Source organism: Aquincola sp. J276 (assembly GCF_024700035.1).
Classification (GTDB): Bacteria; Pseudomonadota; Gammaproteobacteria; order Burkholderiales; family Burkholderiaceae_C; genus Aquincola; species Aquincola tertiaricarbonis.
In genome coordinates this window covers 782136-837879 of record NZ_JAJONC010000002.1, presented here as the reverse complement: position 1 = coordinate 837879, position 55744 = coordinate 782136, and the positions used below count along the sequence as shown (strand labels likewise).

49 protein-coding genes and 3 pseudogenes (2 of these 52 only partly in view) are annotated in these 55744 nt (G+C 70.0%); 20 read left to right on the top strand and 32 right to left on the bottom strand.

Annotated features, from left to right (window positions below; all coding sequences use genetic code 11):
• On the bottom strand, window positions 1-1647 hold the beginning of the coding sequence (locus LRS14_RS21765; RefSeq protein ID WP_257801071.1) for a HAMP domain-containing protein. The gene continues 4899 nt to the left of window position 1, outside the view; the window shows 1647 of its 6546 coding nt (coding positions 1-1647); its start codon is at window positions 1645-1647; its stop codon lies off the left edge, out of view.
• A gap of 254 nt (window positions 1648-1901) precedes the next feature.
• Between LRS14_RS21765 and LRS14_RS21760 the strand changes: the two genes are divergently transcribed.
• Window positions 1902-2783 carry a LysR family transcriptional regulator gene (locus tag LRS14_RS21760; RefSeq protein WP_046112456.1) on the top strand — a complete coding sequence of 294 codons (882 nt, stop codon included), beginning with the start codon at window positions 1902-1904 and terminating at the stop codon, window positions 2781-2783.
• 32 nt (window positions 2784-2815) lie between these two features.
• Here the strand turns inward: LRS14_RS21760 and LRS14_RS21755 are convergent, their stop codons facing one another.
• The 5 genes from LRS14_RS21755 to nirB form a co-directional block, all read right to left on the bottom strand.
• Window positions 2816-4018, bottom strand: coding sequence for a CaiB/BaiF CoA-transferase family protein (locus LRS14_RS21755; protein ID WP_257801070.1), 1203 nt, complete (start codon window positions 4016-4018; stop codon window positions 2816-2818).
• A gap of 13 nt (window positions 4019-4031) precedes the next feature.
• Window positions 4032-5003 (bottom strand): tripartite tricarboxylate transporter substrate binding protein, encoded by a 972-nt coding sequence (locus LRS14_RS21750; protein ID WP_046112454.1) that lies wholly within the window; start codon window positions 5001-5003, stop codon window positions 4032-4034.
• Window positions 5004-5116: 113 nt separating this feature from the next.
• Window positions 5117-6127, bottom strand: a complete 1011-nt coding sequence (locus LRS14_RS21745; RefSeq protein WP_257801069.1) for an amidohydrolase — start codon at window positions 6125-6127, stop codon at window positions 5117-5119.
• Window positions 6128-6255: 128 nt separating this feature from the next.
• Complete coding sequence (locus LRS14_RS21740) at window positions 6256-7557, bottom strand: nitrate- and nitrite sensing domain-containing protein (protein ID WP_257801068.1); 1302 nt, start codon at window positions 7555-7557, stop codon at window positions 6256-6258.
• Between the two features lie 45 nt (window positions 7558-7602).
• A complete protein-coding gene (nirB, locus tag LRS14_RS21735; RefSeq protein WP_257801067.1) occupies window positions 7603-10419 on the bottom strand; it encodes a nitrite reductase large subunit NirB in 2817 nt (938 codons plus the stop codon).
• A gap of 396 nt (window positions 10420-10815) precedes the next feature.
• Between nirB and LRS14_RS21730 the strand changes: the two genes are divergently transcribed.
• Together LRS14_RS21730 and LRS14_RS21725 are read left to right on the top strand one after the other, a co-directional pair.
• On the top strand, window positions 10816-10986 hold the full coding sequence (locus LRS14_RS21730; protein ID WP_198156899.1) for a hypothetical protein: 171 nt from the start codon (window positions 10816-10818) through the stop codon (window positions 10984-10986).
• Between the two features lie 51 nt (window positions 10987-11037).
• Window positions 11038-12727, top strand: a pseudogene (locus LRS14_RS21725) (NAD(P)/FAD-dependent oxidoreductase).
• A 21-nt stretch (window positions 12728-12748) separates the two neighbouring features.
• On the opposite strand, the gene LRS14_RS21720 reads toward LRS14_RS21725, so the two are convergent.
• The 3 genes from LRS14_RS21720 to LRS14_RS21710 all read right to left on the bottom strand — a co-directional run bounded on the left by LRS14_RS21720 (window position 12749) and on the right by LRS14_RS21710 (window position 15415).
• A complete protein-coding gene (locus LRS14_RS21720; RefSeq protein WP_257801066.1) occupies window positions 12749-13666 on the bottom strand; it encodes an NAD(P)-dependent oxidoreductase in 918 nt (305 codons plus the stop codon).
• On the bottom strand, window positions 13663-14361 hold the full coding sequence (locus tag LRS14_RS21715; RefSeq protein WP_046112449.1) for an RraA family protein: 699 nt from the start codon (window positions 14359-14361) through the stop codon (window positions 13663-13665). Before LRS14_RS21715 ends, LRS14_RS21720 begins: the two co-directional genes overlap by 4 nt.
• Window positions 14362-14434: 73 nt before the next feature.
• Window positions 14435-15415: a tripartite tricarboxylate transporter substrate binding protein gene (locus LRS14_RS21710; RefSeq protein WP_046112448.1), complete on the bottom strand. Its 981-nt coding sequence runs from the start codon at window positions 15413-15415 to the stop codon at window positions 14435-14437.
• A 106-nt stretch (window positions 15416-15521) separates the two neighbouring features.
• Here LRS14_RS21710 and LRS14_RS21705 point away from each other — a divergent pair, with 106 nt between their 5' ends.
• Complete coding sequence (locus LRS14_RS21705; RefSeq protein ID WP_257801065.1) at window positions 15522-16427, top strand: LysR family transcriptional regulator; 906 nt, start codon at window positions 15522-15524, stop codon at window positions 16425-16427.
• 3 nt (window positions 16428-16430) lie between these two features.
• Here the strand turns inward: LRS14_RS21705 and LRS14_RS21700 are convergent, their stop codons facing one another.
• A complete protein-coding gene (locus LRS14_RS21700; protein ID WP_046112446.1) occupies window positions 16431-17078 on the bottom strand; it encodes a hydrolase in 648 nt (215 codons plus the stop codon).
• Window positions 17079-17203: 125 nt separating this feature from the next.
• On the opposite strand from LRS14_RS21700, the gene LRS14_RS21695 reads away from it, so the two are divergent.
• Window positions 17204-18079: a LysR family transcriptional regulator gene (locus LRS14_RS21695; RefSeq protein ID WP_257801064.1), complete on the top strand. Its 876-nt coding sequence runs from the start codon at window positions 17204-17206 to the stop codon at window positions 18077-18079.
• Between the two features lie 19 nt (window positions 18080-18098).
• Here the strand turns inward: LRS14_RS21695 and LRS14_RS21690 are convergent, their stop codons facing one another.
• Both LRS14_RS21690 and LRS14_RS21685 read right to left on the bottom strand, forming a co-directional pair.
• On the bottom strand, window positions 18099-19028 hold the full coding sequence (locus tag LRS14_RS21690) for an ion transporter (RefSeq protein ID WP_257801063.1): 930 nt from the start codon (window positions 19026-19028) through the stop codon (window positions 18099-18101).
• Window positions 19029-19079: 51 nt separating this feature from the next.
• Window positions 19080-20009, bottom strand: coding sequence for a LysR family transcriptional regulator (locus tag LRS14_RS21685; protein ID WP_257801062.1), 930 nt, complete (start codon window positions 20007-20009; stop codon window positions 19080-19082).
• Window positions 20010-20093: 84 nt separating this feature from the next.
• Here LRS14_RS21685 and LRS14_RS21680 point away from each other — a divergent pair, with 84 nt between their 5' ends.
• The 4 genes and pseudogenes from LRS14_RS21680 to LRS14_RS21665 all read left to right on the top strand — a co-directional run bounded on the left by LRS14_RS21680 (window position 20094) and on the right by LRS14_RS21665 (window position 23680).
• The gene (locus LRS14_RS21680) at window positions 20094-21398 is read left to right on the top strand and encodes an MFS transporter (RefSeq protein ID WP_310740865.1); all 1305 of its coding nucleotides are present in this window, start codon (window positions 20094-20096) and stop codon (window positions 21396-21398) included.
• Window positions 21399-21466: 68 nt separating this feature from the next.
• Window positions 21467-22402, top strand: coding sequence for a polyprenyl synthetase family protein (locus LRS14_RS21675; protein ID WP_257801061.1), 936 nt, complete (start codon window positions 21467-21469; stop codon window positions 22400-22402).
• Window positions 22402-22818, top strand: a pseudogene (locus LRS14_RS21670) (sterol desaturase family protein); the annotation flags it as partial. The gene LRS14_RS21675 and the pseudogene LRS14_RS21670, both read left to right, overlap by 1 nt.
• A gap of 79 nt (window positions 22819-22897) precedes the next feature.
• Window positions 22898-23680 carry a fatty acid desaturase gene (locus tag LRS14_RS21665; RefSeq protein ID WP_257801060.1) on the top strand — a complete coding sequence of 261 codons (783 nt, stop codon included), beginning with the start codon at window positions 22898-22900 and terminating at the stop codon, window positions 23678-23680.
• Here LRS14_RS21665 and LRS14_RS21660 read toward each other — a convergent pair.
• From LRS14_RS21660 to flhD, 6 genes are all read right to left on the bottom strand, one after another.
• A complete protein-coding gene (locus LRS14_RS21660) occupies window positions 23637-24590 on the bottom strand; it encodes a phytoene/squalene synthase family protein (RefSeq protein ID WP_083440456.1) in 954 nt (317 codons plus the stop codon). The two genes, LRS14_RS21665 and LRS14_RS21660, sit on opposite strands and share 44 nt — an antisense overlap.
• Complete coding sequence (locus LRS14_RS21655; RefSeq protein ID WP_257801059.1) at window positions 24587-26131, bottom strand: phytoene desaturase; 1545 nt, start codon at window positions 26129-26131, stop codon at window positions 24587-24589. Before LRS14_RS21655 ends, LRS14_RS21660 begins: the two co-directional genes overlap by 4 nt.
• A complete protein-coding gene (gene crtY / locus LRS14_RS21650) occupies window positions 26128-27297 on the bottom strand; it encodes a lycopene beta-cyclase CrtY (protein WP_257801058.1) in 1170 nt (389 codons plus the stop codon). The genes LRS14_RS21655 and crtY overlap by 4 nt, the downstream gene beginning before the upstream one ends.
• A complete protein-coding gene (locus tag LRS14_RS21645; protein ID WP_257801057.1) occupies window positions 27287-28528 on the bottom strand; it encodes a glycosyltransferase in 1242 nt (413 codons plus the stop codon). The genes crtY and LRS14_RS21645 overlap by 11 nt, the downstream gene beginning before the upstream one ends.
• 122 nt (window positions 28529-28650) lie before the next feature.
• Window positions 28651-29208: a flagellar transcriptional regulator FlhC gene (gene flhC / locus LRS14_RS21640; protein ID WP_257801056.1), complete on the bottom strand. Its 558-nt coding sequence runs from the start codon at window positions 29206-29208 to the stop codon at window positions 28651-28653.
• Between the two features lie 23 nt (window positions 29209-29231).
• Window positions 29232-29519, bottom strand: coding sequence for a flagellar transcriptional regulator FlhD (flhD, locus tag LRS14_RS21635; protein ID WP_046116167.1), 288 nt, complete (start codon window positions 29517-29519; stop codon window positions 29232-29234).
• A gap of 185 nt (window positions 29520-29704) precedes the next feature.
• On the opposite strand from flhD, the gene LRS14_RS21630 reads away from it, so the two are divergent.
• From LRS14_RS21630 to LRS14_RS21620, 3 genes are all read left to right on the top strand, one after another.
• Entirely contained in the window at window positions 29705-29929 is a 225-nt protein-coding gene (locus LRS14_RS21630) for a hypothetical protein (protein WP_257801055.1), read from the top strand.
• A 180-nt stretch (window positions 29930-30109) separates the two neighbouring features.
• Window positions 30110-31108 carry a class I SAM-dependent methyltransferase gene (locus LRS14_RS21625; protein WP_257801053.1) on the top strand — a complete coding sequence of 333 codons (999 nt, stop codon included), beginning with the start codon at window positions 30110-30112 and terminating at the stop codon, window positions 31106-31108.
• A 102-nt stretch (window positions 31109-31210) separates the two neighbouring features.
• The gene (locus LRS14_RS21620) at window positions 31211-32437 is read left to right on the top strand and encodes a GAF domain-containing sensor histidine kinase (protein ID WP_257801052.1); all 1227 of its coding nucleotides are present in this window, start codon (window positions 31211-31213) and stop codon (window positions 32435-32437) included.
• A 34-nt stretch (window positions 32438-32471) separates the two neighbouring features.
• Here the strand turns inward: LRS14_RS21620 and LRS14_RS30395 are convergent, their stop codons facing one another.
• Together LRS14_RS30395 and LRS14_RS21610 are read right to left on the bottom strand one after the other, a co-directional pair.
• A complete protein-coding gene (locus tag LRS14_RS30395; RefSeq protein ID WP_257801051.1) occupies window positions 32472-33464 on the bottom strand; it encodes a helix-turn-helix transcriptional regulator in 993 nt (330 codons plus the stop codon).
• Window positions 33431-33832: a VOC family protein gene (locus LRS14_RS21610; RefSeq protein WP_257801050.1), complete on the bottom strand. Its 402-nt coding sequence runs from the start codon at window positions 33830-33832 to the stop codon at window positions 33431-33433. Before LRS14_RS21610 ends, LRS14_RS30395 begins: the two co-directional genes overlap by 34 nt.
• 200 nt (window positions 33833-34032) lie before the next feature.
• Between LRS14_RS21610 and LRS14_RS21605 the strand changes: the two genes are divergently transcribed.
• The 3 genes from LRS14_RS21605 (at window position 34033) to LRS14_RS21595 (ending at window position 38814) form a co-directional block, all read left to right on the top strand.
• Window positions 34033-35706: a PAS domain-containing sensor histidine kinase gene (locus tag LRS14_RS21605; protein ID WP_198157023.1), complete on the top strand. Its 1674-nt coding sequence runs from the start codon at window positions 34033-34035 to the stop codon at window positions 35704-35706.
• A 99-nt stretch (window positions 35707-35805) separates the two neighbouring features.
• Window positions 35806-37416: a diguanylate cyclase gene (locus LRS14_RS21600; protein WP_257801049.1), complete on the top strand. Its 1611-nt coding sequence runs from the start codon at window positions 35806-35808 to the stop codon at window positions 37414-37416.
• 27 nt (window positions 37417-37443) lie between these two features.
• Window positions 37444-38814, top strand: a complete 1371-nt coding sequence (locus LRS14_RS21595; RefSeq protein WP_257801048.1) for an APC family permease — start codon at window positions 37444-37446, stop codon at window positions 38812-38814.
• A 30-nt stretch (window positions 38815-38844) separates the two neighbouring features.
• Here LRS14_RS21595 and LRS14_RS21590 read toward each other — a convergent pair whose 3' ends face one another.
• On the bottom strand, window positions 38845-39129 hold the full coding sequence (locus LRS14_RS21590) for a DUF2185 domain-containing protein (RefSeq protein ID WP_257801047.1): 285 nt from the start codon (window positions 39127-39129) through the stop codon (window positions 38845-38847).
• 40 nt (window positions 39130-39169) lie between these two features.
• A complete protein-coding gene (locus tag LRS14_RS21585; protein WP_257801046.1) occupies window positions 39170-40117 on the bottom strand; it encodes a PEP-CTERM sorting domain-containing protein in 948 nt (315 codons plus the stop codon).
• Window positions 40118-40291: 174 nt separating this feature from the next.
• Between LRS14_RS21585 and LRS14_RS21580 the strand changes: the two genes are divergently transcribed.
• Window positions 40292-40660, top strand: a complete 369-nt coding sequence (locus LRS14_RS21580) for a DUF1428 domain-containing protein (RefSeq protein WP_046115172.1) — start codon at window positions 40292-40294, stop codon at window positions 40658-40660.
• Here the strand turns inward: LRS14_RS21580 and LRS14_RS21575 are convergent.
• A complete protein-coding gene (locus tag LRS14_RS21575) occupies window positions 40650-41582 on the bottom strand; it encodes a LysR family transcriptional regulator (protein ID WP_257801045.1) in 933 nt (310 codons plus the stop codon). The genes LRS14_RS21580 and LRS14_RS21575 overlap by 11 nt on opposite strands.
• A 150-nt stretch (window positions 41583-41732) precedes the next feature.
• Here LRS14_RS21575 and LRS14_RS21570 point away from each other — a divergent pair, with 150 nt between their 5' ends.
• From LRS14_RS21570 to LRS14_RS21555, 4 genes are all read left to right on the top strand, one after another.
• Complete coding sequence (locus LRS14_RS21570; protein ID WP_257801044.1) at window positions 41733-42500, top strand: SDR family oxidoreductase; 768 nt, start codon at window positions 41733-41735, stop codon at window positions 42498-42500.
• Between the two features lie 50 nt (window positions 42501-42550).
• The gene (locus tag LRS14_RS21565) at window positions 42551-43123 is read left to right on the top strand and encodes a DUF4256 domain-containing protein (RefSeq protein WP_257801043.1); all 573 of its coding nucleotides are present in this window, start codon (window positions 42551-42553) and stop codon (window positions 43121-43123) included.
• 99 nt (window positions 43124-43222) lie between these two features.
• Window positions 43223-43876, top strand: coding sequence for a hypothetical protein (locus tag LRS14_RS21560; RefSeq protein ID WP_257801042.1), 654 nt, complete (start codon window positions 43223-43225; stop codon window positions 43874-43876).
• Between the two features lie 358 nt (window positions 43877-44234).
• A complete protein-coding gene (locus LRS14_RS21555; protein WP_257801041.1) occupies window positions 44235-45008 on the top strand; it encodes a PEP-CTERM sorting domain-containing protein in 774 nt (257 codons plus the stop codon).
• A 334-nt stretch (window positions 45009-45342) separates the two neighbouring features.
• Here the strand turns inward: LRS14_RS21555 and LRS14_RS21550 are convergent, their stop codons facing one another.
• The 9 genes and pseudogenes from LRS14_RS21550 to LRS14_RS21510 all read right to left on the bottom strand — a co-directional run.
• Window positions 45343-46227 carry a hypothetical protein gene (locus LRS14_RS21550; protein WP_257801040.1) on the bottom strand — a complete coding sequence of 295 codons (885 nt, stop codon included), beginning with the start codon at window positions 46225-46227 and terminating at the stop codon, window positions 45343-45345.
• A complete protein-coding gene (locus tag LRS14_RS21545; protein ID WP_257801039.1) occupies window positions 46224-46970 on the bottom strand; it encodes a lysozyme in 747 nt (248 codons plus the stop codon). Before LRS14_RS21545 ends, LRS14_RS21550 begins: the two co-directional genes overlap by 4 nt.
• A 53-nt stretch (window positions 46971-47023) precedes the next feature.
• Complete coding sequence (locus tag LRS14_RS21540; protein WP_257801038.1) at window positions 47024-47809, bottom strand: hypothetical protein; 786 nt, start codon at window positions 47807-47809, stop codon at window positions 47024-47026.
• A 506-nt stretch (window positions 47810-48315) separates the two neighbouring features.
• Window positions 48316-49464, bottom strand: coding sequence for a galactonate dehydratase (gene dgoD, locus LRS14_RS21535; protein WP_257801037.1), 1149 nt, complete (start codon window positions 49462-49464; stop codon window positions 48316-48318).
• Window positions 49461-50408 (bottom strand): dihydrodipicolinate synthase family protein, encoded by a 948-nt coding sequence (locus tag LRS14_RS21530; RefSeq protein ID WP_257801036.1) that lies wholly within the window; start codon window positions 50406-50408, stop codon window positions 49461-49463. The genes dgoD and LRS14_RS21530 overlap by 4 nt, the downstream gene beginning before the upstream one ends.
• An 11-nt stretch (window positions 50409-50419) precedes the next feature.
• Window positions 50420-52159 (bottom strand): IlvD/Edd family dehydratase, encoded by a 1740-nt coding sequence (locus tag LRS14_RS21525; protein ID WP_257801035.1) that lies wholly within the window; start codon window positions 52157-52159, stop codon window positions 50420-50422.
• A pseudogene (gene yjfF / locus LRS14_RS21520) lies at window positions 52075-53207 on the bottom strand (galactofuranose ABC transporter, permease protein YjfF). The gene LRS14_RS21525 and the pseudogene yjfF overlap by 85 nt, the downstream one beginning before the upstream one ends.
• The gene (locus LRS14_RS21515) at window positions 53204-54232 is read right to left on the bottom strand and encodes an ABC transporter permease (RefSeq protein WP_257801034.1); all 1029 of its coding nucleotides are present in this window, start codon (window positions 54230-54232) and stop codon (window positions 53204-53206) included. Before LRS14_RS21515 ends, yjfF begins: the two are co-directional and overlap by 4 nt.
• 13 nt (window positions 54233-54245) lie before the next feature.
• Window positions 54246-55744, bottom strand: the 3' portion of a protein-coding gene (locus LRS14_RS21510; RefSeq protein ID WP_257801033.1) for a sugar ABC transporter ATP-binding protein. 28 nt of this gene lie beyond the right edge of the window; 1499 of the gene's 1527 nt are visible here — the last part of the coding sequence; its start codon lies off the right edge, out of view; the stop codon is at window positions 54246-54248.

The window sequence follows — 55744 nt, the reverse complement described above, 5'->3', positions numbered from 1 at the left end:
CTCGGCCTGGCCGCCCAGCTTGCCTTCGGTGCCCACCTCGCGGGCCACCCGCGTCACCTCGGAGGCAAAGCCGCCGAGCTGGTCCACCATGGTGTTGATGGTGTTCTTCAGCTCCAGGATCTCGCCGCGCACGTCCACGGTGATCTTCTTGGAGAGGTCGCCGTTGGCCACTGCCGTGGTCACCTCGGCGATGTTGCGCACCTGGCCAGTCAGGTTGCTGGCCATGAAGTTGACGTTGTCGGTCAGGTCCTTCCAGGTGCCGGCCACGCCGGGCACCACCGCCTGGCCGCCCAGCTTGCCTTCGGTGCCCACCTCGCGGGCCACGCGGCTCACCTCGCCGGCAAAGCCGTTGAGCTGGTCCACCATGGTGTTCATGGTGTTCTTCAGCGCCAGGATCTCGCCCTTGACCTCCACCGTGATCTTCGACGAGAGGTCGCCCTTGGCGATGGCGGTGGCCACGCCCGCGATGTTGCGCACCTGGCCGGTGAGGTTGCTGGCCATGGAGTTGACCGAGTCGGTCAGGTCCTTCCAGGTGCCGGCCACGCCGGGCACCGCGGCCTGGCCGCCCAGGCGGCCTTCGGTGCCCACCTCGCGGGCCACCCGCGTCACTTCCGACGAGAAGCCGTTGAGCTGGTCCACCATCGTGTTGATGGTTTCCTTCAGCTCCAGGATCTCGCCCTTCACGTCCACCGTGATCTTGCGGCTCAGGTCGCCGCGCGCCACCGCCGTCGTCACGGTGGCGATGTTGCGCACCTGGGCCGTGAGGTTGGTGGCCATGGCGTTGACCGAGTCGGTCAGGTCCTTCCAGGTGCCGGCCACGCCGGGCACCACCGCCTGGCCGCCCAGTCGGCCATCGGTGCCCACCTCGCGCGCCACGCGGGTCACCTCCGAGGCGAAGGAGCGCAGCTGGTCCACCATGGTGTTGGTGGCCTCCTTCAGCTGCAGGATCTCGCCGCGCACGTCCACCGTGATCTTCTTGGACAGGTCGCCGTTGGCCACGCCGATGGTCACCTCGGCGATGTTGCGCACCTGGGCCGTGAGGTTGCCGGCCATCTGGTTGACCGAGTCGGTCAGCTCCTTCCACACGCCCGACACGCCGCGCACCTGCGCCTGGCCGCCCAGCTTGCCCTCGATGCCCACCTCGCGCGCCACCCGCGTCACTTCCGAGGTGAACACCGACAGCTGCTGGATCATGGTGTTGACCAGCCGCGCCGAGCGCAGGAACTCGCCGCGCAGCTCGCGGCCGTCCACTTCCAGCTCCATCGCCTGGCCCAGGTCGCCCTTGGCCACCGCGCCGATGGTGCGGGCGATCTCGGCCGTGGGCCGCACCAGGTCGTCGATCAGGGTGTTGATGGCATCGACGTTGCCGGCCCAGCCGCCCACCGCGCCGGGCAGGGTCATGCGCTGGCGCAGCCGGCCTTCCTTGCCCACCGTCTCGCTCAGCCGTTCCACCTCGGCCGAGATGCGCGCCTGCTGTGCGATGGTCTGGTTGAAGGCGCGGGCGATCTCGGCTTCCACGCCGTCCCAGTCGTCGGGCAGGCGGCGGCTGAAGTCGCCGTCACGCAGGGCCACCATCGCCGCCAGCACCTGGCGGTTGCGGCCATCGGCCCGGCTGGCGGCGGGCATCGTACTCAGCTCGGCACTCATCGCGGTGTCCTCCCGCTCGCCATGTCTCCATCCCGCGCACGCTGCCGCGGCAGCGCCCTCGCATGCTTGTCGTCCCGCTCGGCATGGTCTCCGCCCCATTTTTCAGATAACGAAATCTGTCAGACGGCCGCGACGGCGCCAATCGGCAATCGTGCGTCTGCGTTGTAGGACGTGTCTGACACGCGCTTCAGCGCCCCGGGGTGAGCAGCAGCACCCGCAGCAGACCCCGTTCCGAACGTCACGCCGGCTCGACAATGGCCGCCGTGGAAACCGCCTACTTCAGCACCTTTCTTCTCGTCGTCGAAGCAGGCTCGATGTCCGAGGCCGCGCGCCGCCTGGACATCACGCCCGCCGCCGTGGCGCACCAGCTGAAGCTGCTCGAGCGCGAGCTGGGCGTGCGGCTGGTGGTGCGCGCGGGCCGCACCGTGGCGCTGACCGAGGCAGGTCATGCATTGGCTGCGCGTGCGGGCAGGGTGCTGCAGGAGATCGGCGACCTGAAGGCCGCGCTCAGCGACGAGGCTGCCACCGGCGAACTGCGGCTCGGCGCCATCAACACCGCCCTGCACAGCGTGATGCCGGCGGTGCTCGCCGGCTTCGTCGCCGCTTATCCCGACGCCGCGGTCACCATCCGCTCGGGTGTCTCCAGCGACCTGTATGACGCCGTGCTTCGCGGTGAGCTGGACGTGGCCATCTCGCTGCACCCGCCCTTCCAGTTGCCCAAGACCCTGCAATGGGATGAGTTGACCGATGAGCCGCTCGTGGTCATGGCGCCGCCGCGCTGGGCCGGCCGGGATGCCCTTGCGCTGCTGCGCGAAGAGCCGTTCATCCGCTACGACCGCGCGCTCAGTGGCGGCAAGCAGGCCGACATGTTCCTGCGCAAGGCCGGCATCGTGCCGCGCCAGCGCTTCACGCTCAGCTCGCTGCCTGCCATCGCCATGCTGGTCGACCGCGGCCTGGGCGTGTCGCTGGCGCCCGACGCGTCAGTGCCCTGGCTGCGGGGCTTGCGGGTCGCACGCATCCCCGTCGACGACCCTTACCGGCGGCGCCTGGGGGTCATCTGGCCGCGCGCCTCGGTGCGCACGCGCCTGATCAAGGCGCTGGTGCAGGCGGCGCGCAAGGCGGTCGTGAAGCGGTGACCTTGCCGGTGCGGCGGCGCACGGGACCGGGTTCAAACGATCCGTTCATCCTTCAACGCCTGGATCTCCGCGGGGGTGCAGCCCAGCTCCGCAAGGATCTCGTCGTTGTGCTGGCCTAGCAGCGGTGGCGGTGTGTCCACCGACGGCGCCTGGCCATTGAGCTTGAAGCCGGTGCGCACCACGCGGATGTCGCGGCCCACGCCGGGTGCTTCCTTGAAGGTGGCCAGCATGCCGCGCCCGGCGATCTGCGGATGGGCCAGCGCCTGGGGCACGGTGTACACCGGCCCGGCGGGCACACCCGCCTCGTTGAGTCGAGCCCACCAGACCTCGGCCGACTCGCCGGCCATCGCCTGCTCCATCAGCGTGCGCAAGTCTTCGCGGTGGGCCAGGCGTGCGTGGCGGTCGACGAAGCGCGGGTCCTGTGCCCATTGCGGGTGGCCCAGCACGGTGCAGACTGCTTCGAACTGCTCCTGCTTGTTGGCGGCGATGTTCAGCAGTCCGTGCCCGGTCTTGAACGTGCCCGAAGGGCTGGCCGTGACGTTGTCGTTGCCCATGGGCTGTGGGTCGCGATCGGCGATCAGGTGGTTGGACACGGCCCATCCCATCGTGGCCATCGCGGCCTCCAGCATCGAGACGTCGATGAACACGCCTTCGGTGCGCCGGCGATCGGCCAGCGCAGCGGCCACCGCAAAGGCGGCGGTGATGCCGCCGATGGTGTCGGCGACCGGATAACCGACGCGGTAGGGCGCGTTCTCGGGCGCGCCGGTCACGCTCATGATCCCCGACATGCCCTGGATGATCTGGTCATACGCGGGCAGGTCGCGCAGCGGCCCATCCTGGCCGAAGCCGGAGATCGCGCAGTACACCAGGCGTGTGTTCTCCTTCATCAGCTCGGCATGGCCCAGCCCCAGCCGGTCCATCACGCCAGGGCGGAAGTTCTCCATCACGACGTCGGCCGTGCGTACCAGGCGGCGGAACACCGCCTTGCCGCTGGCGTGCTTGAGGTTCAGCGTCAGGGAGCGCTTGCCCGGGTTCTGGGCCAGGAAGGACACGCCCATGTTCCGCTTGCTCAGCGTCACGTCGCCGCCGAGCTGACGCGCCAGATCGCCGGTGCCCACGGTCTCGACCTTGATCACGTCGGCGCCCATGTGCGCCAGCTGGTGGCAGGCGAAGGGGCCGGCCAGCACGTTGGTCAGGTCGAGCACCCGGATGCCATGCAGGGGCTTGGTTGACACGGTCGTCTCCTGATCAATCGGCCTTGATGCCGGCGGCCTTCACCACGGCGCCCCAGCGCTTCATCTCGCCCTGAACCAGCTGCGCCGCCTGGGCGGGCGTGTTCGACGCCGGCTCCAGGCCCTGCTCGGCCAGCAGCCGGCGTCCATCGGCAGAAGCCAATGCATCCGTGACGGCCTTGTTGAGCTTGTCCACCACCGGTTGCGGCGTGGCGGCGGGCACCGCAAAGCCGACCCAAAAGTCCATCACCACCTTGGGCAGACCCGCTTCCTTGGCCGACGGCACATCCGGCAGCAGGGGTGAGCGCTTGTCGCTGGTGACCATCAACGCCCGCAGCTTGCCCGAGCGGATGTGGGGAAGCGCCGTCGGCAAGGACGTGACCAGCGCCTGCACCTGGCCGCCCATCAGGTCCTGCAGCACCGCGCCCGCCCCCTTGTACGGCACGTGCACGAGGTCCACGCCGGCCGCGTTCTTGAACAGTTCGCCGCCCAGGTGGGTGTTGGTGCCATTGCCACCGGAGCCGTAGTTGAACTTGCCCGGGCTGGCCTTGGCCACGGCGATGAATTCCTGCACCGTCTTGGCCGGCACGCCGGGGTTGATGACCAGCACGTGCGGCGCCGAGGCAGCCGTGACGACGTGCGTGAAGTCCTTGGACGCATCGAAGGGCTGCTTGATGCCCAGCGACGGCGCGATGGTGAACGACATCTCGGTGGTCAGCAGCGTGTAGCCATCGGGCGCGGCGCGCGCCACGGTTCCCCAGCCGATGTTGCCGCCGCCGCCGGCCTTGTTCTCGACGACCAGCGTCTGACCCAGGCTGTTGCCGATCTGGGCGGTGACGATGCGGGCGACGATGTCGGTGGTGCCGCCCACCGCGTAGGGCACGACGACGGAGATGGGTTTGGCGGGGTAGGCCTGCGCGAATGCGCTGCCGGCGCCCGTCAGGGCAAGGAGCAGGGCGGCGAAGCGGCGGCGTTGCAATCGAGTCATGGTGGTGGTCCTTGGGTGATGTTCAGTCGACCGTGACGACGTGGGTTTCGCGGGGGACGGCGCTCGGGTCGGGGAGGGCGCCGGGGCAAGGCCCAACGGCCCGAAGGGAGGGTTCAGTCCAGGCGGTACACGCGCTTGGCCGTGCCCGAGAACAGCGCCTGCTTCTCGTCGGGGCTGCAGCCGGCGGCCAGCCGTTTGAAGGCGTTCCAGACGACGTGGTAGCTGCAGGAACCCTTGTCGACCGGGAAATTGCTCTCGAACATGCAGCGTTCGGCGCCGAAGGCTTCGATGCAGGTCTCGATCCACGGCTTCCAGTGGCGGGCGAGGTGTTCGGACGAAGGCGCGACCGGCAGCGCCTCGAAGCCGAAGCCGTTGATCCGCATGCCCAGCCCGCCCAGCTTGACGTGCACGTTCGGCAGCCGGGCCAGCGCGCCCATGGCATCGCGCCAACGGCGGAACACCTCCTCCTCACGGCCCTGATAGGCGCCGATGCGGACGATGCCGCCGCAATGGTTCACGACGATGGTGGTGTCGGGAAAGGCCTGTGCGGTGGCCAGCAGCTCGGTCAGCTGCGGGAAGAACAGCCAGGCGTCGTACGACAGGCCCAGCGGTGCCAGCTGCGCCAGCCCCGCGCGGTACGCGCTGTCCAACAGCAGGCCGGCAGGCGCGGCGGTGGCCGGGTTGGCGAGCGAGGTGTCGGCGTCCCAGGTCGTCAGGTGGCGGATGCCCCGGAAGCGGCCCCGGCCGGCCGCGATGTGGGCCTCCAGCACGCCCTGCACCGCATCGCCGAGCCGCAGGTCGGCATGCCCGACGATGCCGGCGGCCACCTGGACGGGGCTGCGGTTCTCGGTGACCGCCGCGACGTACGCCGTCTCGCCGACGGGCTGGCAGGCCACTGGCCCGTCGGTGCGATAGCGCGTGAGCGCCTGCATGTAGACGGAGGCCTGCACCGCATGGCCCGAGGCAGCGTCGGCGCGGTAGTCCTCATCGAGGTAGCGCCAGCCGGGCCGGTCGTAGAAGTGGTGATGGGCGTCGATGATGGCCAGGTCGGCTTCGAGGACGTCTTCCTGGCGGGATTTCAGCCAGTCGTCGCGCACCGGCAGGTAGTTGTTGGTCTGACCCATCTTGTCTCCACGGTCGGCTTCCGCGCCGCCTCGCTCGGGCGTCGTCTCGTGATCGCCCGTGGCCAGTGTCCGGCCACGGACACCGACAAGAAAGTGGGGGAGTCTGTGATCAGATCAAAACGGCGCTATCAAGTCGCGCGCGCCGGCGCAAACGCGAAGTCCGGCAGCGACAGCGTGGCCTCGGCCACGTCCAGCAGCCGGCGGTTCTGGTCCATCGAGGTCTTCTGCAGCGCGCGGAAGGCGGCCTCCTCGGTCATGCCCATGCGCGACATCAGCACGCCCTTGGCGCGCTCGATCACCTTGCGCTCATGCAGCGTGCGGCGGGCGGTGTCGAGCTCGGCTTCCATCGCGGCCAGCCGCGCCGCCTGCGCCTGCAGCAGTTCCATCAGCGCATGGCTCTCGCCGGCGGGCGTGAGTGTGGCGTCGGGCAGGCCGGGCGCGGCCTCGGGGCGGTGGCGGCTATCGAAGAAGCGGGCCACCGCATCCGCATGCTGCGGCGGATGGCTGCGCAGGCCCTGCAGCAGGCCTTCGGAATCCTGCAGCGCCTGCTCGGCGCGCAACCGCTGCGCCTCGCATTCGGCGCGCAGCTGGCCGATGACGGCCAGCACCCGCTGCCACAGGCTGTCGATGCGGGCGCTGCAGGCGTCGAACCAGGCCTGGCTGTGGCGGCTGTCCAGCGGTGCTTCCGGCCGTGCAGTGGACAGCATGCGGCGCAGCCGCTCCAGCCGCGCGGCATCGGGCGTGAGCTGCTGCGCTTCCCAATCGGCGCGCAGCGCCTCGTCGGCGAAGTCGGCGAAGACCTGCAGGCTGCGGTCCTGCGCATCGATCAGGTGCATCACCCGCTGCTGCAAGGCCTCGGCGCAGCGGCCGGAGGCGAACAGCACCGCACCCAGTGCCCTTTCCTGGCCGGCGGCCTCGTTGGCCTGCACCAGGTGCAGCAGCGCCACCAGCAGCCGAGAAGCCCCGGGCAGCCGGGCCGCATCGGCAATGTGGAAGATCAGCTCCACCGGCCCGGCGATCAGCCGGCTGTAGGCGGCCACCGAATCGGCCGCCTCCATCTGCTGGCGCTGCACCTGCGCCCGCAGCGCCGGCAGCGACTGCAGGCCCAGCAGCACCCAGGCGATGAGCGACAGCATCGGCGCGGTCGGGCCCTGGGCCGGTTGCAGCTGCAGCGCCAGCAGCCGGCGCAGCTGGCGGTCGGCCTCGTCGGCCTCGGCCATGGCCTGCTCGCGGACATCGGCAAAGCGCTGGCCGCCCGAGGCCAGGAAGATGCTGGTGGCGCCGCGCTCGCGCTGCAGGCCGTGGATCAGGTGGCCGATGGCATCCACCAGCTCGGCGCGGTCGGCCAGCTGCCGCACCGCGTCGATCTCCAGCTGCTTGGCCTGCAGCACCAGCTGCGATACGGACAGTTCTTCGGCCGGCTCGGGCATGCACACACTCCAGGACTTCAGGCGGTTGCCAGCCGCCATTCTTCTTCAGGCCAGCGTCTCCAGCGCTTTCAGCGCCACCAGCACCCGCCCGCCTTCCACCCGCACCGCATGGGCGCGCACCGAATGCTCCGGCGCCTCGATGCATTCGCCGCTGCGCAGGTCGAAGTGGTTCTTGTACAGCGGCGAGGCCACGACGATGCGCTCGCCCAGGTTGCCCACCAGCCCGCGCGACAGCACGCTGGCGCCCGACTTGGGGTCCACGTCGTCGATGGCGTGGTACCGGTCGGCACCGATGCGGAACACCGCCACCGGCCGCTGCTGCACCACGGCGCGCACGCCCGCATCGGGCAGGATGTCGTCCACCGTGCAGACGGCGGTCCAGCCTTCGGCCTCGGCGGCGTCGGCTGCATCCGCTGCCGCTTCGGCGGGCGCGGCCTGGTTCACCGCCGCCACGAAGCGCTTGCGGGTGGCGGGGTCGGTCACGGCCGTCTTCCACTCGCACTGATAGGTGTCCACCACCTGCTGCATCTGCGCTTCCAGCTCGGCGGCCAGGCCCAGGCTGTCGTTCACCACCACGTCCTTCAGGTTGTCCAGGCCGCCTTCCAGGTTGTCGCGCCAGGTGCTGGTGCGCTGCAGCCGGTCGGCGGTGCGCACATAGAACATCAGGAAGCGGTCGACCAGCTTCACCAGCGTGGCCTCGTCCAGGTCGCTGGCCAGCAGCTCGGCATGGCGCGGCTTCATGCCGCCATTGCCGCACACGTAGAGGTTCCAGCCCTTGTCGGTGGCGATGATGCCTACGTCCTTGCCCTGGGCCTCGGCGCATTCGCGGGTGCAGCCGGAGACGCCGAACTTGATCTTGTGCGGCGCCCGCAGGCCCTTGTAGCGGTTCTCCAGCATCACGGCCAGGCCCACGCTGTCGCCCACGCCGTAGCGGCACCAGGTGCTGCCCACGCAGCTCTTGACCGTGCGCAGGCTCTTGCCATAGGCATGGCCGGATTCGAAGCCGGCGGCGATCAGCTCCTCCCAGATGGCGGGCAGCTGCTCCAGCCGGGCGCCGAACAGGTCCAGCCGCTGGCCGCCCGTCACCTTGGTGTAGAGGCCGTACTTCTTCGCCACCTGGCCCACGGCGATCAGCCCGTCGGGCGTCACCTCGCCGCCGGCCATGCGCGGCACCACGGAATAGGTGCCGTCCTTCTGGATGTTGCCCAGGAAGTAGTCGTTGCTGTCCTGCAGCGGCGCCAGGTCCTTCTTCAGCACGAACTCGTTCCAGCAGCTGGCGAAGATGCTGGCTGCCACCGGCTTGCAGATGTCGCAGCCCAGGCCGCTGCCATGGCGCTGCAGCAGCTCGCCGAAGCTGCGGATGTTGCCCACGCGCACCAGGTGGTACAGCGCCTGGCGCGAGTGCGGGAAGTGCTCGCAGACATGGTCGCTCACCGCCATGCCGCGCCGGCCCATCTCCATCTTCATCACCTGCGTGACCAGCGGCACGCAGCCGCCGCAGGTGGCGCCGGCCTTGGTGCAGGCCTTGATCTGGCCGATGCTGGTGGCGCCTTCGCCCACCGCTTCGCAGATGCGGCCCTTGCTCACGTTGTTGCAGGAGCAGATCTGCGCGCTGTCGGGCAGGGCCGCCACGCCGATGCCGGCCTTGGGCTGGCCGTCGCTGGAAGGCAGGATCAGGAACTCGGGCTCGGCCGGCAGCGGCACGCCGTTCAGCGCCATCTGCAGCAGCGTGCCGTACTCGGCCGCATCGCCCACCAGCACCGCGCCCAGCAGCTGCTTGCCGTCGTCGCTGATGACGATCTTCTTGTAGACCTGCCGGCGCTCGTCCACGTAGACGCAGCTGCGGCTGTGCGCCGTGCGGCCATGCGCATCGCCGATGCTGGCCACGTCCACGCCCATCAGCTTGAGCTTGGTGCTCATGTCGGCGCCGACGAACGCGGCATCGGTGCGGCCGGCGATGTGCGCGGCGGCCACGCGGGCCATCTCGTAGCCCGGCGCCACCAGGCCGAAGGTCTGCTCGTTCCAGGAGGCGCATTCGCCGATGGCATAGACGTGCGGGTCGCTGGTGCGGCAGGCGCTGTCGATCACCACGCCGCCGCGCGGGCCGATGGCCAGCACGCACTGCCGCGCCAGCTCGTCGCGCGGCCGGATGCCGGCGGAGAACACGATCATGTCGGTCTCGAGGTAGCTGCCGTCGGCATACACCATGCGGTGGCGCGCGGTGGCGCCGTCGGTGATCTCCACCGTGTTGCGGCTGGTGTGCACCTGCACGCCCAGCGCCTCGATCTTGTGGCGCAGCACGCGGGCGCCGCCTTCGTCCACCTGCACCGCCATCAGCCGCGGCGCGAACTCCACGACATGCGTCTGCAGGCCCAGGTCGCACAGCGCCTTGGCGCATTCCAGGCCCAGCAGGCCGCCGCCCACCACCACGCCGCTGCGCGAGGCCGCGCCGGAGGCCTTCATCGCCTCCAGGTCCTCGATGGTGCGGTAGACGAAGCAGTGCGGCCGGTCGCGGCCCGGCACCGGCGGCACGAAGGGGCTGGAGCCGGTGGCCAGCACCAGCTTGTCGTAGGGCAGCACGCTGCCGTCGGCGGTGGTCACGGTGCGGGCACGGCGGTCCACCTTCTCGGCGCGGGCACCGAGCGTCAGCCGGAAGCCGGTGCGCTCGAAGAAGCCGGGCTCCACCAGCGACAGCTGCTCGGCCGTCTTGCCGCTGAAGAACTCCGACAGGTGCACCCGGTCGTAGGCGGCGCGGGGTTCCTCGCACAGGACGGTGACCTCGAGGTCGGTCAGGCCGGATTCGGCCAGGCTTTCCAGGAACTTGTGGCCCACCATGCCGTGGCCGACGAGAACGATCTTCATGCTTGATCCTGCACGGTGCGCGGGCGGCCGCGGCGTGACGGTGCAGGTGTGCTGCGCCTCGGCCGACCCGTCGCACGGGTTGATTGGAGTAGGAACCACCGGCGCTGCCGGCCGCAGGGGCCGCAACGGGGTCCGGTATTCCGCCTTCATCAGCGGAGGGAGCTGCCTGGCGGCGGCAACGCTACCGTGGCCAGGCGCGGCATCCGGACGCAACGTTCGTGCCCGGCATCTGGGGCCCGGCATGCGCCAACGCGGGGAGCGGGCGCACCAGGCTGGCGCGGTGCAGGGCGGTGCGGGCCCGCCCGCGCCCGCGCCTGGCGCAGCAGCCGCCGGCGGGCCGGCCCGCGGCCTTGTGGCCTAATCATGGGTTCGACGATTCATTGCCAGGAGCAAACGATGGCCACCAAGATCAGAACCGAAGCCGACCGCAAGGCCACCCCGCGCGTGCCGGGCACGCCGGGCACCAACGTCAACCGTGGCGGTGGCGGCCAGCGCGTGAGCCTGGAGCGCGGCTCGCACACCCGCAGCAAGAAGAACCCGGGCAAGCGCCCCAAGAAGGGCGGCTGACCGCCTTCCCGTGCTGAAGGCGCCGCCCCCGGCGCCTGCCCCGCTCCGACGATGTTGCGCATCACCGAACTCCGCCTGCCACTGGACCATGCCGCCGATGCCCTGCGGCCGGCCGTCTGTGCCCGCCTGGGCCTGGCGGATGCCGAGCTGAAGGACTTCACCGTCTTCCGCCGCGGCTTCGATGCGCGCAAGAAGTCGGCGGTGGTGCTGATCTATACCCTGGACTGCGAGCTGGCGCCCGGCGTGGACGAAGCCGCCGTGCTGCGGCGCTTCCAGGGCGATGCGCATGTGCGGCCCAGCCCGGACACCCGCTACCGCTTCATCGGCCATGCGCCGGCCGATTTCCATGCCAGCGGCCGGCCGCGGCCGGTGGTGGTGGGCTTCGGCCCGTGCGGCCTGTTCGCCGCGCTGGTGCTGGCGCAGATGGGCCTGCGGCCCATCGTGCTGGAGCGCGGCCGCCCGGTACGCGAGCGCACCAGGGACACCTGGGGCCTGTGGCGCCAGGGCGTGCTCCATCCCGAATCGAACGTGCAGTTCGGCGAGGGCGGTGCCGGCACCTTCAGCGACGGCAAGCTGTGGAGCCAGATCAGCGACCCGCGCCACCTCACCCGCAAGGTGCTCACCGAATTCGTCAAGGCCGGCGCGCCGGACGAGATCCTGTACGTGAGCAAGCCGCACATCGGCACCTTCCGCCTGGTGAGCATGATCGAGAAGATGCGTGCCGAGATCGAGTCGCTGGGCGGCGAGATCCGCTTCCAGCAGCGTGTGACCGACCTGCGCATCGAGGACGGCCGCCTGCGCGGCCTGGTGCTGGCCTCCGGCGAGCAGCTGGATGCCGAGCATGTGGTGCTGGCGCCGGGCCACAGCGCCCGCGACACCTTCGCGATGCTGCAGCGGCGCGGCGTGTACCTGGAGGCCAAGCCGTTTTCCATCGGCTTCCGCATCGAGCATCCGCAGGGCGTGATCGACCGCGCCCGCTTCGGACCCAACGCCGGCCACCCGATCCTGGGCGCGGCCGACTACAAGCTGGTGCACCATGCGCGCAACGGCCGCTCGGTGTACAGCTTCTGCATGTGCCCCGGCGGCACCGTGGTGGCCGCCACCTCGGAGGAAGGCCGCGTCGTCACCAACGGCATGAGCCAGTACAGCCGCAACGAGCGCAATGCCAATGCCGGCATCGTCGTCGGCATCACGCCGCAGGACTACCGGCAGGACGGCCGCGCGGACGGCCCGGTGAATCCGCTGGACGGCATCGCCTTCCAGCGCCAGTGGGAAAGCCGCGCCTACGAGCTGGGCGGCGGCGGCTACCAGGCGCCGGGCCAGCTGGTGGGGGGACTTCATCAAGGGCCAGCGCTCCACCGCGGTGGGCGACGTGCTGCCTTCGTACAGGCCGGGCGTGCACTTCACCGACCTGGCGGAGCCCGGCCGCGGCAGCCTGCCCGACGAAGCGCTGGCCGCCATCCGCGAGGCCTTGCCGGCCTTCGAGCGGCAGATCCGCGGCTTTGCGATGCCCGACGCGGTGCTCACCGGCGTGGAGACGCGCACCTCGTCGCCGCTGCGCATCACGCGCGGCCGCCAGCTGCAGAGCCTGAACGTCGCCGGCCTGTATCCAGCCGGCGAGGGTGCGGGTTATGCCGGCGGCATCATGTCCGCCGGTGTCGACGGCATCGAGGTGGCCGAGGCCCTGGCCGCCGACCTGCTGGGCCTGCCGGTGCCGGACCGCCGCGCCAGCTCGGCCTGACGGCCGCTGCCGCCTGCATGTTCAGGCGTGCAGCACTTCCAGCGCATTGCGCGCCGCGGCCACGCCCATCTTCACGTAGGCATCGGCGGTGACGCCGCCGATGTGCGGGCTGAGCACGATGCGCGGCTCGCCCTGGAACGGGTGGCCGGCGGTCATCGGCTCCACCGCGAAGCTGTCCAGCCCCGCGCTGTGCACCTGGCCCGACTGCAGCGCCTGCAGCAGCGCGGCTTCGTCCACCAGGCCGCCGCGTGCGGTGTTCACCAGGATCACGCCGCGCTTGCACTGCGCCAGCGTGTCGGCATTCACCAGCCGCGCGCTGTCGGGCGTGAGCGGGCAGTGCAGCGAGATGGCATCGCTGTCGCGCCAGATCGTCTCCAGCGTCACCGGCTGCACATAGGCCGGCAGCTGCTTCGCATAGGGGTCGAAGCCCAGCACCCGCATGCCCAGCGCATCGGCCATGCGGGCGAAGCGCAGGCCGATGGCGCCCAGGCCCACCACGCCGATGGTGCGGCCTTCCAGCTCGACGCTCTTGTGCGTGGCCTTGTCCCAGTGGCCGGCGTGCATGCGCCGGTCCAGCGGCACCACTGACTTGGCGCAGGCCAGCAGCAGCGCCAGCGCCTGCTCGGCCACCGCCGCCGCATTGGCGCCGGCCGCGGCCACCACCTGCACGCCGCGCTGGGCGGCGGCCGCCTTGTCGATGGTGTCGGTGCCGCTGCCGTGCTTGCTGATGACCTTCAGCGAGGGGGCCGCCTCCATCGCGGCCGCGCCCACCTTGCCATAGCGCACGATGATGGCCACCGGGTCGTGCGTGCGGCACAGGCCGATGATGTCGTCTTCGGTCGGCGTCTTGCCTGCATAGACAACTTCGTGGTCGCGCAGCAGCGCCAGCGCCTCGGGCGCCAGGTCCGCGCCGGTGACGAGGAAGACCGCCCGCTTCACAGCACCTCTCCTTCGCGGATGACGCCGGCCGCGCGCAGCGCGCCGTCCAGCCAGGCCGGGCGCAGCGCCTCGCGGTTGCGGATGCCGGCGATGCGCTTGGTCTCGGCGGCCACCTTCTCGGCGGCCAGCGGCAACATGGCGGCGGCCTTGTCGCGCTCGATCACCGTCACGCCGTCGCAGTCGCCCACCACCAGGTCGCCCGGATGCACCGTCACGCCGCCGATGGAGATGGGATGGTTGAGCCGGCCGGGCACGTACTTGGTCGGGCCGTTGGGATTGAGGCCGGCGGCGAACATCGGGAAGCCCAGCGCGCGGATGGCCTCGCTGTCGCGCACCGCGCCGTCGATCACCACCGCCGCCACGCCCAGGGCCACGCACTGCTGCGACATGATCTCGCCCATCAGCGCGCTGCTCAGGTCGCCCTTGCCGTCGACCAGGATCACGTCGCCTGGCTGGGCCAGCGCCATCGCGGCATGGATCATCAGGTTGTCGCCGGGGCGCACCTCCACCGTGATGGCGGTGCCGGCAAAGCGCATGGAAGGCGACAGGCCCTGGATGCGGCCGTGCAGCGCGCCGCGGCGGCCGGCCACGTCGGCCAGGATGGAAGAGGGGTACTCGGCGGCGCGGGCCACCACGTCGGCGGGGGTGCGCTCGATCTGGCGGATGACGTCGGGCAATGCAGCGGCTTGACTCACGGGAATCTCCTGGGGGGCCGGCGGTACCGGCCGTGTCGAAAGGCGGGAAGGTGGGGAGGCGGGGGCGGTGCCGTCAGTCGATGCGCACGCCGGCGTCCTTGACGACCTTGTTCCAGCGCACCGTCTCGTTGCGGATGAGTTCGCCGAACTGCTCGGGGCTGCCGAAGGTGACGTCGGCGCCTTCCTCGCCCAGCTTCTTCATCAGGGCCGGCTGCTTGAGGGCCTTGCCGAACTCGGCGTTCAGCTTGGCGATCACGTCGGCCGGGGTGCCGGCCGGCGCGAGGAAGCCGAACCAGGTCACCGACTCCGCGCCGCGGATGCCGGCCTCGGCCAACGTGGGCACCTCGGGCAGGTCGTCCACCCGCTTGGCCGACGTGACGGCCAGCGCCCGCAGCTTGCCCTGCTTGATCTGGCCCAGCAGCGTGGGCACCGACGACATGTACAGCTCCACGTTGCCGCTGATCACGTCGGTGAGGGCCTGCGCCGCGCCCTTGTAGGGCACATGCTGGTACTTCACGCCGGCCGCCTTCTGGAACAGCTCCGACGCCAGGTGCGCCACCGTGCCGTTGCCCGGCGAGGCGAAGTTGACGCCGCCCGGCTTGGCCTTGCCGGCGGCCACGGCGTCGGCCACCGTCTTGAACGGCGAGCCGGTGCCCGTGACCATCACCAGCGGCGCCTCGGCCACCAGCGCCACCGGCGCCAGGTCCTTTTGCGCGTTGTAGGGCATCTTGGCGTAGAGCGACGGATTGATCGCGAGGTTGCTGGTCTGCCCCAGCACCAGGGTGTAGCCATCAGGGGCCGACTTGGCCGCCGCATCCACGCCCAGGTTGCCGCCGGCGCCTGGCTTGTTCTCGATGACGAAGGTCCACTTGGTGGCCGCGGCCACGGCCTGCGTCACCTCGCGGGCGATGATGTCGGTGCCGCCACCCGGCGGGAACGGCACGTACACGCGGATCGGCTTGCTCGGGAACGACTGCGCCTGGACGCCGAAGGCGCACAGGGCGGTGACGAGGGCCGTGGCGGTGCCGGCGAGCGTGTGGCGGAAGGATTGCATGCTGTCTCCGAACGCCCCGGGATGGGGTCTGTGGCCACAGTATTGGCGTTCGACTCCCAACGATCCAATCGATAATTCTTTGCAAACCATCAGAGCGGCTTTTGCAATGGACCTTCGCGACCTGCGCTACTTCGAGACCATCGCCGAACTGCAGCACGTGGGCAAGGCGGCCGAGCGGCTGCACCGCACCCAGCCGGCGCTCACCGGCGCCGTGCGGCGGCTGGAGCAGCAGGCCGGCGCGCCGCTGTTCGAGCGCTCGGGCCGCGGCATCCGGCTGACCGACGCCGGCCGGGTGCTGCTGCGCTGGGCCCAGCGGCTGCGCTTCGACGTGGAGGACGCGCGGCGCGAGATCGCGGAGATCGGCCGCGGCGTGGCCGGCCATGCCCGCATCGGCATCGTGCCCACCGCGGCGCAGTACCTGCTGCCGCAGGCGGTGCGGCAGCTGCTGCAGGAAGCGCCCGAGGTGACGCTGAGCACCACGGTGGCCCTGGTGGACGTGCTGCTGCCCATGCTGGGCCGCGGCGAGCTGGACCTGGTGGTGGGCACCGAGGGCCGGGCCCAGCCCGGGCTGCAGTCGCACCGGCTGTCGGAGGACAGCATCGTGGTGGCCGCCCATGCCCGCCACGAGATCTTCCAGGGCAAGCCCACGCTGAAGGACCTGACGCGCTACCGCTGGGTGCTGCAGGCGCCTGGCGCGCCCACGCGCGACTGGCTGGACCACACCTTCGACCGCAAGCGCCTGCCGCGGCCGGTGGTGCAGGTGGAAAGCAGCATGCTGGTGACGCTGCCGGCGATGATCGCCGAGACCGGGCTGCTGAGCTTCATCTCGCGGCACCACCTGGCGGCCGGCTCGCCGCAGCGGCTGCGCGAGGTGGTGCTGAAGGAGACCACCATGCGCCGCCGCCTGGTGGTCACGCACCGCAGCCATGCCTACGTGCCGCCGGCCGCGCGGCGGCTGATGGAGCTGCTGGCGGCGGCGGCAGCGTCGCCGGTGGCCGAAGGCGAGGCCTGAGCCTCAGTTGGCCGGCACCGGCGTTTGGAGCAGCTGCTGCTCCCACAGGTAGGCGATGCCGCTGCCGCCGGCATGCTCGGTGATCACCTCGGTCAGTGCCATGGCCTGTTCGGCGCGTGCCCAGTCGCGCTGCCATTCGGCCGCCACGGCCAGCCAGGTCATCATGTTGACGCCCGCGGCCAGCATGCGCTGGATGGCCAGTTGGTGCGCCTCCACCGACACTCCGCCCGACGCATCGGTGACCACCGTGACGTCCCAGCCTTCGCCCGCGGCCTGGATGGCCGGCATCGCGACGCAGACCTCGGTCCACAGGCCGGCGATGACCAGCTGCCTGCGCCCGGTGGCCTTGACCGCGTCCACCACCTTCGTGTCCTGCCAGGTGTTGATCAGGGTCCGGTCTATCACCTCCTGGCCGGGAAACACCTTGGTGATCTGCGGGAACAGCAGGCCGCCACGCTCGGCGATCACGCTGGTGAGGATGGTGGGCACGCCGAAGGCCCGGGCCGCCTTGGCCAGTCCCGCGGTGTTGTTGATCACCATCTGGGGCTCGTGGCTGTTCAGGTTGGCCAGCTGGTAGGGCTGGTGGTCGATCAGCACGAGCACCGAGTCCTCCGGTCGAAGCAGCGAATCGAGGCCATTGCGAAACGTCATGGATGCATCCTTTGTTGCCTTGATGGCCGGGCGGCATTGCCCGACGCGATCGATTCTTCTGGCCTGCGTGCCGGCTGGGTAGTGCCATCATCCGTGCAGCTGTGTCGCGCAAGGAGGAACGCAGGATGGACCTGGACGACCTGAGGACCTTCGTGGAAGTGGCCGACGCGGGCGGGGTTTCTGCCGCCGCCGTGCGGCTGGGGGTCTCCAAGTCCATCGTCAGCCGGCGGCTGCTGCGGCTGGAGGCCGAGCTGGGCGTGCAGCTGCTGACCCGCAGCACCCGCGGCGCGTCGCTCACCGAGGCCGGCGCCACCCTGCGCGAGCATGCGGCCCGCGCCAGCGCGGAAGTGGACGCGGCCCGCGACGCGCTGCTTCCCGCCGGTGAACTGCGCGGGCGGCTGCGCGTATCGGTGCCGTTGACGTTCGGCCCCACGCACTTCGCGCCGGTGCTGGCGGAGATGGCGCGGCGCCATCCGCGGCTGGACATCCAGGCCTGCTACAGCGACCGCTTCGTCGACCTCATCGCCGAGGGCTACGACTGCGCCATCCGCGTCGGCTACCTGCCCGACTCCAACCTGGTCGCCAGGCGCATCGCCACCCTGACGGGCAAGCTGGTGGCCAGCCCGGCGTATGTCAAGGCACACGGCGCGCCGGACAGCCCGCCGGACCTGCTGAACCATGCGGCCCTGATGCAGGGCACGGAATCCTGGCAGCTGATGGATGGCGACCGGACCATCACCGTGCGGCCGCACGGGCGCTTCAAGGCCGACAACGGCGCGGCACTGGTGGTGGCGGCCGTGGCCGGCCTGGGCATCGCCTACCTGCCGGACTGGCTCACCGCCGAGCATGTGGCCTCCGGGGCACTGCTGCCGCTGATGCCGCGACATCCGCCGCCGACGGCCGGTGCCTATGTGGTGCGCCCGCCCGGCCAGCATCCCGCACGCAAGATCCGCATGCTCACCGAGCTGTTGATCGAGCACTGCGAGGCCCTGAACCGGTAGCCCGGCCCGCCATGCGCCCTCAGCCGGACTGAACGGCGGGGGGCGGCAGCGGCGCGCCGCAGTGGCTGCAGAAGCGGGCGTCGGGGGCATGCCCCTCGGCCAGGCAGGCCTGGCAGGTGCGGGTGGCGGGCCGGCCGCGGCCCGTCATGCGCATGGCGGTGAACTCCGCGCTGACGATGCCGGTGGGCACCGCCAGGGTGCCCCAGCCCACCAGCATCATCACCGAGGCGATGAAGCGGCCCAGGCCGGTCTTGGGCGTGATGTCGCCGAAGCCGACGGTGGTCATCGTGGAGATGGCCCAGTACACCGACACCGGGATGTTGGGAAATCCGTTGGCCGGCCCCTCCACCACGTACATGATGGTGCCCATCACCATCACCACCAGCAGCACGAAGCTGATGAACACCAGGATCTTGCGGCGGCTGGCGGCCAGGGCCCGGCCCAGCGCGGCAAACTCCTCCACGTACTCGGCCAGCTTCAGGATGCGGAACAGCCGCAGCAGGCGCAGCAGCCGCACGTCGATCAGCGCATGCAGGCCGGGCACGAACAGCGCCAGCCAGGTGGGCAGCATGGCCAGCAGGTCGATGATGCCGAAGGCGCTGCGCGCGTAGCGCAGCGGCCTGCGCACGCAGGCCAGCCGCGCGACGTACTCCGCCGTGAACAGCACGGTGAACACCCATTCGGCCACCGTCAGGGCCGGGCCCCATCGCCGGTGGATGTGTTCGAAGCTGTCCAGCATCACCACCGCCACGCTGGCCAGGATGAGCCACACCAGCGTGAGGTCGAAGAGGCGTCCGGCGCGGGTGTCCGCCTCGAAGATGACGGTATACAGGCTCAGCCGCCAGCCGCCCGACGGCCGGCCGAAGGGCTGCGCCACCGCATCGGCGGATGGGCCTTGCGCATCAGGCGCCTGACTTGCGGCGGCACCGGGAACGCGGCTGCTTTTCATGCGGGCAGTTTAGGCGCCGATGCGGCTGCACCGGGACGCCCTGGCGGACGGTCAGCGCCGCAGGGCTTGCGTGGCCAGTTCGACGAAGGCCCGGGTCTTGGCCGGCAGCAGGCGCAGGCCCGGCGTCACCAGGTGGATGGCACCGGGCTCGCCCACCTCCCAGCCGTCCAGCACCGGCACCAGCTGCCGGCGCAGCGGATGCCGCTCCAGCAGCCAGTCGGTCACCGCCGCGATGCCGGCACCCTCGGCCGCGGCGGCCAGCAGCGTCTCGGCATCGTCGGCCACCAGCAGCGGCTGCACCGCCACCTTGATGCGCTGCGGCGGCTGGCGCAGCACCCAGGGCGCGCCGTGCATGTCGTGGCTGAACTGCAGGCAGGCATGCTGCGCCAGGTCCGCCGGATGCGCAGGTCGGCCATGGCGCTTCAGGTAGGCCTTGGAAGCCACCAGCGTGCGTGTCACCGCGGCCAGGCGGCGGGCCACCAGCGAGCTGTCCGCCAGCTTGCCGATGCGCAGCGCGACGTCGAAGCCTTCGGCCACCAGATCGACCAGACGGTCGCTGTAGTGGGCTTCCACCCGCAGCGCCGGATGCCGCTGCATGAAGCCGGCCAGCAGCGGCGCCACCCACAGCCGCCCATAGCTGCGCGGCGCGGTCAGGCGCAGCACGCCCTGCGCCAGCCCGCCATGCGCCGACAGCTCCGCCGTGGCGGATGCCAGTTCGTCGAACACCGTGGTCACGCGGGCCAGGTAGGCGGTGCCGGCCTCGGTCAGCGCCACCTGGCGCGTGGTGCGCTCGATCAGGCGCACGCCGAGCCGGCTTTCCAGCGCGCTGATGCGGCGCGAGACGGTCGAGCCGTTCCTGCCCAGCCGCCCCGCCGCCGCGGTGAAGCTGGCCGTCTGCGCCACGGCCACGAAGGCCTGCAGTTCTTCCAGCGCGCTGGGATGCAGTGTGGGTGCGGGCGGTGGCGGCAGGGCTCGGCGCATGCGGCCAGTCTATTGCGCTGCATGCAGAAGTCATCTGCAGCGTGGCCGATTGATTCGCCAGGTGCATCGGGCTGCAATCACCGCATGACTCCACCCGCCCACAACGCCATGCCCGCCCAGGCGGGCGCCGTTCCTGCACCGGCCGCCGGCGCCTCGCATCGCTGGCGGGTGCTGGCCGCCGGCTTTGCGGCCAATGCCGCCTTCTCCGCCGCGATCTCGGGCGTGCCCGCGGCGGCAGTGCTGCTGCGCGAGGCCTATGTGCTCAGCACCTCCGGCCTGGGCATTGCCGTGGCTGCCGTCGGGCTGGGCATCGCCCTGAGCGAGCTGCCGTGGGGCATGCTGGCCGATCGGCTGGGCGACCGGCGGGTGCTGCTGTGGGGCCTGGGCCTCACCGCCGCGGTGCTGGCCTGGCTGGCCCTCTTCGTCTCGCCACAGGAAGGCCACCGTCCCGCGCTGGCCTGGCTGGCCACCGGCATGGCGTTGATCGGCCTGGCCGGCGGCAGCGTGAACGGCGCCAGCGGCCGCGCGGTGATGACCTGGTTCACCGATGGCGAACGCGGCCTGGCCATGAGCATCCGCCAGACGGCGCTGCCGGCGGGCGGCGCCCTGGGCGCCTTGGTCGTGCCCGCGGTGGCCGCCCAGGCGGGATTCCGCGCGGCGTATGCCGTGCTGGCCGCCGCCTGCCTGGTGGCCGCAGCGGCCTGCTGGCGGTGGCTGCGCGTGCCCGCCGAGCCGCCCGTGGCCGTGGCCCGGCCGGCGGCCGGGGCCTTGCCGGCCTCGCCGCTGGCGCGCTGGCCGATCTGGCGTCTGGTGCTGGCCATCGGCGCGCTGTGCGTGGCGCAGATCGCGGTGCTCAGCTTCCTGGCCGTGTTCCTGCACGACGTGGCCGGCTTCAGCGTGGCCTGGACCAGCGCCGCCATGGTGGCCTACCAGGTGGGCGCCGGCGCCTTGCGCGTAGGCAGCGGCGCCTGGACCGACCGGCATGGCAACCGACCCGCGTTCCTGCAACGCAGCTGCCTGGCGGTGGCCATGCTCTTCGGGCTGCTGGCGGTGCTCTCGGCATGGGCGCCGCACGGCGACGCGGCGGCCAGGTGGGCACTGCTGGGCACCATCGTACTGGGCGGCATCGTGGCTTCCGGCTGGCATGGCGTGGCCTTCACCGAACTGGCGGTGCGTGCCGGCCTGCAGCATGTGGGCACGGCGCTGGGCCTGGGCAACACCTTCGCCTTCAGCGCCTACTTCCTTACCCCGCTGTTCACCCCGGTGGCCGTCGCGCTCGGCGGCTGGCCGGCGGCCTGGGCACTGGTGGCGGCGTTCGCGCTGCTGGCGCGGCCATTGTTCGGCTGGCCGCCGCCTGCGCGGCCCGTCCCGCGAGGTCCCGGCGGCTGACTGGCGGGCGCCGCGGGCGGCGCGGGAACGGGAGTTGCCAACGGTGATGCTCGCCCTACGGACATGCCATGCCGGAAACCCACCTGATGCCTCCCCAGCCGCGCTGCGCCCCTGCGGCCGCGGCGCCTGGCCCCACCGCCGTCGGCGGCGCGCAGCCGTGGCCGGCCCTGGTGGACCGCGTCAACCAGCGGCTGGACGAGCTGCTGCCCCTGGTGCCCCACGCCAGCAGCCAGCCCAATCCGCTGGCGCCTGCCATGCGGCATGCGGTGCTGGGCATGGGCAAGCGGGTGCGTGCGCTGCTGGCGCTGCAGGCCGCCCGCGAGCTGGAAGCCGACGACGCCATGGCCCTGGACGCCGGCTGTGCGATCGAGATGCTGCATGCGGCCTCCCTGGTGCTGGACGACCTGCCCGCCATGGACGACGCGCCGCTGCGGCGCGGGCAGCCGGCCACCCACCTGGTGTTCGGCGAGGCGACCGCCATGCTCACCGCCGTCAGCCTCATCGCGCAAGCCTTCGCGCTGGTCGGTGGCCTGACGCAGGTGTCGGCGGAAGCCCGGTGCGCGATGGTGGCGGTGCTGGCCTGCACCATCGGCAGCGAGGGCATGTCCGCGGGCCAGCAATGCGACGTGGCGCCGGCGCCGGGCCGTGCCAACCTGCGGCTGGTGGAGCAGGTGGGCGAGCAGAAGACGGGTTCGCTGTTCGTGGCGGCGGTGGAACTGGGCGCCTTGGCCGGCCAGGCCAGTGCCGCGCAGCGCGCCCGGCTGCGCAGCTATGCCCAGCATGTGGGCCTGGCCTTCCAGATCGCCGACGACCTGGTGGACGAGGACGAGGACACCGGCCGCGACACCTACGTCGGCCTGCTGGGCCGCGGCGGCGCCCAGGCCCTGCTGCGCAAGCATGTGCAGGCTGCCCGCGGCGAACTGCTGCAGCCGCGTGGCGGCTTGATGCAGCTGACGCATGCGCTGTTCGCCGCTCACCTCGGCCCGCAGGAACGGATGCCGTGATGCCGGATGCGGGAGGCCTCGTGCTGCGCGCCTTGATCGTGCTGGCCAGCGCCATCGCGATGGAAGGCGTGGCGGCCCTGGTTCACCGGCTGTGGATGCACGGCCCCGGCTGGGGCTGGCACCGCTCGCATCATGAGCCCGGACCGGCGCGCATCGAGCGCAACGATGCCTATGCGGTGGTGTTCGCCGCCATCGCGGTGGTGCTGTTCGTCGTGGGGCAGGGGCCCTGGTGGCCGCTGTACTGGGTGGCCGCGGGCATGACGCTGTATGGCCTGCTGTACGGCCTGGTGCACGACGGCCTGGTGCACCGGCGCTGGCCGCTGCGCTGGTCGCCGCGGCGCGGCGGCTACCTCGCCCGCCTCGTGCAGGCCCACCGGCTGCACCATGCGGTGGGCACGCGCAAGGGCGCGGTGTCCTTCGGCTTCCTGTTTGCGCGGGACCCTTCGCGGCTGGCCGCCGAACTGCGGGCCCGCCGCCGCGGCCGGGGGCATCGACGTGAAGTACCCACGCGGCCGGCAGACCCTGGTCGGGGTGGGCCTGGCGCTGTTGCTGGTGCTGGCCTGGGCGGCCCTCGTGGGCTACGCCTTGTTCCTGCACCGCTGGAGCACCGCCGACCTGCTGCTGGTACCACTGATGGTGGCGGTGGTCTGCTGGCTGGATACGGGCCTGTTCATCGTCGCCCATGACGCGATGCACGGCACGCTGGCACCGGCGCGGCCGTGGGTCAACCGCGCGCTGGGCGCGCTGTGCATGCTGCTGTACGCCGGCTTCTGGATCGGCCGCTTCCAGCCCCGGCACATGGACCACCACCGCGCACCCGGCACCGCGGAAGACCCCGACTTCCACCTGCAGGGCCGGCGCTTCTGGCCCTGGTACGGCAACTTCATGCGCCAGTACACCGGCCTGCCGGAGCTGCTGGGCGTGGCCGGCATGACGGCGCTGTTCGTCTTCGGCTTGGGTGCGCCTTTCGAGCGGGTGATGCTGTTCTGGGCGCTGCCGGCGATCCTGTCGTCGGTGCAGCTGTTCGCCTTCGGCACCTGGCTGCCGCACCGGCTGGGCGAGGAGGCCGACGGCGGCTTCGCGGACCGGCACCGCGCCCGCAGCAATGCCTATGGGCTGTGGGCCTCGCTGATCACGTGCTTCCACTTCGGCTACCACCACGAGCATCACCTGCGGCCCGATGCGCCCTGGTGGCGGCTGCCGGCGATGCGCCGGCAGCTGTCGGCCGGCGGGATCAGGCCCGCGGCCGCGTCCACAGCCGATCGCGCAGTGCCATAGGCGGCGGCCGGCTCACGCCGGCGCGGCTCATGGCCGCCACCATGCCGCCGGCCAGCAGATGGTGCAGCTTGCGCCGCTTGCCGGTGCTGATGCGCTGGTCCCATGCGGCGCCGCCGCGCGCCTTCACCTGCAGTCCGATCTCGCGGTACACGCCGCGCGCGGTGGCCACCGCCCAGGCCGATCGCAGCGGCAGCGCCGCGATGCCGAGCCCGGCCGAGGAGTAATACGGCTCGGCCGCATCCACCAGGCGCTGCGCCACCCGCGCCACGCGCTCGCGGTGCTGCGGCTCGGCCACCTCGCTGGGGTCCACTTGCTCTTCGGCCAGCCACTGCGCCGGCAGGTACAGCCGGCCGGCGGCATGGTCGTCGATCACGTCGCGGGCGATGTTGGTGAGCTGGAAGGCCAGGCCCAGGTCGGCGGCGCGGTCCAGCGTCACGTCGTCGCGGCGGCCCATCACCATGGCCATCATCACGCCCACCACGCCGGCCACGCGATAGCAGTAGTCCAGCGTGTCCTCCAGCGTCTGGTAGCGGCGGGCCTCCACGTCCATGCGGAAGCCGGACAGGTGTTCCAGCGGAAAGCGCTCGGGGATGCGGTGGCGTTTGACCACCTCGGCCAGCGCGGCGAAGGGCGCCGCATCGGTGGGCAGCCCGCGCAGCGCACGGCGCGTCTGGTCGGCCAGGGCCTCGATGCGCTGCACGCCCACCGCGGGGTCCTGGGCGGCCTGGCCATGGCCGTCCTGCTGGCCGTCGACCACGTCGTCGCAGTGGCGGCACCAGGCGTACAGCATCACCACGCTCTGGCGGGTTTCGCTGTCGAACAGCCGCGCCGCCGAGGCGAAGCTGCTGGAGCCGCGCGTGATCGCGCGCTGTGCATAGTCCAGCAGCGGGGAGAGGGGCGGAGCACTCACGGCGCGGTCCTTTCGGTGGTGATGAGGGCGGAGACCGGGTCTTCCAGCATCAGGCCCGCGGTGGCCTGGGCCGAGGCCAGCACGCCGGGGATGCCGGCGCCCGGGTGCGTGCCGGCGCCCACGAAATAGAGGTTGGGGATGGTCTTGTCGCGGTTGTGCGGCCGGAACAGCGCGCTTTGCGTGAGCAGCGGCTCTAGCGAGAAGGCGGAGCCCAGGTGCGCGCCCAGCTCGGTGCGGAAGTCCAGCGGCGAGAAGGTGCGGCAGGTCACCAGGTCGGCGCGCAGGCCCGGGATGTAGCGCTCCTCCAGGTACTGCAGGATGCGGTCGCGGTAGCGGGGGGCCTCCACCGCCCAGTCGAAGCGGGTATGGCCCAGGTGCGGCACCGGCGCCAGCACGTAGTAGGCGCTGTGGCCGGGCGGCGCCAGCGTGGGGTCGGTGACGCTGGGCGCATGCAGGTACAGCGAGAAGTCGGCCGGCAGCTCGCCGCCGCAGCGGCCGAACACCTCGTCCAGCAGCTGGCGGTAGCGCGGCCCGAAGCACACCGTGTGGTGCTTGAGGTCGGGCCGCTCGCCGCGCAGGCCGAAGTAGATGACGAACAGCGACATGCTGAAGCGCTTGCCCTTCAGGCGCCGGGCCTCGCTGCGCCCGCGCGGGTGGCCGCAGAGCAGGCGGTCGTAGGTGTGCACCACGTCGGCGTTGGAGGCCACCGCATCGAAGGGCAGGGTGATGGCCGGCGCGCCGCGGTGGCGGAAGCTCACGCCGGTGGCGCGGTTGCCTTCGGTGGTGATGGCTTCGCACGGCGTGTCCAGCATCACGGTGCCGCCGATGTCCTCGAACAGCCTGACCATGCCCCGGATCAGCGCGCCGGTGCCGCCGCGGGCGAACCACACGCCCCATTCGCGTTCCAGCGCATGGATGAGCGAGTACATCGACGAGGTCTGGAACGGGTTGCCGCCCACCAGCAGCGAATGGAAGGAAAACACCTGGCGCAGCTTCTCGTCATGGATGAAGCCGGCCACGGCGTCGTGCACGCTGCGCCAGGCCGCCAGCTTGACGATGTGCGGCGCGGCGCGCGCCATGTCGCGCCACGACAGGAAGGGCACCGCGCCCAGCTGCAGGTAGCCCTTCTCGAAGGTCTCGCGCGAGTAGGCCAGGAAGCGCCGGTAGCCCTCCACGTCGCGCGGCGACCGCTCGGCGATCTGCCGCTCCAGCTCGGCCTGGTCGTTGACGTAGTCGAAGTGGTCGCCGTCCTCCCAGCACAGCCGGTACAGCGGCGTGACCTCCACCAGCTCCACGTAGTCGTCCATGCGGCGGCCGGCCAGCGAGAACAGCGAGCGCAGCGCGCCGGGGTCGGTGATGACGGTGGGCCCGGCGTCGAAGATGAAGCCGTCGTCCTCGTACACGTAGGCGCGGCCGCCGGGCTTGTCGCGCTGCTCGAACAGCGTGGTCATGATGCCGGCCGCCTGCAGGCGGATCGCCAGGGCGATGCCGCCAATGCCCGCGCCGATCACGGCGGCCGTCTTCAAACCATCACGCTTCATGCAGGAGACTCCATCCGCCGGGGCGGCAACAGGACTTTCAGCGCCGAGAAGAACGGCACGGGCGGCTTGCCGGTCACGATGCGCAGCTTGTCGGCCACCGTCAGCCGCTCGCCGTAGAACCGACCGACCAGGCCATCGGGCAACCGGTAGAAATGCGCCAGCACCCGGTGCCGGCCCTCGGCCGGGCCGGCCAGGAACAGCATGCGGTTGAGGGCGCGGAAGAAGAACTGAGAGCGCCAGACGGCCCGTGCATGCCGCTCGATCACCGCCGCCAGCGCCGGTGCGGAGAGGTCGCGCTGCCGCGCGATCAGGTCGGCCAGCCGCACCGCCTGCGGCAGCGAATAGCCGGTGGTGGGATGGAACAGCCCGGCCCGCAGGCCGCTCACCGGCTGGCCCTGGCGGCCGCGCCAGAAGGCGTCGATGTCGCCGTCGATGGCGATGGGCAGCACGCCCTGTTCCTCCCGCAGCACCCGGGCCACCGGCCAGCCCTGGCTGGCCGCGTAGTCCAGCGCCCGGGTGCGCAGCGCCGCCGGGCTGAGGGCCGGCGTGTCGGCGTAATAGGTGTCCTCCACCAGCAGCCGGTCGGCCGCCAGCGGCAGGGTGTAGACGAAGCGGTAGCCATCGAGCTGCGGCACCCGCGCGTCCATCAGGATGGGTCCGGCCAGGCCGTGCGGGCGCTCGAGTTGCAGCTCCATCCCCAGGAACTTCTGGTAGCGCAGGTCCAGCTGCGGGCTGGGCGCGAAGCCGCGGCCGTCGATCACGGCCTGCGCATCGAACACCTGCCCGTCGGCCGCCAGCGCCTGCCGCGGCCGCACCTCCAGCAGGGGCGTGGACCGCCGCACCACCGCGCCCAGCTCGCGCGACAGCACCTCGTGGAAGCGCTCGGAGGTCACCGCGTTGTAGCCACCCGCGACGGTGCGGGTGCGCTCGTCGAACAGCACCACGTGCTGGGCCCAGCGGTGCGCCACCAGCGGCGCCACCCAGGCGCGCTGGGCGGCGTCCAGGTCGCTGTCATGGAAGCACCAGGTGTGGTTGCCGCCCAGGGTGGGGCCGGCCTCCAGCAGGGTCACCCGCAATTCCGGCCGCAGCTGCCGCAGGCGCCAGGCGATCATGCCGTTGGCCAGGCCGCCGCCGGCCAGCACCAGGTCCTGGGCTTCAGTGCGCATGGTGCTCCACCAGTTCCGCGGCCCGCGCGGCGCCGCCGCCCGCCTGCAGCGAAGCGCCCAGCTCCGCCGCCCTTTGGCGGTGGCGCCCATCGGACAGCACGCCGGTGACCAGCCGCCGCAGCGCCGGCACGCTGCGCAGGCCCGACAGCCGCCGCCCGGCGCCGGCGCGCAGCACACGCTGCGTGATCGCGCCCTGCTCCATGGCCAGCGGCAGCAGCGCCAGCGGCACCCCGGCTTCCAGCGCATCCAGCACCGTGTTCATGCCGCCATGGCTGACCACCAGCGCGCAGTGGCGGATCACCTGCCGCTGCGGCAGGAAGCGCGCCACCACCGGATCGCCCGGCAGCCGGGCCACCTGCGCCGCATCCAGCCGGCCGTTGTGCGCCACGATGGCCGTGAGGCCGACGTCGCGGCAGGCGCGTGTCAGGCGCGCGATCAGGCCGAAGCGCCCGCCCTGCAGGCTGCCCAGGCTGACGAAGGCGAACGGACCGCGTGCGCCGGGCGGCGGCTGCCAGGCCGGCTCGTCGTCCAGCGGCTGGCGCAAGGGGCCGGTGTAGTGGAAGCCGTCGCCCAGGGACTCGCGGGGAAAGTCCAGCGCCGGCGACAGCTGGCCGATCTGGCGGTCGGACAGGCAGTGCTCCGTGCGCTGGCAGGGCGCCAGGCCGAAGTCGCGGCTCCAGCGCTCCAGCACGGCGGCCACGCGGGCCATCATCCAGTCGCTGACGCGGTAGCCCCCCAGGTTGCGCTCGCGGGCCCAGGTGGTGCGGGCGTAGGGCCAATCGGTAAAAGGCGGTGGCACATACGGCTCGCGGTCCAGCATCAGGGCATTGGCGACCGACACCTGCGGCAGGCGGTAACGCCGTGCCAGCAGGCCGCCGGCCGGCTCCAGCTGGTCGCACACGATGGCGCCGGGCTGCAGCCGTTCGATCACTGCCGGGGCCTCGCGGCACAGCATGTCGGTCATCGCCGCCACGTCGTCGATCACGCCGCCGATGCCCAGCAGCCCGCGCAGCCCGGCCAGGCGCGCCTCCATCCGGGCCAGCGTGCCGGGCGGATGGGATCTGTCGGCGCCCACCGCCTCGAAGCCGAAACCGGCCCGCGTCACCGCCTCGCCGGTGTCGGCGATGCCGATGAACGACACCGCATGCCCGCGGTGACGCAGGGCGTCGCCCAGGGCGAACATGGGATTGAGGTGGCCCGGGTAGGGCGGGCAGAGGAGGGCGAGTTGCATCGTGCGCTTTTCCAAGCGCAGCCTTCGGCAAACATCGCTCCCGCGGCCCCGGGCGCGGGCGGCGGACGAAAAAAGCGGCCTGGAGGGCCGCTCGGGGATCGGTCAGGGGCGCCGGCGGCGCGTCAGTCCTGCCCGGCGGGCAGCGCGGTGGCCAGCGAGCCGGCCGCCTTGCCCTTGCCGGCGCGGGCCGGCGGGTTGCACAGGCCGCAGGTGAAGTGCCGGGCGATCTCGTGCGGGTGGGTCACGTAGTGGCCGCCGCAGCAGTTGCACTTGGTCATGGTGAGCATGCCGTTGTCGACGAACTTCACCAGGCGCCAGGCGCGAGTGACGGACAGCATCGGCTCCAGGCCCTGCGACTGCGTCTGCTCCAGGTACAGCTGGTAGGCCTTGATGACGACGTCGATCTCGTCCATCGCCGAGGTCTTGTTCAGGTACTCGTGGATGTTCAGGAACAGGCTGGCATGGATGTTGGGCTGCCAGGTCATGAACCAGTCGGTGGAAAACGGCAGCTGGCCCTTGCTGGGGCTCTTGCCCGCCACTTCCTTGTACAGGCGGATCAGCCGCTCGTAGCTGAGGTCGGTCTCCGATTCCAGCACCTGCATGCGGGCGCCGAGCTGGATGAGGGTGACCGCGCGCTCGATCTGCCGGGCTTCGGTGAGGATGCTCTTGCTGCGTGCCATGGGGTACTCCGGTGGCGTGGCGGTCAGACTGTCGGGCGCACGGCGCCTGCCGCGGTCACCGGCTTGGCATGCTGGGTGATGAGCTCGAACACCGTCTCGTCGCCCATCTGGCAGTGCGCCAGCAAGGTGTTGCTGCTGGCCAGCTTGCTCAGCTGGGTGGCCGTCAGGGCCTCGATGCGGCTGGCCACCTGCTCCGAGATGCCCAGGCGCTCCAGGGCTTGGGCGCGGTCGGCGCGGATGAGGCTTTGCGCCAGCATCAGGTAGCCGAGATTGGCTTCGCGGATTTCGTCGAGGATCTGGGTGGCGTTCATCGGGGCTTCTCCTGTAGGGGTGCAGCTGTCTCGCTGCGTTGGAATGAACTGTAGAAGCCGGACAAGCGTGAAATAAGTGGCCGTATTCGGTGGATCGCGTCTCTGTTCTTCGTGTTGCGTGTCAGTCAACTTCCTACACGCCGGCCGGGCGGGTGGCTCGGCACCGCGCTTGCCCATGCACCGGCATGGACTCTCCCGCCCCCAGCCGCCGCCATGCCGCCCCGGCGCATCCACGCCTCCTGCAGCAGGCCGGCCGACCCTTCACCAGCGTGGCCGCGGTGCAGGCCTGGGTGGCCCGCCACGGTGTCGCGCGCCTGGTGCTGGCCTGCGTGTGCGGACGGGTGCGAGGTCCGGCGGCCATGGCGGTGCGGCTGTGGGTGCGCGAGGCCAGCTGGGCCCGGCCCAGGTGAGCGGCTGCGGCGGATCCCCCTAATCCATCGGCGGTTTTTCCAGGGTGGGGCGATTGCAATAGGTTGTATCCCCATGGGATGCCAGGCGTGGGCTGCACAAGCTCGAAGGCCTTCCACTCCGCCATCGCCGTCATGGATGCTCAACGCCAATCGATCGGGGCCAACCTGCAGGGGCATGTGTTGGAAATCGGACCCGGCGCCCGGCCGTATCCCACCGCGCCCGGCGCCTGCGTCACCTATGCCGACCGTTCGGTCGCCGGCGGGCGTGAGCTGAACTGGCCGGAGCTGAAGGGCGCGCCCGCCGGCCCGCAGGCGGACTACGACATCGACCTGGACCACGACGGCCTGGGTGCGCTGGCCGATGCTTCGCAGGATGCGGTGGTGGCCAGCCATGTGATCGAGCACCTGGCCAACCCGGTGGCGGCCCTGGTGGAATTCCAGCGCGTGCTGCGCCGCGGCGGCCAGCTGGTGCTGGTGGTGCCCGACCGCCATCACACCTTCGACTGGGTGCGCCGGCCCACCTCGTTCACGCACCTGTGGGAGGAGTACCAGGCCGGCGTGGTGGAAGTCAGCCGGGCGCACATCCTGGAGTTCTGCCGCGCCATCTCCATGCAGCCGCCACTGCATCCACCGCAGGTGCGCGCCTGGCACGACCCCCGTTGCATGGACGACCGCCTGCTGGCCCTGCATCGCCGGCGCAGCATCCATGTGCATTGCTGGGCGCCGGAGGAGTTCGCTTCGCTGCTGGCCAACCTGCTGTGGAAGGGCACGCTGTCGTTCAGCCTGGCGCATGCCTACTTCGTCGAAGACCTGGAAGGCGGCCATGGCGACGAGTTCGGCTTCGTGCTGGTCAAGGACGCCGCCGCTTCGTCGCCGTCATCCGTCGCCGAGCGGTTCGCGCGCGACTGGAGCGTGATCACGCTGGAGAAGTCCCGCGCCTCGCCACAGCGCCTGCTGCGCTTGCAGGCCGCGCTTCGCCGCGACGCCACCGATGCCGGCCCGGTGCTTGGTGCGGTGGTGATGCAGGCCCTGGCCGAGCGCCGGTTGCGGCCGCGCCGCCCGGGTCCGCAGAAGCGGGACCTGCGCCGCCTGGTGCTGCGCGGCCGGCAGGCGGTACGGGAGCTGCTGCTGCCGGCGGCACGGCCCCAGCTGCCGCAGGCCTCGTTCGATCCGAGCTGAGCCCGACGCGCCGCGCCGCGGGCGGGCCGGCGCTGCGCCTGCCCGTCGACACCCCCGCTGCATAATGACCCGTTGACAGCTGCAACGGTGAGGCGTTGTTCTTTGACTGGTCTGCCTGACAGCGAAACCGTCGCGATCGCCCGCGACCTGGAAGCGGTGCGGCGCGTGAGCGCGGTGCCCACGATCCTGCGCATCCTGTGCGACACCACCGGCATGGGCTTCGCCGCCGTGGCGCGGGTGTCCGACCAGACCTGGACCGCCTGCGCGGTGGAAGACCACATCGGCTTCGGCCTGCAGGCCGGCGCCCAGCTGGAACTGGCGACCACGCTGTGCGTGGAGTCGCGCGCCGCGCGGGCGCCGATCGTGATCGAGAACGTGGCCGAGAGCGATCTCTATCGCGACCATCACACGCCCCGCATCTACGGCCTGCAGAGCTACGTGTCGGTGCCCATCGTGCTGGGCAATGGCGACTATTTCGGCAACCTGTGCTGCATCGACCCCCGGCCGGCGCAGCTCGACCGGCCCGGCCTGCTGGCCACCTTCACTGCCTATGCGGATCTGATCGGCCGGCAACTGGACCTGGAAGGCGAGCGCCTGCGTGCCGACCAGGCCCTGGTGCACGAGCGCAGCCAGTCGGCCCTGCTGGAGCAGTACGTGGCGGTGCTGGGCCATGACCTGCGCAACCCGCTGGGCGCCATCATGGCCTGCGCCGAGCTGCTGGCCCGGCGCAAGCCCGGCATCGACCCGTCCGACCTCGTCCGCCGCATCCTTGCCAGCGGCGAGCGCATGGGCAAGCTGATCGGCGACGTCCTGGACTTCACCCGCATCCGCTTCGGTGGCGGGCTGCCGGTGCAGCCCCGCTTCGAGCACGACCTGGGCGCCGCCCTGCACAACGTCATCGCCGAGATGGCGGTGCAGCATCCCGAGCGGACGGTGGACGAGGCACTGCAGATCCGCGGCATCGTGTGGTGCGACACCGCGCGGCTGCAGCAGTTGCTGTCCAACCTGCTGGGCAATGCGCTGGTGCATGGCGCGGCCGACCAGCCGGTGCGGGTGGAGGCCCGCCTGACCGGCGGTGAACTGGTGCTGCGGGTGGCCAATGGCGGCGATCCCATCCCGCCCGACCAGCTGGTGCAGATCTTCGAGCCCTACTACCGGCCGCCTTCCAGCCGCCAGGGTGGCGGGCTGGGCCTGGGCCTGCACATCTGCGCCCAGATCGCGGCGGCGCATGGCGGGCGGCTGGAGGCGGCGTCCGATGCCGTGCAGGGCACCGTCTTCACCGCCCGGCTGCCGGTGACGCAGCCGCTGGTGCCGCCGGCCGTCGGCTGAAGCGCCGGGCGCGCAGGCGCCTCATGCCTCATCCTCAGGCCGGGCCGTGCCGCCATGGGTCCGGGTCTCGGCCGGGTCGGGCTCGGGCCCCAAGGCGCCTGCATGGCGGGGCAGGTTCAGGGCCTCTGGCATGGCCGCGCACGGCGGTCGGCGCAAAGCCGAAGCGGTGTCGGAAGCGCACCGCGAAACGCGAGGGCGAGTCGTAGCCCACCGCCAGCGCGATCTCCGACACCGGCCGCGTGGTGGCCTGCAGCATCACCAGGGCGGAGGCCATGCGCACGTCGGCCACCAGCGCGCTCAGCGTGCTGCCTTCGGCGGCCAGGCGGCGGCGCAGCGTGGCCTGGGACATCGCGAAGGCCTGCGCGATGGCCTCGGCGCTGCAGTCGCCGTCCAGCCGGGTGGACAGCAGGGCGCGCAGGCGGCTGCTCAGCCGCGCGTCGTCCGGCGGCATGCGCACCACCAGGCCCGCATGCAGCAGCCAGTGCAGCACCTCCAGCAGCTGCTGGCGCACCACCGCATCCGGCCGCGAGGGGTCCGGCGCCAGACCCTGCCGCGCCCGCTCGAAGGCTTCGGGCAGCCCCGCCCCCGGGCGTGCACAGGCCCGCGCCGGCGGCATCGCCGCAACGGCCGGCCGCAGGCGCTGGGCCTCGGCCAGGTAGTGCGGGTCGTCCAGCACCGCCGCGCCGAACAGCAGCCAGCGGGCCTCGTAGCGCTGGCCATCGGTCACGCGGTTGTGGAAGTCCACCGTCTGCCCGCCGGCCAGCAGCAGCGCCTGGCCCGGACCCGCCCGCACCGCCGCGCCGCGCGCGGGCTGCACGGTCTTGAGGCCCCGGTCCACCAGGATCAGCGCCGGTCGCTCCACCCGCACCCGCACGATCTCCAGCCCTTCGCCCTGCACCACATGGGCTGCCACGCGCAGGCCCGGCCGCAGGTGCAGGCTGCGGGCCAGCTCGCCGCCCGCGGGCGAGACGACGAGGCGCCGCGTGCCGCTGCTCAGGGCTGCACCTTGGGCCGGTGCACCGCGCACAGCTTGTTGCCGTCGGGGTCGCGCACATAGGCCAGGTAATAGGCGCCCAGCGCATCGCTGCGCAGGCCCGGCGGCTCCTCGATGGAGATGCCGCCCTGCGCCAGCGCTGCGTCTTGGAAGGCATGCACCTGCTGCGGCGAATGGCAGCGGAAGGCGATGGTGCCGCCATTGGCCACGGTGGCCGGCTCGCCGTTGATCGGCTCGGCGATGCCGAAGCTGCCGCCGTCATGTCGGTAGAACATGCGCATGTGGCCCGACTTGGCGCGGTGCGGCGTGGCGGCCGGCGCGCCCAGCACGCCCAGCACCTGGTCGTAGAACCGGCGCGAACGCTCGATGTCGTTGCTGCCCACCATGATGTGATTGAACATCGCTCCTCCTTGTGATGACCGCACCAGTGTAGGAAGCGGTGGCCGCCAGGGCGGCGCGCGGTCGCTCGACTTCCGTGCCGATCCGCTCACGCGGTCGGCGCGCCTGCGCCGGCTTCGTGTCAATTGTTCGGCGCTGTAACGCGTGCAAGTGCGTGGCGCAGCGATTGCCCTGGCGGGGCATCGTTGGCATGCGTGCGCAGATGTCCCGTCCCCCCACCGAACCTACCGATCCCGCCGACACCAGCGCCCGTGCGGTGTTCCACCGCACCGCCTGGGACCAGACCCCCTTGGGCCCGCCCGCGCAATGGCCCGCCAGCCTGCGGCATGCCGCGGCCATGGTCATCGACAGCCGGCTGCCCATGTACATCGCCTGGGGGCCGGACTGGACCCAGATCTACAACGACGGCTATGCCGCCATCCTCGGCTGGAAGCATCCGGCGGCCATGGGGCTCAGCGCCTGCGTCACGTGGCAGGAAATCTGGTCCACCGTGGCGCCGATGTGGGCGCGCGTGATGTCGGGCGAGGCCCTGGGCTTCGACGGCCTGAAGCTCACCGTCGACCGCTATGGCTTCCCGGAGGATTGCGTCTTCAACTTCTCGTACAGCCCCTTGCGCGACGACGACGGGCAGGTCCGCGGCGTGTTCGTCAGCTGCGTGGAGACGACCGACCGCGAGCGCGTGGAGCAGCGCCTGAAGTGGAAGGCGCAGCGGCTGAAGGAACTGGGCGATGAGGCCGAGGCGCGGGAACAGCAGATGCAGGCGGTGCTGGACTCCGTGTCCGCGGCCGTCATCACCGTGGACCCGGAGTTCCGCATCACCCTGTTCAACAAGGCGGCCGAGCGGGTCTTCCGGGTGTCGGCGGCACAGATGCTGGGCCGCAGCATCGACGACCTGCTGCCCGAGCGCTACCGCCGGGGCCATGGCGCGAAGATGGCCGCCTTCAGCAACGGCGGCGGCGGACCGCAGGTGCTGGGCGTGGACCGCGAGCTGGTCGGCCGCCGCTGGGACGGCGAGGAGTTTCCGCTGGAGGCGGCCATCTCCCGCGTGGGCATGGGCAGCACGGCCCTGCTCACCGTCGTGCTGCGCGACGTGACCGAGGCGCACGAGCTGCGGCGCGAGCGGCTCGCCCGCGCGGCTGCGGAGGAGGCCAGCCAGGCGAAGTCAGAGTTCCTGTCGCACCTCAGCCATGAACTGCGCACGCCGTTGAATGCGGTCATCGGCTTCGCACAGCTGCTCGGCCTGCCGGGCACGGCCGACCAGCCCGCGACGGTGGCCAAGTACGCGCGGCTGATCCACGACGCCGGCCAGCACCAGCTGTCGATGATCGAGCAGCTGCTGGACCTGAGCCAGATCGAGGAACACCGGCTGGAAGTCAAGCTGGCGCCGGTGCGCTTGAGCGAGGCGGTGGAGAGCAGCGTGGCCATGGTGCGCGAGCGGGCGCATGCGCACAGCGTCAGCATCCGCCAGCTGGTCAGCGCGGGCGATGCGGACTTCATCGTGCTGGCCGACCTGCTGCGGCTGCGGCAGATCCTGCTGAACCTGCTGTCCAACGCCGTCAAGTACAACCGGCCCGGCGGCGAGGTGGTGCTGCGGGCCTGGCAGCATGCGGCGGGCACGGTGGTGCTGTCGGTGCAGGACACCGGCTGGGGCATCGCCAGCGACCTGATGCCCCGGCTGTTCATGCCGTTCGAGCGGCTGCATCCCAAGCGTGCCGGCATTGAAGGCGCGGGCATCGGCCTGGCCTTGTCGCGCAAGCTGGCGCGGCTGATGCGCGGCGACCTGGGCGCCAGCAGCACCGAAGGCGTGGGCAGCAGCTTCGAGCTGTCGCTGCCGGCGGCGGGCGCCGGTGCGGTGCGGCCGATCCCGGCCGGTTGATCGGCCCCGGTCGGCCGGCCGCTTCGGTGCAGAATGCCGCCACCGCGACGCCCGTGCCCCGCAGCCGGCGCCGCAGGATCCAGCCGTACCGTGACATCCATGACCCGCCCCGCGCCCGTCGGCCCCGTACCCGGCATCGAGGCGGCGCTGGGCCTCTTCCGCACCGATCGACTCCAGGCCGCCCGGGCGCAGGCCGAGGCCCTGTCGGACAGCGACAGTCCCATGCTGCGGGCGGACGCCGCCACCTTGCTGGCGCGCATCACCCGGCGCCAGGGCGAGCTTGACGTGGCCCTGGCCGCCTGTGTGCGTGCCATCCAGGCGGCGGAGGCCGCGCAAGACCCGGCGCGCGAATGCCGGGCCCGTGTGCAGAAGGCCCATGTGCTCGCCGCCCTCGGGCGCATCGAGGCCGCGGCCGAGGAGAGCGACCTTGCGCGGCGACTGTCCGCCGACAGCGGCGATGCCGCGGTGGAGGCCGCCGGCCTGGAAGCCCTGGGGGCGGTGCAGTGGGCGATGGGCCGATGGACCGATGCCCTGGCAAGCTTCGAGCGCATGCAGTTGCTGGCCACCTCGGCCGGCGACCTGGAGCTGCAGGCGGTGGCGCAGGGCGCCCTGGCCAGCGTGCAAGGCGAGCTCGCCCAACGGCCGACCTGCGACGACCCCGGCCTGCACCGCCGTCGCGCCCTTCGGCATGCAGCCGAGTACCTGCGCCTGGCCAGCGAGCTGGGCGACCTGCATGCCATCCGCTCGGCCCGACACAACCAGGCCGTGGCCCAGCTGGCATCGGGCGACCGCGCGGCCGCACGCCGCACCTTCGAAGCGGTGCATGGAGAATCCGGCACCGGTGAAGCCCGTGCGGTGGCCCTGCTCAACCTGGCCGAGATGGACCTGGAAGACGGTGCGGCAGCGGCCGCGTTGCAGCGGCTGCAGGACGCCCATGCCTTGCTGTCGGTGCTGGGCGATGCGGCTTATCTGCAGAAGTGCTGCGAGCTGCTGTGCAACGCGCAGGAGGCGCTCGGCGAGCCGGCCGCGGCCCTGCGCTGGCACCGACAGTTCCATGCGCACTACGTGCAGCTGGCCTCCGACCGGGCGCAGATGCATGCGCGCGCGCTGGAAGTGAAGTTCGAGACGGGCCGCGCCCAGGCGGAAGCCGAGTTCGAGCGCCTGCGCGCGGAGCGTTATGAGCGCGCCGCGCTGGTGGACGGGCTCACCGGCATCCCCAACCGGCGTGCGTTCGACCGGGCGCTGGCCACCGCCCAGCGGCACCTGGCCGATGGCCGGCCGTTCTCCCTGGTGCTGCTGGACCTGGACCATTTCAAGTCGATCAACGACCAGCACTCCCACCAGGTGGGCGACGACGTGCTGCGGCGGGTGGGCCGCGTGCTGGTGTCCAGCTGCCGCCACATGGACTTGGCCGCCCGCTATGGCGGCGAGGAGTTCGCGCTCGTGCTGCCCGATGTCGATGCGTCGCTGGCCGAAAGCATCTGCGAGCGCGTGCGCGCGGCCGTGGAGCGCGAGCCGTGGCATGAGGTGTCGCCGGGCCTGCAGGTCAGCGTGAGCATCGGCTGCCTTGGCGTTGCCGCGGCCGATCATGCGCTGTCGGTCGAGGCGCTGCTGGCGGCGGCCGACCAGCGGCTGTACCTGGCCAAGCGCGCTGGGCGCAACCGGGTGGTGGGCGCGCGGCCGGAGGCTGGCGGGGCGCCCGGCCGTTGACGGCATACCGGTTGCCCGGTGGCCGGCATGAAGCCTTCCGTTGCGCCGCCTCCGCCCTCCTCCTCCTCATCCTCATCCTCCGCACCGGATCTGGCCCGTTCCGGCTCGCTGGCGCGTGTGGTGGGCGGGCCCTTGCTGTTCCTGTTCATCCTGGGGGACGTGCTGGGCGCGGGTGTGTATGTGCTGGTGGGCAAGATCGCGGGCCAGGTGGGCGGCGCCACCTGGGCGCCCCTGGCGGTGGCGCTGCTGTTCGCCTTGCTCACGGCGGCTTCCTATGCCGAACTGGTGACCAAGTACCCGCAGGCGGGCGGCTCGGCCGTGTTCGCGCAACGGGCCTTTGGCTCGCGCCTGGTTGCCTTCCTGGTGGGCTTTGCGATGCTGGCGGCGGGGGTCACCAGCGCGGCGGGCCTGGCGCTGGCCTTTGCCGGCGATTACCTGCGGCCCTTGCTGGACGTGCCCGCCTTGCCGGTGGCGCTGCTGTTCCTGCTGGCCGTCGCGCTGCTGAATGCACGCGGCGTGCGTGAGAGCCTGGGGGCCAACGTGCTGATGACGCTGGTCGAGGTGAGCGGCCTGCTGCTGGTGATCGGCCTGGGCTTCGCTTTCCTGTGGGGCGGCGAGGGCACGACCGACCGGCTGCTGCGCTTCGATGGCGGCAGCTCGCCGGGTGCGGCAGTCCTGGGCGCCGCGCTGATCGCGTTCTACTCGTTCGTCGGCTTCGAGACCTCGGCCAACATGGCCGAGGAGGTGCGCGACGTGTCGCGCGTGTACCCGCGGGCCCTGTTCGGCGCGCTGCTGGTGGCCGGCCTGGTGTACGTGGGCGTGGCCGTGGCCGCCTCGCTGGTGCTGGACGCGCCGGCATTGGCCGCCTCCAGCGCACCGCTGCTGGACGTGGTGCGTGCCACCGGCTTCAACATGCCGCCCTGGCTGTTCGGCGTCATCGCCCTCATTGCGGTGGCCAACGGCGCCTTGCTCACCATGATCATGTCCAGCCGCCTGGCCTATGGCATGGCCGAGGAAGGCCTGCTGCCCGCGGTGCTCAGGCGCGTGCTGCCGCAACGCCGCACCCCCTGGGTGGCCATCGTGGCGACCACCGTCGCGGCCATGCTGCTGGCCGCCACCGGCACGCTGGTGGTGCTGGCCGAGACCGTGGTGCTGCTGCTGCTGTTCGTCTTCCTCAGCACCAACGTGGCCGTGCTGGTGCTGCGGCGCGACGTGGTGCCCCATGCGCACTTCCGTACGCCGGTGGTGCTGCCGGTGCTGGCCATCGTGTCCTGCCTGGTGCTGATGACGCAGCAGGCGCCCGAGAACTGGCTGCGGGCCGGGCTGCTGCTGGCCGTGGGCATGGTGCTGTACTTCGTCTCCGGTGCCCGGCATCCCGTGGTGGCGCCGGCGCATTGACGGACGTACCGGCCCCCGGCAGGGCTTGCGCTATTCCGGCACCGCCTCAAAGCTGCCGCCGGCCTTGGTTCTGGCGAAGGCCGAGCCGACCGGATGCGCCAGCAGGGGCGCGACCTCGGGATGTTCGCGCACGAAGTCGGCCAGCACGCAGGTGACGTAGTGGCTCGGCTGGTCCATGTACTGCTCGCTCTCGCTGCCGCTGAGAAAGCGCCAGCCGCTGTCGGCGGGCGATACCGGCTTATCCCGGTATGCATAGCCGACGGACTTCTGGCGGGTGGTGATCACCTCGGTGGCCACGCAGGTGGGAGAGGACATGGGCAGGATGGGGGAGGGCGCTGGCGCCGGAGCGAGTAGCTTATCGCCGCGGGGCCGAGGCCCGGCGCCGACCCACCGCCAGCACGCACAAGCCCCCGCCCAGCAGGGCCCAGGTGCCCGGCTCGGGCACCGCGCTGATCGCGTAGTCGTGGCCGCTTTCGGCCACCAGTTCCAGCCCGGGCGTGATCGCATCCAGGTACAGCCGGGCCGTGTTGGAGGCGTCGATGTGCGTCTCCTGGTTGGTGCCGTAGGTGGTGAGGAAGCCGCCGCGGTCGAGGTACCAGCCGGCGCGGGCGTCGGCGCCCACGCTCAGCTCGGCGCCCAGCGTCAGCGTGTCGCCCACCAGGCCGCTGACCGTCATCGGCAGGCTGAACTCGAAGCTGGGCACCGACTTGTACAGGCCGTTCGGAAAGCGGTACATCGTGTCGATGCCGCTGCCCAGGAAGTAGTGGAAGTAGAAGTTGCCCGAGTCCCAGCCGCTGGCGTCGGGGCCGTTGTGGCCGGGGCGGTTGGTCACCACGTGCATGTTCACCGTGAAGTTGAACTGCACCGGCGTGCCCACCGCCAGCGTGCTGCTGGTCAGGTTCACGGTGTCGACGAAGCGGCTGCTGAAGCTGCCGTCCGCAATCGGTGCGCCGTGGGTGACGGTGGGAATGTTGTCGGCGAACGGTGCGATGAACGTCGAGCCGTCGATGCGGGCCTTGAGCACGCCGGGCGCCGCATAGGCGGAGCCGCTCAGGTCGGCGCCGGCGATCGGGCCCCCGCCGATGGGCCCGACGCGCAGCCGCTTCAGGCCGCTGGCCGATTCTCCGGCGCCCTGGGCCTGCCGCGTCACCGCCATGTCGACGCGGTTCTGGCCGTTGTCGGGCGAGACGAAGCCGCCGCCGTTCGCCTCCACCAGCGTATAGGCGCTGGCGGTGCCGGCGATGGAACACAGCAGCAAAGCGGCCGCCCCCGAGGGGCTGCACCGGACCAGCGTGCACAGCATGATGAGATCCTTGCGTGAGTCATTGCAACAGGACCGCAGCGTGCCAGCCGAACGCGGCCGCGGCTATCGGGCGGCCGCCCCGGCGCTGTTGATTTCATAAGTTTTCATGGGGCGGGCGTGTCGATCGGGCGGGGTCTCGTTCGTCGTTCCACTCCACCACCCGAGGAGCCGACCATGGCCTACATCGACGGATTCGTGATCGCCGTACCCACTGCCAGCAAGCAGGCCTTCATCGACCATGCGCGCCACTTCGATGCGATGTTCATCGAGCTGGGTGCGCTGCGCGTGATCGAGGGCTGGGGCGACGACGTGCCCGACGGCAAGCTCACCGACTTCCGCCGCGCGGTGCAGGCCACGCCCGAGGAGACGGTGGCGTTCTCCTGGGTCGAATGGCCCGACAAGGCCACGCGCGACGCCGGCATGAAGAAGATGATGGAAGACCCGCGCATGGACCCGTCCACGCCGGGCAACCCGCCGATGCCCTTCGACGGCAAGCGCATGATCTTCGGCGGCTTCGAGGCGGTGGTCGAGGTCAAGGCCTGAGCGGCGCGGGGCCTGTTTCCCCGCTTTTTTCCCAATACGGCGGGTTGCCAAACGACTTGCGCAGGCAATCCACCAGCGCCCGCAGCTTGGCCGAAGCGCGGCGGCCCTCGGGGTGCGCGACATAGATCGACTCCGGGGCGGCGGCTTCGCCGATCTGCACCTCGACCAGGCTGCCGGCCGCCAGCGCCGGGCCGGCGATGAAGGTGGGCAGCAGCGCCAGGCCCAGGCCGGCCAGTGTCGCGTCGAGCATCATGTCGCCGTTGTTCACGCGCAGGGCCGCGGGCGGCCGCTGGAAGGCGTCGCTGCGCACGTCCTCGAAGCGCCAGTCGGCGGCGCCGCGGTTCAGGTAGTAGACGGCGCGGTGCCGGCCCAGGTCGTCCAGCGACTTCGGCCGGCCCTGGCGCCGCAGGTACGCGGGCGAGGCCACCAGGCAGCGCCGGCTGCTGGCCAGCGTCCAGGCCACCAGCCGCGAATCGGCGATGGCGCCGTGCCGGATTACCGCATCAAAGCCCTCGGCCGAGGCATCCACCTGCCGGTCGTCCAGCTCCAGCGTGAGCGAGATGCCCGGGTGCTTCCTGAGGAAGGGGTACAGCGCCGGACCCAGGTGCAGGCGGCCGAAGGCGACGCCGGCCGACAGCCGCATCGGGCCGGTGAGCCGGCCGCGACGCTCGCCCAACTCGGCGGCGGCCTCGTCCACCTCGCGCAGGATGCGCAGCGCACGTTCCAGGAAGGCGGCGCCGTCCTCCGTCAGGCTCAGCTTGCGGGTGGTGCGGTGGAACAGCGGCGCGCCCAGGGTGCTTTCCAGGTCGGCCAGCCGTTCGCTGATCACCGACTTCGACAGCTGCAGCCGCCGCGCCGCCGCGCTCATCGAGCCTTCCTGCGCGGTGGCGACGAAGCTTGCGATGCCTTCCAGCTTGAGCATGCCTTTCTCCCGCCGCCGGCAGGGCGGCCCGGGCCGGATTGTCCGGTGAAACCGAACAGCAGAATCGCTGCGGAGCGGCTTATCGAAAGCACCTCGCCGCACCAGACTTCGCCCATCGATTCATCACTAACCCCCACAAGGAGATTGATCATGGGCAAGCGACTCGAAGGCAAGGTGGCGCTCATCACCGGCGCCAGTTCCGGCATCGGCCATGCATCGGCACTGCTGTTCGCCAGCGAAGGCGCCCGGCTGGTGGTCGGCGCGCGCCGCGCCGCGGAGCTGGAGCAACTGGTGCACGACATCCGCGCCGCGGGCGGCGAAGCCGTGGCCCTGGCCGGCGACGTGCGGTCGGAGGCCTATGCCCGCGAACTGGTGGCGCTGGCCGTCAGCCGCTACGGCCGGCTGGACGTGGCCTTCAACAACGCCGGCACGCTGGGCGAGGGCGGTGCCAGCACCGGCGTCTCGGAAGCGGGCTGGACCGACACGTTGGCCATCAACCTCACCGGCGCCTTCCTCGGCGCCAAGCACCAGATCGCGCAGATGCTGAAGAACGGCGGCGGCTCGGTCATCTTCACTTCCACCTTCGTCGGCTACACCGCGGCCTTTGCGGGCGTGGCGGCCTATGCGGCCAGCAAGTCGGGCCTGATCGGGCTGACGCAGGCGCTGGCCACCGAGTACGGCGCGCAGGGCGTGCGCGTGAACGCCATCCTGCCCGGCGCGGTGGACACGGCAATGTACCGCGAGATGAACGACACGCCCGAGGCGCAGACCTTCCTGGCCGGCCTGCATGCACTCAAGCGCGTGGGCACGCCGCAGGAGCTGGCCCGCTCGGTGCTGTACCTGGCCTCGGACGACGCCAGCTTCGTCACCGGTACCGCTTCGCTGGTGGACGGCGGGGTGTCGATCAGCCGGGGGTGAGGGGCCGCGCGGGCATGGCGGCATCGCAGCTTCCATTCAGGAGGTTCACGATGGAAACCATGCCGTTGCACCGCGGCCGGCTCATCGAGCACATCCACCTGGTGGTGCGCGACCTGGCCGAACAGCACCCGCGGCGCCATCCCCACCTCAGCTGGGCGCACGTGCAAGCCCGGCTAAAGGGCCAGCCGGCAGCGCTGCGCACTTTGACCGCGATGGAAGCCACCGGCGGCGAGCCCGACGTGGTGGCGTTGCCGGGGCAGGGCGGTAACGCAGACGCCATCACCTTCTGCGACTGCGCCCTCGAAAGCCCGACCGGCCGCCGCAGCCTGTGCTACGACGACGCGGGCCTGCAGTCGCGCAAGGAAAACCGGCCGGGCGGCAGTGCGGTGGAGACGGCGGCCGAGATGGGGCTGAGGCTGCTGACCGAGGCCGAGTACCTGGCCTTGCAGGTGCTGGGTCCGTTTGACCAGAAGACGTCGAGCTGGCTGCAGACGCCCGAGACGCTGCGCCGGGAGGGCGGGTCGTTGTTCGGGGATTACCGATATGGGCTCACGTTCGCCTATCACAACGGGGCGCAGTCGTATTACGCGGCGCGGGGATTCAGAGGATTGCTGGAGGTGTGAGGGGGTTACCCCGGAGGCGAGGCGGCTAATAGCGACATTGCCTTTCGCGGCGGGCGACTGTTACCGTGTGTTAGCAAACCACGAGAGCAGCACACCGGTATGAGCACCCCGACCCTGGTCGACGCGCTGAAGCGCTTCAATCGAAAAGAGCGTTATTGGCTGATCCGCAATGCGTTAGGACCGACCAGTGAGCGGTTGGACGAGGGCTTTCGCGCCAGGCTGGCCGAAGCGATCGGCAAGGACATTCCCGCCACAGCTTGGTGGGCCATGGATTACCACTTGGACTGGCTCGTCGGTGCGCTGACGCTGGTGGCTCAAGGTGACCGCGGATTTGAGGCGCAGAGCAACGATGCGGGCTTGGTGAACGGCAACCAGGAAGACATGGACTTGGTCGTCGCCTTCGACGACACCTTGTTGATGATCGAAGCCAAAGGTGAATCCGCTTGGTCGAACGCGCAATTTCAAAGCAAGGTCGCGCGGCTGGAAAAGCTGCGTGCGGCGGGATTGCTTCCCGCGTCAATCAAGATTTTCTTCGTCCTGACTTCGCCGCACGAGCCGAAGTTTCTGGTGCCGGAAGAAGGCGCCGCGTGGCAGGCTTGGTTGTGCAATCCGGCTGGGCGGCCGATGCATGTGCCTCTGCACATGCCCGACGATTTTGTCAAGGTCACGAGATGGGATGCAGAGCGGCAGGCTGCCTCGAGGACGGGGACGTGCTGGAAGATTGTGGCGGCTCGGAGTTCTGAGATAGTCTAAGACCTCGAGTGCCCGCTATGCGGCGCATGCGGTCGGTCGCGCGAGCTGTTAGCAGCGACGACTCTCGGCCATCAAGAGTCGCTCGCGACCGGCCGCCATCTGGTCGACCGAGCATGCACCTCACTCGCCTCTACGGCGTACCGCGCCGATTGCAAGGCTGCGTCCGCTGGTGGTGCCGCAGGGACTCGTGGCGCGGAGTTTGCCGCCGAACTGAATCTCCATTTGAAAAGTTGGAGGCAATGTCACCCCTCAGGTCGGGGGTGGTTCGGCGACTGTTGAACCCGTGTCACCCGATCAAGGGCTGCTCATGACTTAGAGTCAAGGGGAGGCCGGCAAAAGTCCGGTATTGGGAGAGAACATGTTCTTGACGCGTAGCTGTCGGCTGATTGCAGCCGCCTTGGTGACTGCTGTTTCGGGCCTTGGATCTGCTAATGCAGCGCTCGTGTCAGTGCAAATGCAGGGAACGTGGAACGTCCAATATGAGTACCTCGGGTCGGGCGCAAACGTGGTTCCAGTGACGGTGCCAATTTCTTTTGCGGCCACCATCGTCTTCGACATTGACCAAGTTAGCGCTTGGTATGTCGACCCGGGCAGGTCGTACATCACGGAGTTCGGCGCACCGGCGATGTCATCTGGAGTGGCCAACTACGGGCCCAACAATCCTTTTGGGTCTTCGAATCCAAGCAGCTTCACGCTGCTCTCGAGGCACGACTACTCCATTGCACCGGCTGCTCCCGCGCCTTTTCAGAGCTATCAGTTTGTCAACCGAAACTACGTTCAAGTCGCCGATCAGACGCGAACGCAGAACTGGAGCTACGGACTGGAGTTCCACTCTGGAAATCAAGGCATAGCGCTCGATGACCTTAAGCTTGCGTCAGCCTCGGACTTCATGTCGATGCTTGAAAGTGCGCGCGACAGTTCCACACGTTTCTATACCAGCTTCTGGAAGTACACCTTCGAGACGCCGCCCGTCTACGGCCCCCCTGTCACGTACACGAGCGGCATTGGCTTGAACGGATCGGCGCGAATAGTCAGCGTGTCGGTGGTGCCCGAGCCATCGTCCGTAGTCTTGCTCGTTAGCGGGCTTGCGCTAGTGACTTCCCGCCTTAGGGCACGCAGTGCATCTCGATGACACAGCGGAGGCCTTAATTGCGCAGAAACTTCAACAGCCTCCTGAACTAACAGGCTGTTCAACTACCAATCGACGCCGCCTTACTTCAACGGCCTGCTAAGTTGAAGGGCAGCTGACTTTCGCATTGGGCAGGTCCCGGCCAGAAGCGGCCCTCGCTGAACGGCCGGTAGGGGGTTCCATCAGACTGCGGCACTAGCCCAACCATTCGGAGGAGCGACGGGTGCAGCATCGTAGCCACGAGCACGCAAGGGCCCGTCCCCATAAGAACTCCGCGCCGGATTCACAGGCTTCGGTACCGGCAGTTCGAAGGTCTCATCAAGCAGCATGGCCTGCTCTATGGGCACTTCTTGGATTCCAACTCCTTGAATACGGGCTTGCCACGAACGGTTATCGTGCAGTGATATTGGTAGTTGGGGCAATTGAACGGAGCGCAGGTATTGCGAGAGCTCTCAGACGACGATCGCGTGATGACTTCTTGCGCGTCTGGATACTCCCCGCGCAACTGCGCTTGCAATTCAGCACAGTAGCCAGGCTGTGACCCACCTCCGCCGCGCCAGTTCGAGCTGCGGCTCACAACAACATCGTAGCCCCAGCTCTCAACCCCATGATCCGGCAAGCGGCACTTCTTAACCACCGCACCGCCACAAGCATCAAAGCCTTCTTTAGCGCTCTGAATACTGGTAAGTCGGTCTGGGTAGACGGCATCCTTCTCAAGGCGAAGCCTTGCCAGCAAATTTTCTAGCCTAGAGAAGTCGCCGGAGAGTCGAGCAACAGCACATCCTGCAAAACGATCAGCGTCACGTTCCAGTTGGCTGCGAGGCAAACCCTTTCTCGTCGTAAAGTCTCCGTTTAGGAAGTGCCCCAGCTCATGCCCGAAGAGCGCCACGGCTTGAACTTCGTCCTTCCCAAGGACTTCACGGACCCAGTCGGGGTTGTAAACGATGTACTCGCCCTCGGGTGAGTCGTCGTCCGGCTTCCCAACCCAAGCGTGGGCCTTCTCTGCAAAGGTGCATGGCACGACCGTTACTGGTCTCATAAGACCCAACGACCGAGCTACGCGGGACACAAGCCGTTCTGCGTCGGAGGCGGCAATACCAAGAGTAGGCTCGGATTTGCGCTTTGCCAAGTACGTGCTGACACAGGCGGCAGACTGTGCCGCCGCTTGGTCGGAGACGCACAGAGTACCCAGAAGAGTGGCCACAGTCATGACGAGTTTCATTTGAGGTCCGAGGCCTGGACTTCCTCGCCAGTAGCAATATCGATGAGCGTTCCACTTGTAGGAGCTATGCCAAGTTGGTCACAAGTGCTTCGAACGAACTCACCCGCGGTATTGGGTTTCAGCAAGTTCCGGAAAAGTGCCGCCTCGCAGGACCGCCGCGCGATGAGGCCGGGTAATACCTTCTTTCTCGAGAGGATCCACTTTCCGAACTCCTTTGCAGCAGCGTCAAAGTAGCCGTTGTTCACCAGTAGCAGCAGCGTAGATTTCGCGAACTGATCCTTGCCCACATTGAACACAAAGGAAGTCAGCGCTCCGAACTGGTGATCACTGAGGTCCCTCTTGACTAAGCGCTGCACTGCTGATCTGGCAGTCCGAGTGTCCTCCTCCAGAAACTCTGCGCCTTCTTTCGATGTCAGTGGGCGCGGGTACGCTGATAGATCGATCTCAGCGCATTTGCTCTTCTTGATGAGGCGCCCGAAGCCGATCGTGCAGTACCCTGAAGGATCATCGTACGGGGAGGGCTCCCAGCCCTCGAAGGCCATGATGAGTTCCGGTGCGAGAGGTACCAGCGGCCGCACACCGCTGGGCAGAGTTGCGCCCAGACCGCCTGCCAAGTCTTCAATTAGGCTGCCGGCGGGGACCCGCTGCGAGCGCGGGAGGTCGATCTGAGACTGGGCTGCAGTCAGCGAAGTGCCGCAAGCCAGCAGGACGCCAACCAGACACTCAAGGAACAACGTGCGCATTGGACTCCCTTATGAAAAACCGGGGTGAGGTGCTTTACGCCACATCTGTTCGCCTATGGCTTTGTGCAGCCGTGGTCGCTAAAGAGAGACGCGACCGGCTTAAAGGCCATTGTCGAGAAAGTCGGCAGCTTGAAACCCTGAACAACGCGGCTGCTTTGCTCTCCTGCAAGGCGCACGCCAAACAGCTCCAGAAACCGGACCCAGAAACCAACCTGAGCCGCCTTGGCGAGTTCTTGATCAAACTCGAACTTCTGCAGAATGAGTTCAGCGTGGGGGGCGAGAGCCCCGGTCGCGCCATTGCCGCCAAGGTCAACGACTTGTCTGATTCCCTGAGCCTGAAACTCGCTTGCGACCGCGCGCTTTACATCAAATGCTCCGATCGAACGACTCCCCACCAGAACTTGCGCATTTGTCCTTCGCAGCGCTTCAAAGGCGGCGTCGAGCTCGGCCGTCTTGCTTGGAAGCTTCGCGTACAACGTCGCCCGGGCGCCCTTTAATATGACACTGTCGATACGTACGGAAACCCACTCTTTGCGCACCGGAGGGCTTGGCAGCGGCTGCGACAGGGTGAGTGCCTGGAAAACGCGGACCGGTACACCTTCTTCGGCCATGCGCACCAAGTCACCTGCACACGCGGGAGTAGTGACGTAATAGACCTTCCCAATCGAGGCGGCACCTTCATCCGGGGCGCTTAGAAGGTTGTATCCCCACCGGATCGCGAGCGAGGCGAGGACGGCATCGATGACAGGGTCGACTATTTGCTCCGGAGACTCGGCCGCGGGCGCAGCGCTGCACACGAGCGAAGCTACAAGTAGCAGACTCGCTCGACGCGTATTCATGCTGACATCCTCCCGCGCTTCTCGTGTCGGACGAGCGCCGCCTATGTGGCGCGACATCACTCAATTCGCCAGGAAGCATATCCGTCGCAGCCCCGCATGTAAACGAGCCAACGCGTAGACGTCTGGGAGCGCATGTCTTCGCGCTGGCGTTCGACAACTTCTACAGTGGGTGTTCGGGGGTCACGTGCTTGCAGACTCTCACGCTGCCTGGGGCCTTGAATCTCCGTCTAGCTCTGTGTCGCTTGCACAGAAGGGTGCCGGGTGTCCTCCGAGAGAACCTTGGCAAACCGATGGGCTGCTTTACGGCAAGTAGATCGCGCCTGCGGTTGTCTCTTCAGGGTCGTTGGCGGTCGTTCGATGCCCACGTCGCGCCACGGACGCAACCTCATATTCACTGGCGGGCGGGGAGCATGCGAACGGTCTAATCCAACGCGCTTCACCGTGGCAGGTCGTTGCGTTCCGACACTCTTTCGTTTGACGGGCTGTCAACTAGCCGCGCTTCCCCCTCACCACTCCGCCACACTCCCATCCCCATGCCGCCAAACCGGGTTGTGCCAATCCGGCGCCTCCCGGCTCGCATGCACCACCCGCTCCTCGTCGATCTCCACACCCAATCCGGGTAAAGGCAGAGCGCGCATGTACCCGCCCTCGATCCGGAAGTCGTCCTTGTTGATCACGTAGTCCAGCAGCTCCGCATCCCGGTTGTAGTGAATGCCCATGCTCTGCTCCTGCAGCACCGCATTCCAGGCCGTGAAGTCCACCTGCAGGCAAGCCGCCAGCGCGATCGGCCCCAGCGGGCAATGCGGCGCAAAAGCCACGTCGTAGGCCTCGGCCATCGCGGCGATCTTGTGGCATTCGGTGATGCCGCCGGCGTGCGACAGGTCGGGCTGCAGGATGGCGATGCCGCCTTCCTGCAGCACACGCTTGAACTCGAACCTCGAGTACATGCGCTCACCCGCCGCCAGCGGGATGCTGGTGGCTGCGGCCAGACGGGGATAGTGCTCGGCCTGCTCGGCCAGCACCGGCTCTTCGACGAACAGCGGCTTGAAGGGCTCCAGTTCCTTCAGCAACCGCTTGGCCATGGGCGCGGCCACGCGGCCGTGGAAGTCGAGGCCGAAGCTCACCTGGTTGCCCAGCGCTTCATGCACCGCGGCGATCTTGGCGACCGCGGCGTCCACCGCGCGCGGTGAGTCCAGCATCGCCATCTCTTCGGTGCCGTTGAGCTTGAAGGTGTCGAAGCCGCCTTCCATCAGGCGCTGCATGTGCTCCACGATGTCGGCCGGCCGGTCGCCGCCCACCCAGCTGTAGACCTTCATGCGGTCGCGCACCTTGCCGCCCAGCAGCTGGTACACCGGCACGCCCAGCGCCTTGCCCTTGATGTCCCACAGCGCCTGGTCGATGCCGGCGATGGCGCTCATCAGGATGGCGCCGCCGCGGTAGAAGTGGCTGCGGTACATGGTCTGCCACAGGTCGTTGATGTCGGCCGGGTCGCGGCCCACCAGCGTCTCGGCGAACTCGTGCACCGCGGCTTCCACGGTGCGGGCGCGGCCTTCGATCACCGGCTCGCCCCAGCCGCTGATGCCCTCGTCGGTCTCGATCTTCAGGAACATCCAGCGCGGCGCCACGCGGAAGGTCTGCAGCCGCGTGATCTTCATGCCGCACGCGCTCCGGCCCAGCGCAGCACCAGCGGGTCGAGCCGGCGCGCGGTGTCGAGCAGGCCTTCGCGCACCTCGGGCGACAGCGGCTGCCAGGGATGGCGCGGCGCATCGCAGTCGATGATGCCGCCGGCCTTCATCAGTGCCTTGGCCGCGAGGAAGCCGGCCTGCCGGTTCTCTGCGTTGATCAGCGGCAGCCAACGCTGGTACAGCGCAAAGGCCTCGTCGCGCCGGCCTTCGCGGTGCGCGGTGATGATGGGCTTCAAGCCATCGGCAAAGGCGCCGCCGGTCATTGCGCCGGTGGCGCCGGCGTCCAGGTCGGCCAGCAGGGTGATGCCTTCCTCGCCGTCCCACGGGCCTTCGATGGCTTCGCCGCCCAGGCGGATCAGCTCGCGCAGCTTGGTGGCCGCGCCCGCGGTCTCGATCTTGAAGTACGCCAGGTGCTCGATCTCCTGCGCCATGCGGGCCAGCAATGCGGCGGGCATCGGCGTGCCGCTGGCGGGGGCGTCCTGCACCATGATCGGAATGCCGATGGCGTCCGACAGCCGGGCATAGAACTCGTAGATCGCCGCCTCGCCCACGCGGAAGGTGGCGCCGTGATAAGGCGGCATCACCATCACCATTGCGGCGCCCATGTCCTGCGCGCGGCGGCTGCGGGCCGCGCACACCGCGGTGCTGGTATGGGTGGTGGTGACGATCACCGGCACGCGGCCGGCCACGTGTTCCAGCACCGTGCGGGTGAGCAGCTCGCGCTCGTCGTCGGCCAGCAGGAACTGCTCCGAGAAGTTGGCCAGGATGCAGATGCCATCCACGCCGCTGTCGATCATGAAGTCGATGCAGCGGCGCTGGCTGGGCAGGTCCAGCGTGCCGGTTTCGGTGAAGGTGGTGGGCGCCACCGGGAAGATGCCGCGAAAGCGCGGGTGGCTCAGTCCGGGTCGGGTCATGGCCGGTGTGCTCAATGCGAGTGGCGGGGCACCGCATTGCCGCGGCAGCCCACGAGAAAGTCGAAGTCGCAGCCTTCGTCGGCCTGCAGCACATGGTCGATGTACAGCCGCTCGTAGCCGCTGCGGCGGCCGGCATGCGGGCTTTCGCCGCTCAAGGCGGCCATGCGGTCGGCCATCTCGGCGTCGCTGATGTCCAGGTGCAGCCGGCCCTCGAAGCAGTCCAGCTCGATCCAGTCGCCGTCGCGCACGATGGCCAGCGGGCCGCCGGCCGCGGCCTCGGGCGCCACATGCAGCACCACGGTGCCGTAGGCGGTGCCGCTCATGCGGGCGTCGCTGATGCGCACCATGTCGGTCACGCCCTGGCGCAGCAGCTTGGGCGGCAGGCCCATGTTGCCCACCTCGGCCATGCCGGGGTAGCCGCGCGGGCCGCAGTTCTTCATCACCATCACCGAGCTGGCGTCCACGTCCAGGCTCTCGTCGACGATGCGCTCCTTGTAGTGCTCCAGGTTCTCGAACACCACGGCGCGGCCGCGGTGGCGCAGCAGCGCGGGCGTGGCGGCCGAGGGCTTGAGCACCGCGCCGTTGGGCGACAGGTTGCCGCGCAGCACGCGGATGCTGCCGTCGCGCATCAGCGGCCGCTCGATCGGGCGGATGACTTCGTCATTCACGCTGGGCGCGTCCTTCACGTTCTGCCACAGGCTGCGGCCGTTGACCGTCAACGCATCGGGGTGCGGCAGCAGGCCGTGCTCGCCCAGGCGGCGCAGCACCGCGGGCAGGCCGCCGGCGTAATAGAACTCCTCCATCAGGAAGCGGCCCGAAGGCATCAGGTCGACCAGCGTGGGCGTGTCGCGGCCGATGCGCGTCCAGTCCTCCAGCGCCAGCGGCACGCCGATGCGCCCCGCGATGGCCTTCAGGTGAATCACCGCATTGGTGGAGCCGCCGATGGCCGCGTTCACGCGGATCGCGTTCTCGAAGGCCTCACGCGTGAGGATCTTGGACAGGGTGAGGCCTTCGCGCGCCATCTCCACCGCACGCATGCCCGACATCTGCGCCAGCACGTAGCGGCGCGAATCCACCGCCGGGATGGCGGCGTTGTGCGGCAGGCTGGTGCCCAGCGCCTCGGCCATGCAGGCCATGGTGCTGGCGGTGCCCATGGTGTTGCAGGTGCCGGCCGAGCGCGACATGCCGCCTTCGGCCGACAGGAACTGGTGCAGGTCGATGGTGCCGGCCTTCAGCGATTCATGCAGCTGCCACACCGCGGTGCCCGAGCCGATGTCCTTGCCGTCGAGCTTGCCGTTGAGCATCGGCCCGCCGGTCACGACGATGGCCGGCACGTCGCAGCTGGCCGCGCCCATCAGCAGCGCGGGCGTGGTCTTGTCGCAGCCGGTGAGCAGCACCACCGCGTCGATCGGGTTGCCGCGGATGGCTTCCTCCACGTCCATGCTGGCCAGGTTGCGCGTCAGCATCGCGGTGGGCCGCAGGTTGGATTCGCCGTTGGAGAACACCGGGAACTCCACCGGGAAGCCGCCGGCCTCGGAGATGCCGCGCTTGACGTGCTCGGCGATCTTGCGGAAGTGGGCATTGCAGGGCGTCAGCTCGCTCCAGGTGTTGCAGATGCCGACGATCGGGCGGCCGTCGAACTCATGGTCGGGGATGCCCTGGTTCTTCATCCAGCTGCGGTACATGAAGCCGTTCTTGTCGGCGGTGCCGAACCATTCGGCGGATCGCAGCTTGCGCGGTTGGTCCGGCATGGCGGAAAGGTCCTGTGGTGGGAAGAGGAGTGCGCTCTGCGCCGCGGCGGGCGTGAGGTGATGAAGCGCTGCAGCAGGCAGAAGACGAACAGCAGCGCGCCGATGACGATGCGGGTCCACCAGGAGCTGAGCGTGCCGTCGAAGGAGATCAGCGTCTGGATGGTGCCCAGCGTGAGCACGCCGAACAGCGTGCCCACCACGTAGCCCACGCCGCCGGTGAGCAGCGTGCCGCCGATCACCACCGCGGCGATGGCGTCCAGCTCCAGGCCCACCGCATGCAGGCCGTAGCCCGACAGCATGTAGAAGGTGGAACCACGCCGGCCAGCGCCGAGCACAGGCCCGACAGCGTGTACACCGCCACCACCGTGCTGCGCACCGGCAGGCCCATCAGCACCGCCGAATGCTCGTTGCCGCCGATGGCGTACACCGTGCGGCCGAAGGGCGTGCAGTGCGCGAGGAACACCGCCGCCAGCACCACCACGATGGCGATGAGCGCGCCCACCGACAGCGAGGCCTCCTCGCCCAGCGGCAGCCTGTACTGCGACAGCGCGGCATAGCTGCCTTCGGTGATGCTGATGGAATCGATGCTGATGAGGTAGCACAGCCCGCGCGCCATGAACATGCCGGCCAGCGTGACCACGAAGGGCTGCAGCCGGAAGCGCTCGATCAGCAGCCCCTGGAAGGCGCCGAAGGCCGTGCCCATCAGCAGCACCAGCGGGATGACCACGGCCGGGTGCCACTGCCGGTGTTCCACCAGCGCGGCCGACACCATGGTGGTGAGCGCGATCACCGAGCCCACCGACAGGTCGATGCCGCCCGACAGGATGACGAAGGTCATGCCCACCGCCACGATCACCAGGAAGGCGTTGTCGATCAGCAGGTTGAGGAAGACCTGCGCCGAGAAGAAGGCGTCGTAGCGCAGCGCGCCCAACGTGGCCATCGCGAAGAACAGCGACACCGTGGCCGCCAGGGGCAGGTACTTGGGATTGAGGCGCAGCAGGGGCCGGGCCGGCGCGGGGGCCGCGGTGCGCGGGATGGCGGCCGTCATGCCCGCAGCTCCCGCACCGCCGGCCGGCGTACCGCGCTGCGCACGGTGGCGCGGAACTCGGGCGACTGCAGCAGCATCACCACGAACACCACCGCGGCCTTCACCACCAGGTTGATCTCGGGCGGCACGCCCAGCGAGTAGATGGCGTAGGTCAGCGTCTGGATGATGAGCGCGCCGATCACGCTGCCGGCCAGGCTGAAGCGCCCGCCCGCCAGCGCGGTGCCGCCCAGCGTCACCGCCAGGATGGCGTCCAGCTCCAGCAGCTGTCCGGCATTGTTGCCATCGGCACTCTTCACGTTGGAGCTGATGAGCAGCCCGGCGATGCCGGCGCACAGGCCGCAGAAGGCATACACGCCCAGCACCAGCCGCCGCGAGCGGATGCCGGCCACGCGCGCGGCCGTGGGGTTGATGCCCACCGCCTGGATGAACAGGCCCAGTGCGGTGCGGGTGACCGCCAGGTGCAGCAGCAGGTACAGGCCGCCGGCAATGAACAGCGAGAACGGCAGCCCCAGAAGCCAGCCGCCGCCGATGAAGAAGTAGGGCGCGTAGTAGATGGTGATGATCTGGCCGTCAGCGATCAGCTGAGCGATGCCGCGGCCGGCCACCATCAGGATCAGCGTGGCCACGATGGGCTGCATGCCGATGCGCGCCACCAGCAGCCCGTTCCACAGGCCGCACACCAGCGCCACGCCCAGCGCGGCCAGGATGGCGGCCCACATCGGATAGCGGCTGGCGCCGCCCGAGACGGCCCCGCCGATCATCCAGGCCGCCACCGCGGCGGCAATGGCCACCACCGCGCCCACCGAGATGTCGATGCCGCGGGTGGCGATCACCAGCGTCATGCCCAGCGACACCAGCACCAGCGGCGCGGCGCGGTTGAGGATGTCGACCAGGCTGCCGTACAGGTGGCCGTCGCGCCACTCCACGTGCAGGAAGCTGGGGTTGAAGGCGGCATTCACCGCCAGCAGCAGCACCAGCGTGAGCAGCGGCCACAGCAGCCGGTGGCGGGAGGAGGGCATGTCCATCGTGGCCATGGCGTCAGGCCGCCTGCGCGGCGATCATCTCCAGCACCTGGCCTTCGCTGCTGCCGCCGGGCAGCTCGCCCACCTTGCGGCGGTCGCGCAGCACCACGATGCGATGGGCCACCCGCACCACCTCGCTGATCTCCGACGAGATGAAGACCACGGCCATGCCGGCCTGCGCCAGCCTGAGGATGTGCTCCATGATCTCCTGCTTGGCGGCCACGTCGATGCCGCGGGTGGGTTCGTCCAGGATCAGCAGCCGCGGCTCGGTGGCCAGCCAGCGGGCGATCATCGCCTTCTGCTGGTTGCCGCCCGACAGCAGGCCGATGGGTATCTCGATGCTGGCCGTCTTGATGCCCAGCGTCTGCACGAAGCGCTCGGCCATCGCCGCCTGGTCGGCGGCCGACAGCGTGCGCCGCATGCCGCGCCGCGCCTGCAGCGCCAGCACGATGTTCTCGCGCACCGACAGCTCGGCCACGATGCCGTCGGTCTTGCGCTCTTCCGGGCACAGCGCGAGGCCGTGGCGGATGGCGTCCGACGGGTCGGCGAAGCTCACGGCCTGGCCGTCGATGCGCAGCATGCCGCGGTCGGGCGTGGCCAGGCCGAACAGCAGCCGCGCGGTCTCGGTGCGGCCGGCGCCCAGCAGCCCGGCCAGGCCCAGCACCTCGCCGGCACGCACCTGCAGGTCGATGGGCAGCAGCTGGCCGGCCTGGCCCAGGCCCTCGGCCTGCAGCAGCGGCGCCTGCCGCGCATCGAAGGCGGGCAGGGCGGCCGGTTGGCTGGCCTGCTCGGCCAGCTCGCGGCCCAGCATGGCGGCGATCAGCGCGGCCGGCCCCAGCTCGGCGGCCGGCCATTCGCCCACGCAGCGGCCGTTGCGCAGCACGGTGATGCGGTCGGACACGGCATACACCTGGTTCAGGAAGTGGGTGACGAAGACGATGGCCAGGCCCTCGGCCCGCAGCCGGCGCAGCACCTCGAACAGCTTCTGCACCTCGTCGTCGTCCAGGCTGCTGGTGGGCTCGTCCAGGATCAGCACCTTGGCCTGCACGCCCAGCGCACGGGCGATGGCCACCATCTGCTGCACCGCCACCGGGTAGCTGGACAGCAGCCGCGTCACGTCGATCTGCAGCCCGATGCGGCCCAGCAGCTGCGCGGCGCGGCGGTGCACCTCGGCCCAGTCGATGCGCCAGCCCTGCGCGGCACCGCGGCGCGGATAGCGGCCGGCAAAGACGTTCTCGGCCACCGACAGGTTGGGGCAGAGGTTCACCTCCTGGTACACGGTGCTGATGCCCAGCCGCTGTGCCTGCAGCGGTGTGGCGGGGCGGATCTCGCGGCCCTCCAGCTGCATGCGGCCGCCATCGTTGGCCAGCACGCCGGTGAGCACCTTGATCAGCGTGCTCTTGCCGGCGCCGTTCTGCCCCATCAGCGCGTGGATCTCGCCGGGGTACAGGCGCAGCGAGATGTCGTCCAGCACCGTGACGCCGGCGAACTGCTTGCGGATGCCATGCAGCTCGA

Excerpts from the sequence above, each read along its gene's own strand:
- LRS14_RS21760 (WP_046112456.1), top strand. The coding sequence starts at position 1,902 with ATGGCCGCCGTGGAAACCGCCTACTTCAGCACCTTTCTTCTCGTCGTC.
- LRS14_RS21750 (WP_046112454.1), bottom strand. The coding sequence starts at position 5,003 with ATGACTCGATTGCAACGCCGCCGCTTCGCCGCCCTGCTCCTTGCCCTG.
- LRS14_RS21745 (WP_257801069.1), bottom strand. The coding sequence starts at position 6,127 with ATGGGTCAGACCAACAACTACCTGCCGGTGCGCGACGACTGGCTGAAA.
- LRS14_RS21740 (WP_257801068.1), bottom strand. The coding sequence starts at position 7,557 with ATGCCCGAGCCGGCCGAAGAACTGTCCGTATCGCAGCTGGTGCTGCAG.
- nirB (WP_257801067.1), bottom strand. The coding sequence starts at position 10,419 with ATGAAGATCGTTCTCGTCGGCCACGGCATGGTGGGCCACAAGTTCCTG.
- LRS14_RS21730 (WP_198156899.1), top strand. The coding sequence starts at position 10,816 with ATGGCCACCAAGATCAGAACCGAAGCCGACCGCAAGGCCACCCCGCGC.
- LRS14_RS21710 (WP_046112448.1), bottom strand. The coding sequence starts at position 15,415 with ATGCAATCCTTCCGCCACACGCTCGCCGGCACCGCCACGGCCCTCGTC.
- LRS14_RS21705 (WP_257801065.1), top strand. The coding sequence starts at position 15,522 with ATGGACCTTCGCGACCTGCGCTACTTCGAGACCATCGCCGAACTGCAG.
- LRS14_RS21700 (WP_046112446.1), bottom strand. The coding sequence starts at position 17,078 with ATGACGTTTCGCAATGGCCTCGATTCGCTGCTTCGACCGGAGGACTCG.
- LRS14_RS21695 (WP_257801064.1), top strand. The coding sequence starts at position 17,204 with ATGGACCTGGACGACCTGAGGACCTTCGTGGAAGTGGCCGACGCGGGC.
- LRS14_RS21690 (WP_257801063.1), bottom strand. The coding sequence starts at position 19,028 with ATGAAAAGCAGCCGCGTTCCCGGTGCCGCCGCAAGTCAGGCGCCTGAT.
- LRS14_RS21685 (WP_257801062.1), bottom strand. The coding sequence starts at position 20,009 with ATGCGCCGAGCCCTGCCGCCACCGCCCGCACCCACACTGCATCCCAGC.
- LRS14_RS21680 (WP_310740865.1), top strand. The coding sequence starts at position 20,094 with ATGACTCCACCCGCCCACAACGCCATGCCCGCCCAGGCGGGCGCCGTT.
- LRS14_RS21675 (WP_257801061.1), top strand. The coding sequence starts at position 21,467 with ATGCCGGAAACCCACCTGATGCCTCCCCAGCCGCGCTGCGCCCCTGCG.
- LRS14_RS21655 (WP_257801059.1), bottom strand. The coding sequence starts at position 26,131 with ATGAAGCGTGATGGTTTGAAGACGGCCGCCGTGATCGGCGCGGGCATT.
- crtY (WP_257801058.1), bottom strand. The coding sequence starts at position 27,297 with ATGCGCACTGAAGCCCAGGACCTGGTGCTGGCCGGCGGCGGCCTGGCC.
- LRS14_RS21645 (WP_257801057.1), bottom strand. The coding sequence starts at position 28,528 with ATGCAACTCGCCCTCCTCTGCCCGCCCTACCCGGGCCACCTCAATCCC.
- flhC (WP_257801056.1), bottom strand. The coding sequence starts at position 29,208 with ATGGCACGCAGCAAGAGCATCCTCACCGAAGCCCGGCAGATCGAGCGC.
- flhD (WP_046116167.1), bottom strand. The coding sequence starts at position 29,519 with ATGAACGCCACCCAGATCCTCGACGAAATCCGCGAAGCCAATCTCGGC.
- LRS14_RS21630 (WP_257801055.1), top strand. The coding sequence starts at position 29,705 with ATGGACTCTCCCGCCCCCAGCCGCCGCCATGCCGCCCCGGCGCATCCA.
- LRS14_RS21610 (WP_257801050.1), bottom strand. The coding sequence starts at position 33,832 with ATGTTCAATCACATCATGGTGGGCAGCAACGACATCGAGCGTTCGCGC.
- LRS14_RS21605 (WP_198157023.1), top strand. The coding sequence starts at position 34,033 with ATGTCCCGTCCCCCCACCGAACCTACCGATCCCGCCGACACCAGCGCC.
- LRS14_RS21600 (WP_257801049.1), top strand. The coding sequence starts at position 35,806 with ATGACCCGCCCCGCGCCCGTCGGCCCCGTACCCGGCATCGAGGCGGCG.
- LRS14_RS21595 (WP_257801048.1), top strand. The coding sequence starts at position 37,444 with ATGAAGCCTTCCGTTGCGCCGCCTCCGCCCTCCTCCTCCTCATCCTCA.
- LRS14_RS21590 (WP_257801047.1), bottom strand. The coding sequence starts at position 39,129 with ATGTCCTCTCCCACCTGCGTGGCCACCGAGGTGATCACCACCCGCCAG.
- LRS14_RS21585 (WP_257801046.1), bottom strand. The coding sequence starts at position 40,117 with ATGCTGTGCACGCTGGTCCGGTGCAGCCCCTCGGGGGCGGCCGCTTTG.
- LRS14_RS21580 (WP_046115172.1), top strand. The coding sequence starts at position 40,292 with ATGGCCTACATCGACGGATTCGTGATCGCCGTACCCACTGCCAGCAAG.
- LRS14_RS21575 (WP_257801045.1), bottom strand. The coding sequence starts at position 41,582 with ATGCTCAAGCTGGAAGGCATCGCAAGCTTCGTCGCCACCGCGCAGGAA.
- LRS14_RS21570 (WP_257801044.1), top strand. The coding sequence starts at position 41,733 with ATGGGCAAGCGACTCGAAGGCAAGGTGGCGCTCATCACCGGCGCCAGT.
- LRS14_RS21565 (WP_257801043.1), top strand. The coding sequence starts at position 42,551 with ATGGAAACCATGCCGTTGCACCGCGGCCGGCTCATCGAGCACATCCAC.
- LRS14_RS21560 (WP_257801042.1), top strand. The coding sequence starts at position 43,223 with ATGAGCACCCCGACCCTGGTCGACGCGCTGAAGCGCTTCAATCGAAAA.
- LRS14_RS21555 (WP_257801041.1), top strand. The coding sequence starts at position 44,235 with ATGTTCTTGACGCGTAGCTGTCGGCTGATTGCAGCCGCCTTGGTGACT.
- LRS14_RS21550 (WP_257801040.1), bottom strand. The coding sequence starts at position 46,227 with ATGAAACTCGTCATGACTGTGGCCACTCTTCTGGGTACTCTGTGCGTC.
- LRS14_RS21545 (WP_257801039.1), bottom strand. The coding sequence starts at position 46,970 with ATGCGCACGTTGTTCCTTGAGTGTCTGGTTGGCGTCCTGCTGGCTTGC.
- LRS14_RS21540 (WP_257801038.1), bottom strand. The coding sequence starts at position 47,809 with ATGAATACGCGTCGAGCGAGTCTGCTACTTGTAGCTTCGCTCGTGTGC.
- dgoD (WP_257801037.1), bottom strand. The coding sequence starts at position 49,464 with ATGAAGATCACGCGGCTGCAGACCTTCCGCGTGGCGCCGCGCTGGATG.
- LRS14_RS21530 (WP_257801036.1), bottom strand. The coding sequence starts at position 50,408 with ATGACCCGACCCGGACTGAGCCACCCGCGCTTTCGCGGCATCTTCCCG.
- LRS14_RS21525 (WP_257801035.1), bottom strand. The coding sequence starts at position 52,159 with ATGCCGGACCAACCGCGCAAGCTGCGATCCGCCGAATGGTTCGGCACC.
- LRS14_RS21515 (WP_257801034.1), bottom strand. The coding sequence starts at position 54,232 with ATGGACATGCCCTCCTCCCGCCACCGGCTGCTGTGGCCGCTGCTCACG.